Source organism: Helicobacter burdigaliensis (assembly GCF_003670295.1).
GTDB classification, from domain to species: domain Bacteria; phylum Campylobacterota; class Campylobacteria; order Campylobacterales; family Helicobacteraceae; genus Helicobacter_D; species Helicobacter_D burdigaliensis.
Window position 1 is genome coordinate 1 of record NZ_QXJG01000007.1, and the last position, 57,671, is coordinate 57,671.

At 32.9% G+C, this 57,671-nt stretch carries 57 protein-coding genes and 1 tRNA gene (1 of these 58 running past the window's edge); 40 read left to right on the forward strand and 18 right to left on the reverse strand.

What is annotated here, in order from left to right; genetic code table 11:
• Nucleotides 1-1,111: 1,111 nt before the first annotated feature.
• From EBF09_RS04005 to EBF09_RS04015, 3 genes are read left to right on the forward strand one after another with little or no spacing between them, the layout of a single operon-like run.
• A complete protein-coding gene (locus EBF09_RS04005; RefSeq protein WP_121763852.1) occupies nt 1,112-1,306 on the forward strand; it encodes a YqaE/Pmp3 family membrane protein in 195 nt (64 codons plus the stop codon).
• A gap of 39 nt (nt 1,307-1,345) precedes the next feature.
• Entirely contained in the window at nt 1,346-1,714 is a 369-nt protein-coding gene (locus tag EBF09_RS04010; protein WP_121763853.1) for a hypothetical protein, read from the forward strand.
• 17 nt (nt 1,715-1,731) lie between these two features.
• Nucleotides 1,732-2,478, forward strand: coding sequence for a class I SAM-dependent methyltransferase (locus tag EBF09_RS04015; RefSeq protein ID WP_121763854.1), 747 nt, complete (start codon nt 1,732-1,734; stop codon nt 2,476-2,478).
• Between the two features lie 256 nt (nt 2,479-2,734).
• Here EBF09_RS04015 and EBF09_RS09325 read toward each other — a convergent pair whose 3' ends face one another.
• The 3 genes from EBF09_RS09325 to rpe all read right to left on the reverse strand — a co-directional run bounded on the left by EBF09_RS09325 (nt 2,735) and on the right by rpe (nt 4,421).
• Complete coding sequence (locus tag EBF09_RS09325) at nt 2,735-2,974, reverse strand: hypothetical protein (protein WP_232817650.1); 240 nt, start codon at nt 2,972-2,974, stop codon at nt 2,735-2,737.
• A 151-nt stretch (nt 2,975-3,125) separates the two neighbouring features.
• Nucleotides 3,126-3,692, reverse strand: coding sequence for a hypothetical protein (locus tag EBF09_RS04025; protein WP_121763855.1), 567 nt, complete (start codon nt 3,690-3,692; stop codon nt 3,126-3,128).
• Between the two features lie 87 nt (nt 3,693-3,779).
• Entirely contained in the window at nt 3,780-4,421 is a 642-nt protein-coding gene (gene rpe / locus EBF09_RS04030) for a ribulose-phosphate 3-epimerase (RefSeq protein WP_121763856.1), read from the reverse strand.
• Between the two features lie 169 nt (nt 4,422-4,590).
• Between rpe and EBF09_RS04035 the strand changes: the two genes are divergently transcribed.
• The 7 genes from EBF09_RS04035 (at nt 4,591) to flgG (ending at nt 10,837) form a co-directional block, all read left to right on the forward strand.
• The gene (locus EBF09_RS04035) at nt 4,591-5,442 is read left to right on the forward strand and encodes a class 1 fructose-bisphosphatase (RefSeq protein ID WP_121763857.1); all 852 of its coding nucleotides are present in this window, start codon (nt 4,591-4,593) and stop codon (nt 5,440-5,442) included.
• Nucleotides 5,426-5,731, forward strand: coding sequence for a hypothetical protein (locus EBF09_RS09180; protein ID WP_198672533.1), 306 nt, complete (start codon nt 5,426-5,428; stop codon nt 5,729-5,731). Before EBF09_RS04035 ends, EBF09_RS09180 begins: the two co-directional genes overlap by 17 nt.
• On the forward strand, nt 5,709-7,673 hold the full coding sequence (gene metG, locus EBF09_RS04045; RefSeq protein WP_121763858.1) for a methionine--tRNA ligase: 1,965 nt from the start codon (nt 5,709-5,711) through the stop codon (nt 7,671-7,673). Before EBF09_RS09180 ends, metG begins: the two co-directional genes overlap by 23 nt.
• Nucleotides 7,674-7,687: 14 nt before the next feature.
• Entirely contained in the window at nt 7,688-8,755 is a 1,068-nt protein-coding gene (locus EBF09_RS04050) for a hypothetical protein (RefSeq protein WP_121763859.1), read from the forward strand.
• A complete protein-coding gene (locus EBF09_RS04055; protein ID WP_121763860.1) occupies nt 8,752-9,141 on the forward strand; it encodes a NifB/NifX family molybdenum-iron cluster-binding protein in 390 nt (129 codons plus the stop codon). Before EBF09_RS04050 ends, EBF09_RS04055 begins: the two co-directional genes overlap by 4 nt.
• Before the next feature lie 62 nt (nt 9,142-9,203).
• Nucleotides 9,204-10,037, forward strand: coding sequence for a flagellar hook-basal body protein (locus EBF09_RS04060; RefSeq protein ID WP_121763861.1), 834 nt, complete (start codon nt 9,204-9,206; stop codon nt 10,035-10,037).
• 14 nt (nt 10,038-10,051) lie between these two features.
• Nucleotides 10,052-10,837: a flagellar basal-body rod protein FlgG gene (gene flgG, locus EBF09_RS04065; protein ID WP_121763862.1), complete on the forward strand. Its 786-nt coding sequence runs from the start codon at nt 10,052-10,054 to the stop codon at nt 10,835-10,837.
• A gap of 15 nt (nt 10,838-10,852) precedes the next feature.
• Here flgG and EBF09_RS04070 read toward each other — a convergent pair whose 3' ends face one another.
• Entirely contained in the window at nt 10,853-11,260 is a 408-nt protein-coding gene (locus EBF09_RS04070) for a Fur family transcriptional regulator (RefSeq protein WP_121763863.1), read from the reverse strand.
• Nucleotides 11,261-11,491: 231 nt separating this feature from the next.
• On the opposite strand from EBF09_RS04070, the gene ffh reads away from it, so the two are divergent.
• The 10 genes from ffh to EBF09_RS04120 all read left to right on the forward strand — a co-directional run bounded on the left by ffh (nt 11,492) and on the right by EBF09_RS04120 (nt 18,604).
• Nucleotides 11,492-12,832 carry a signal recognition particle protein gene (gene ffh, locus EBF09_RS04075; RefSeq protein ID WP_121763864.1) on the forward strand — a complete coding sequence of 447 codons (1,341 nt, stop codon included), beginning with the start codon at nt 11,492-11,494 and terminating at the stop codon, nt 12,830-12,832.
• A gap of 99 nt (nt 12,833-12,931) precedes the next feature.
• The gene (gene rpsP / locus EBF09_RS04080) at nt 12,932-13,159 is read left to right on the forward strand and encodes a 30S ribosomal protein S16 (RefSeq protein WP_121763865.1); all 228 of its coding nucleotides are present in this window, start codon (nt 12,932-12,934) and stop codon (nt 13,157-13,159) included.
• On the forward strand, nt 13,159-13,404 hold the full coding sequence (locus EBF09_RS04085) for a KH domain-containing protein (protein ID WP_121763866.1): 246 nt from the start codon (nt 13,159-13,161) through the stop codon (nt 13,402-13,404). The genes rpsP and EBF09_RS04085 overlap by 1 nt, the downstream gene beginning before the upstream one ends.
• Nucleotides 13,394-13,942, forward strand: coding sequence for a ribosome maturation factor RimM (gene rimM, locus EBF09_RS04090; RefSeq protein ID WP_121763867.1), 549 nt, complete (start codon nt 13,394-13,396; stop codon nt 13,940-13,942). The genes EBF09_RS04085 and rimM overlap by 11 nt, the downstream gene beginning before the upstream one ends.
• Nucleotides 13,943-14,635, forward strand: a complete 693-nt coding sequence (trmD, locus tag EBF09_RS04095) for a tRNA (guanosine(37)-N1)-methyltransferase TrmD (RefSeq protein ID WP_121763868.1) — start codon at nt 13,943-13,945, stop codon at nt 14,633-14,635.
• Nucleotides 14,632-14,988, forward strand: coding sequence for a 50S ribosomal protein L19 (rplS, locus tag EBF09_RS04100; protein ID WP_121763869.1), 357 nt, complete (start codon nt 14,632-14,634; stop codon nt 14,986-14,988). The genes trmD and rplS overlap by 4 nt, the downstream gene beginning before the upstream one ends.
• A 295-nt stretch (nt 14,989-15,283) precedes the next feature.
• Nucleotides 15,284-16,048, forward strand: coding sequence for an NAD+ synthase (locus tag EBF09_RS04105; RefSeq protein WP_121763870.1), 765 nt, complete (start codon nt 15,284-15,286; stop codon nt 16,046-16,048).
• A gap of 9 nt (nt 16,049-16,057) precedes the next feature.
• A complete protein-coding gene (locus EBF09_RS04110; RefSeq protein ID WP_121763871.1) occupies nt 16,058-17,191 on the forward strand; it encodes a DegT/DnrJ/EryC1/StrS family aminotransferase in 1,134 nt (377 codons plus the stop codon).
• A gap of 2 nt (nt 17,192-17,193) precedes the next feature.
• Nucleotides 17,194-18,093 carry a tetraacyldisaccharide 4'-kinase gene (locus tag EBF09_RS04115; RefSeq protein ID WP_121763872.1) on the forward strand — a complete coding sequence of 300 codons (900 nt, stop codon included), beginning with the start codon at nt 17,194-17,196 and terminating at the stop codon, nt 18,091-18,093.
• 103 nt (nt 18,094-18,196) lie between these two features.
• On the forward strand, nt 18,197-18,604 hold the full coding sequence (locus EBF09_RS04120; protein ID WP_121763873.1) for a hypothetical protein: 408 nt from the start codon (nt 18,197-18,199) through the stop codon (nt 18,602-18,604).
• A gap of 64 nt (nt 18,605-18,668) precedes the next feature.
• On the opposite strand, the gene recG is transcribed toward EBF09_RS04120, so the two are convergent.
• Genes recG through bamA form a run of 4 tightly spaced genes read right to left on the reverse strand, consistent with a single transcriptional unit; the run spans nt 18,669 to nt 25,090 of the window.
• Nucleotides 18,669-20,486 carry an ATP-dependent DNA helicase RecG gene (recG, locus tag EBF09_RS04125; protein ID WP_121763874.1) on the reverse strand — a complete coding sequence of 606 codons (1,818 nt, stop codon included), beginning with the start codon at nt 20,484-20,486 and terminating at the stop codon, nt 18,669-18,671.
• A complete protein-coding gene (locus EBF09_RS04130; protein ID WP_232817651.1) occupies nt 20,483-21,769 on the reverse strand; it encodes a M16 family metallopeptidase in 1,287 nt (428 codons plus the stop codon). The genes recG and EBF09_RS04130 overlap by 4 nt, the downstream gene beginning before the upstream one ends.
• Nucleotides 21,766-22,878, reverse strand: a complete 1,113-nt coding sequence (locus EBF09_RS04135) for a dehypoxanthine futalosine cyclase (protein ID WP_408609806.1) — start codon at nt 22,876-22,878, stop codon at nt 21,766-21,768. Before EBF09_RS04135 ends, EBF09_RS04130 begins: the two co-directional genes overlap by 4 nt.
• Nucleotides 22,850-25,090, reverse strand: a complete 2,241-nt coding sequence (gene bamA, locus EBF09_RS04140; RefSeq protein WP_121763876.1) for an outer membrane protein assembly factor BamA — start codon at nt 25,088-25,090, stop codon at nt 22,850-22,852. The genes EBF09_RS04135 and bamA overlap by 29 nt, the downstream gene beginning before the upstream one ends.
• A 131-nt stretch (nt 25,091-25,221) precedes the next feature.
• Between bamA and EBF09_RS04145 the strand changes: the two genes are divergently transcribed.
• Nucleotides 25,222-26,049: a prephenate dehydrogenase gene (locus EBF09_RS04145; protein WP_121763877.1), complete on the forward strand. Its 828-nt coding sequence runs from the start codon at nt 25,222-25,224 to the stop codon at nt 26,047-26,049.
• 70 nt (nt 26,050-26,119) lie between these two features.
• The gene (locus tag EBF09_RS04150) at nt 26,120-29,635 is read left to right on the forward strand and encodes an acyl-[ACP]--phospholipid O-acyltransferase (RefSeq protein ID WP_121763878.1); all 3,516 of its coding nucleotides are present in this window, start codon (nt 26,120-26,122) and stop codon (nt 29,633-29,635) included.
• Here EBF09_RS04150 and EBF09_RS04155 read toward each other — a convergent pair.
• The 3 genes from EBF09_RS04155 to purB all read right to left on the reverse strand — a co-directional run bounded on the left by EBF09_RS04155 (nt 29,632) and on the right by purB (nt 32,101).
• Nucleotides 29,632-29,967 (reverse strand): hypothetical protein, encoded by a 336-nt coding sequence (locus EBF09_RS04155; protein WP_121763879.1) that lies wholly within the window; start codon nt 29,965-29,967, stop codon nt 29,632-29,634. The genes EBF09_RS04150 and EBF09_RS04155 overlap by 4 nt on opposite strands.
• Before the next feature lie 149 nt (nt 29,968-30,116).
• Nucleotides 30,117-30,773, reverse strand: a complete 657-nt coding sequence (locus tag EBF09_RS04160) for a DNA methyltransferase (RefSeq protein WP_232817652.1) — start codon at nt 30,771-30,773, stop codon at nt 30,117-30,119.
• Nucleotides 30,773-32,101, reverse strand: a complete 1,329-nt coding sequence (gene purB / locus EBF09_RS04165) for an adenylosuccinate lyase (RefSeq protein WP_121763880.1) — start codon at nt 32,099-32,101, stop codon at nt 30,773-30,775. Before purB ends, EBF09_RS04160 begins: the two co-directional genes overlap by 1 nt.
• A 65-nt stretch (nt 32,102-32,166) precedes the next feature.
• On the opposite strand from purB, the gene EBF09_RS04170 reads away from it, so the two are divergent.
• Both EBF09_RS04170 and EBF09_RS04175 read left to right on the forward strand, forming a co-directional pair.
• Nucleotides 32,167-33,093: an RluA family pseudouridine synthase gene (locus tag EBF09_RS04170; protein WP_121763881.1), complete on the forward strand. Its 927-nt coding sequence runs from the start codon at nt 32,167-32,169 to the stop codon at nt 33,091-33,093.
• 10 nt (nt 33,094-33,103) lie between these two features.
• Nucleotides 33,104-33,514, forward strand: coding sequence for an RrF2 family transcriptional regulator (locus EBF09_RS04175; protein WP_121763882.1), 411 nt, complete (start codon nt 33,104-33,106; stop codon nt 33,512-33,514).
• 15 nt (nt 33,515-33,529) lie between these two features.
• Here the strand turns inward: EBF09_RS04175 and EBF09_RS04180 are convergent.
• The 4 genes from EBF09_RS04180 to EBF09_RS04195 form a co-directional block, all read right to left on the reverse strand.
• A tRNA-Phe gene (locus EBF09_RS04180) sits at nt 33,530-33,605 on the reverse strand.
• 49 nt (nt 33,606-33,654) lie between these two features.
• Entirely contained in the window at nt 33,655-34,581 is a 927-nt protein-coding gene (locus tag EBF09_RS04185; RefSeq protein WP_121763883.1) for a hypothetical protein, read from the reverse strand.
• 83 nt (nt 34,582-34,664) lie between these two features.
• Nucleotides 34,665-35,426, reverse strand: a complete 762-nt coding sequence (locus EBF09_RS04190) for a tRNA 2-thiocytidine biosynthesis TtcA family protein (protein ID WP_121763884.1) — start codon at nt 35,424-35,426, stop codon at nt 34,665-34,667.
• Nucleotides 35,416-36,759 (reverse strand): MFS transporter, encoded by a 1,344-nt coding sequence (locus EBF09_RS04195; protein ID WP_121763925.1) that lies wholly within the window; start codon nt 36,757-36,759, stop codon nt 35,416-35,418. The genes EBF09_RS04190 and EBF09_RS04195 overlap by 11 nt, the downstream gene beginning before the upstream one ends.
• A 102-nt stretch (nt 36,760-36,861) precedes the next feature.
• Between EBF09_RS04195 and rdgB the strand changes: the two genes are divergently transcribed.
• The 15 genes from rdgB to EBF09_RS04265 all read left to right on the forward strand — a co-directional run bounded on the left by rdgB (nt 36,862) and on the right by EBF09_RS04265 (nt 52,853).
• A complete protein-coding gene (rdgB, locus tag EBF09_RS04200) occupies nt 36,862-37,470 on the forward strand; it encodes an RdgB/HAM1 family non-canonical purine NTP pyrophosphatase (RefSeq protein WP_121763885.1) in 609 nt (202 codons plus the stop codon).
• 290 nt (nt 37,471-37,760) lie between these two features.
• Entirely contained in the window at nt 37,761-38,096 is a 336-nt protein-coding gene (locus EBF09_RS09070) for a hypothetical protein (protein ID WP_157978163.1), read from the forward strand.
• Nucleotides 38,097-38,793: 697 nt separating this feature from the next.
• Nucleotides 38,794-39,354 carry a pyruvate flavodoxin oxidoreductase subunit gamma gene (locus EBF09_RS04205; protein WP_111229531.1) on the forward strand — a complete coding sequence of 187 codons (561 nt, stop codon included), beginning with the start codon at nt 38,794-38,796 and terminating at the stop codon, nt 39,352-39,354.
• Between the two features lie 10 nt (nt 39,355-39,364).
• Nucleotides 39,365-39,766, forward strand: coding sequence for a 4Fe-4S dicluster-binding protein (locus tag EBF09_RS04210; protein ID WP_121763886.1), 402 nt, complete (start codon nt 39,365-39,367; stop codon nt 39,764-39,766).
• On the forward strand, nt 39,766-40,983 hold the full coding sequence (locus EBF09_RS04215) for a 2-oxoacid:ferredoxin oxidoreductase subunit alpha (protein WP_121763887.1): 1,218 nt from the start codon (nt 39,766-39,768) through the stop codon (nt 40,981-40,983). The genes EBF09_RS04210 and EBF09_RS04215 overlap by 1 nt, the downstream gene beginning before the upstream one ends.
• A gap of 10 nt (nt 40,984-40,993) precedes the next feature.
• Complete coding sequence (locus EBF09_RS04220; RefSeq protein WP_121763888.1) at nt 40,994-41,938, forward strand: thiamine pyrophosphate-dependent enzyme; 945 nt, start codon at nt 40,994-40,996, stop codon at nt 41,936-41,938.
• 310 nt (nt 41,939-42,248) lie between these two features.
• Nucleotides 42,249-42,623, forward strand: coding sequence for a chemotaxis response regulator CheY (locus tag EBF09_RS04225; RefSeq protein ID WP_121763889.1), 375 nt, complete (start codon nt 42,249-42,251; stop codon nt 42,621-42,623).
• Nucleotides 42,624-42,626: 3 nt separating this feature from the next.
• Nucleotides 42,627-43,454 (forward strand): 50S ribosomal protein L11 methyltransferase, encoded by an 828-nt coding sequence (gene prmA / locus EBF09_RS04230; RefSeq protein WP_121763890.1) that lies wholly within the window; start codon nt 42,627-42,629, stop codon nt 43,452-43,454.
• Nucleotides 43,455-43,466: 12 nt separating this feature from the next.
• On the forward strand, nt 43,467-45,398 hold the full coding sequence (gene ftsH, locus EBF09_RS04235; protein ID WP_121763891.1) for an ATP-dependent zinc metalloprotease FtsH: 1,932 nt from the start codon (nt 43,467-43,469) through the stop codon (nt 45,396-45,398).
• Nucleotides 45,399-45,416: 18 nt separating this feature from the next.
• Complete coding sequence (locus EBF09_RS04240; RefSeq protein ID WP_121763892.1) at nt 45,417-46,031, forward strand: phosphatidylserine decarboxylase; 615 nt, start codon at nt 45,417-45,419, stop codon at nt 46,029-46,031.
• A complete protein-coding gene (gene pssA / locus EBF09_RS04245) occupies nt 46,028-46,750 on the forward strand; it encodes a CDP-diacylglycerol--serine O-phosphatidyltransferase (protein WP_121763893.1) in 723 nt (240 codons plus the stop codon). The genes EBF09_RS04240 and pssA overlap by 4 nt, the downstream gene beginning before the upstream one ends.
• Nucleotides 46,751-46,909: 159 nt before the next feature.
• Nucleotides 46,910-48,454 (forward strand): 2-isopropylmalate synthase, encoded by a 1,545-nt coding sequence (locus EBF09_RS04250; RefSeq protein WP_121763894.1) that lies wholly within the window; start codon nt 46,910-46,912, stop codon nt 48,452-48,454.
• A 4-nt stretch (nt 48,455-48,458) separates the two neighbouring features.
• Entirely contained in the window at nt 48,459-50,666 is a 2,208-nt protein-coding gene (locus EBF09_RS04255; protein WP_121763895.1) for an McrB family protein, read from the forward strand.
• On the forward strand, nt 50,629-51,975 hold the full coding sequence (locus EBF09_RS04260) for an McrC family protein (RefSeq protein ID WP_232817655.1): 1,347 nt from the start codon (nt 50,629-50,631) through the stop codon (nt 51,973-51,975). Before EBF09_RS04255 ends, EBF09_RS04260 begins: the two co-directional genes overlap by 38 nt.
• Before the next feature lie 143 nt (nt 51,976-52,118).
• Entirely contained in the window at nt 52,119-52,853 is a 735-nt protein-coding gene (locus EBF09_RS04265; RefSeq protein ID WP_121763896.1) for a hypothetical protein, read from the forward strand.
• Here the strand turns inward: EBF09_RS04265 and EBF09_RS04270 are convergent.
• Entirely contained in the window at nt 52,850-54,934 is a 2,085-nt protein-coding gene (locus tag EBF09_RS04270; RefSeq protein WP_121763897.1) for an ATP-dependent helicase, read from the reverse strand. The genes EBF09_RS04265 and EBF09_RS04270 overlap by 4 nt on opposite strands.
• Nucleotides 54,935-55,085: 151 nt before the next feature.
• Here EBF09_RS04270 and EBF09_RS04275 point away from each other — a divergent pair, with 151 nt between their 5' ends.
• Nucleotides 55,086-55,997: a LysR family transcriptional regulator gene (locus tag EBF09_RS04275; protein ID WP_121763898.1), complete on the forward strand. Its 912-nt coding sequence runs from the start codon at nt 55,086-55,088 to the stop codon at nt 55,995-55,997.
• Here EBF09_RS04275 and EBF09_RS04280 read toward each other — a convergent pair.
• Together EBF09_RS04280 and EBF09_RS04285 are read right to left on the reverse strand one after the other, a co-directional pair.
• The gene (locus EBF09_RS04280) at nt 55,994-56,674 is read right to left on the reverse strand and encodes a YgjP-like metallopeptidase domain-containing protein (RefSeq protein WP_121763899.1); all 681 of its coding nucleotides are present in this window, start codon (nt 56,672-56,674) and stop codon (nt 55,994-55,996) included. The two genes, EBF09_RS04275 and EBF09_RS04280, sit on opposite strands and share 4 nt — an antisense overlap.
• On the reverse strand, nt 56,671-57,671 hold the 3' portion of the coding sequence (locus EBF09_RS04285) for a hypothetical protein (protein WP_121763900.1). Its footprint extends 202 nt past the window's final position; 1,001 of the gene's 1,203 nt are visible here — the last part of the coding sequence; the start codon falls outside the window, past its right edge — the gene reads right to left on this strand; it ends in the stop codon at nt 56,671-56,673. Before EBF09_RS04285 ends, EBF09_RS04280 begins: the two co-directional genes overlap by 4 nt.

The window sequence follows — 57,671 nt, forward strand, 5'->3', positions numbered from 1 at the left end:
TCTTATTATTGTATTTTTATATTTAGTGTTTGTGGGTTTAGTGTTATTGTTTATTTGTTGTGCTCGTTATAATTGGGATAATGCTTAAAAAGTAATGATTAATTTAAAAGATAAATATTTTGTAGTCAAAAATATTAAGTAAATTAGTCTATAATAAAACAATTTATCTGTATTATAGGGTATTTGTCTTTTTTATGGGAATGGATGGGTGTGTAGAGTGTTTGTGGGTTAATCGGGGGATTTATAGAATGTGTGTTTGCTTTATTTAAAATGATTGTGTTGTTAAATGGATTTTATAAAAATACTATTATCAATATTAACAATCATTGCTTATTTTTATAATTCATATTTTGCTTGTAATTTAGTGGTTATTATTCGATTGTATGGTTTGTTTTTTTTGTAAGCTTGGTATTATAAATAATGTAAAAAATTAAAGTGATAGAAAATGATTTAAAAGTGTAGTGTTAAGAGGTTTGTTTGAGTTAATTCTTTGTGAATGTGTTTTTGTATTTTATTTGGGTTTATTTTTTATAAGGTTTATAGGTTTTATTAGGGGGGTATTTGTATTAAGAGGTTTAAAAGGTTTGTTAATGGAGTGATTAATAAGATTTTATTGTTCTTGTTTTTAGAGTATTTAATTGTATTCTTGTTGAGCGTTTTTAAGTGCTTGTATATTAGAATTGATTGTTTAGTTTTTTGCTTGATTTGTTTTTTGTCTTATCCTTTATTGATGATTATTTGGTTTGGATACTTCTTTGTGTCTCTTGAATGATAAAGTAGCTTTAGAGAGTTTGTGTGAAAAGTGAAAAGATAGAGACTACTAATGTATAAGAGATGAGTCAAATAAGATTGAATAAAAGCCTAAATTATAGCAAAAGTTTGAAAAAACTTTGACAATGTCTCTAAAGGCTGAATATTTCAATGATGGGTAGAGGGGTGTCGCTGTGAGTAAATGCGAAGCATTTGTGTGGAGTAGTCTAAAGAGTATACTTGATTTGTTATTTTTGGATAAATAAGTAGATATGTAATTTTATACGAAGTTTTTATTAATGCTACGAATTGTTGGTATAATATATCTCTAATTATATTTAGAACATATACGAGGAAGAAAATGAGACTTTTACTTGCGATTTTACTGCCTTTTGCTGTATTTTTTACTATAGGGCGTCCCATAGCTGGGATTATTTGCTTGATACTTCAAGTTACTTTAATAGGATGGTTGCCCGCAGTAATTTGGGCTGTTTATGCACTAGGTCAATACAAAACTGATAAAAAAATACAAGAAGCCCTAAAAAATAAAGAATAAATAAAATTTTTATAAAATTGAAGTCTTTAAGGAGTTTAAATGGCATTTAGCGAAAAATGTGAAGTGTGTGGGCAAGAGATAGATAAAAGTGAAACTCTCTCAGTATTTCAATCCTTTGTAGAGGGTGGGATTATTGAGTGTAAAAATTGCAAAACACGCTATAAATCTAAGTATAAAACTTCATTTTTTGATGGATTGTTACCCATGAATGCGGCGATGGTTATTGGGATTATTGTGGTGAAGATTTTGCTTGAATTTGTGTTTGGGGCAAACTTTGCTACTTCTAGTTTTATAGGGTTTTTATGTGTAGTGATGGTAGCTTATAGGGTGTTTGCAAGTTATTTTATGCCATTAAGGAAAATTAGCAAAAAAGATGAAGGATTTTTTGATATTAAAGATGAATTTTAAAGCTTAAAGGGGTTTGTATGGAAGAGATAAAACAAGCATGGAATCTAAAAGCAAAGAATTTTCCTCGCTATAAAGAGGGGCAAAAAGATAATTTAGAGATTTTGCAATTTTTTAGGGATTGTGGGGTGGATTTTAAGGATAAAACAATCCTTGATATTGGTTGTGGGAATGGAAGATTTTCTTTAGAGCTTGCTAAAGAAGCCAAAGAGATTTTGGGGCTTGATATTTCTTCTGCCATGATAGAAGCTTTACAAGAAGATGCTAAAAAAATGGACTTTTTTAATATAAAAACTAAAATTAGCACTTGGGAAGATTTTGTGATAGAAAAACCTTTTGATATTGCCTTTGCTTCCATGACACCCGCACTTAATAACAAGAAAAATTTTCTAAAAGCATTAGAAAGTTATAGTTTTGGTTTATGCTATGTGGGTTGGGGGAGAGTTAGAAAATCAAGCTTTTTAGAAGGAATCTTAAAAGAGCATGGGTTAAATTTAGAATTGCCCGTGGGGCTTCCTAATGTGCTTTCTTGGCTAGAAGAATTAGGAGTAAAAACTCCTCCCTTTGTCTATAAGCAGTCTAATTTTAGGCATACAAAAGATATACAAAAGGCAATTTTAGATGCGGAATTTGCCATTAGGGTGCATGGGGGCGAGGCAAATAAGAATCTTATAGAAGATTATGTGAAGGCTTTAGCAAAAGAAGGGAAGGTTGTTTATGAAGAAGAGAGAGAAATCGGCTTAGCATTTATTGCTAAGCATCAATGATAAATGCTAATATATCCACAAAGCATTATGATAATAAAACCTGCTAAAATAGTGGCATATTGAATCCCTCTTTTTTTTTCTTACTAGCAAAAAGTGTAATCATAAGCCCACTTGCATAAAGCAAGATTAAAGTGATTCCAAAACCGATTGCAAGAGTATTAAAATGCCATTTTCCTTGTGCTTCATGTAAGAGTATAATGCTTCCTATAATGGAGCGATTTATGATTGTGATTGTATAAAGATTGTTAGATATTTTTTACAAAGTAGCTAGTTTTGCGATTGTGCCTATGGAATAGAAATCTTTCTCGTCTGCATCAGATTTTAGCTTGAATTCTTTTGTGTGGTTGAAATTTATTATGTTAGTAGATAAAAAATCTTTTAAAAAATCAATCTCTTTACCTTTTTGAATATTTTGGTGGATACTAAAAGTTTGGAGAGTTGCTCCACTATTTCTATCAAAACCGCTAATGTAAAGAATTCCAGTAATTGCATACATAAATGCTAAAGGCAAGAAAAATAAGCTAAGCTAAGGTAAATGTGGATATTACGAAATGTTTTTGTCATTTTGATTTCCTTTATAAAATTTGGTAAATTATAAAGGAAATTAATGGAGAAATGATGGATAAAATACGAAGATTTTATTAAGATTATAGCACGCTCATACAGCCTAAAACTATCGTTGCAATCAAGCCTGCTAAAATAGTGGCATATTGAATCCCTCTTTTTTTCTTGTTGGCAAAAAGTGTAATCATAAGCCCACTTGCATAAAGCAAGATTAAAGTGATTCCAAAACCGATTGCAAGAATGTTAAAATACCATGCACCTTTTGATTTATGAAGCATAATTAAATCCCCTAAAATTGAGCGTTCTTTTGTGGTAATGCTATAAGTGATGGTATTGTTAGTTTCTTCTACTTTTTTGATGCTTGCCGCATAATGCACACTTCCTATGGTTAATGCACCACTTTTTTTATCCATTTTGGGTTCGGTAGCTTTTGGGAGCGCTATATTATTTTCTTTTAGATAGTTTGTTAAAATATCTGCTTCATTAATATTTGCAGTGGCTTGGACTTTGTGGGTGTAGGTGTTTAGCTTTGCTCCACTATCTTGATCAAATCCGCTAATATAGAAAATTCCTGTAATTGCATAAATAAGTGCAACAGGCAGGAAAAACAAGCTAAGGTAAATGTGGATGTTACGAAATGTTTTTGTCATTTTAGACTCCTTATGTGTGAAAATTGAAGCTAGAATTTTAATACAAAATTGTGAATTTTTTATGAAGTTTATAAAATTTTATAATTTTTAGCAATTTTTTAAAGAATCTATTCTTTCTTTATAATCTCCGCTAAAAATATAGCTCCCTGCTACTGCAATATCCACGCCACATTCTTTAAGGGTGGAGATATTGTCTTTACAAACTCCACCATCTACTTCTATTAAGCAATTTGGATTTAGTTTTTGACACATTTGTTTTAAAGATTTGATTTTTTCTAGAGTGTTTGGGATAAACTTCTGCCCCCCAAAGCCCGGATTTACACTCATAATAAGCACCATATCAATGTATTCTAAAAGGTAATTGAGTGCATTTAAATCACTATGAGGATTAATAGCAATAGCAGGGGAGATGCCATAAGAGCGGATTTTTTGCACAAGGCGATTGGCGTGCTTTTCTTCTTCTATGTGAAAAGAAATGTATTTAGGCTTAAAAGGTGCAAATAAATCCACAAAAAAAGAGTTATTTTCCACCATTAAATGTATATCAAAGGGTTTAGTAGCGTATTTTTCTATGGATTTTAATATAGGAGTTCCAAAGGTGAGATTTGGGACAAAATGTCCATCCATAACATCAATATGGATTAAATCACATCCTGCTTGGCAAATTTGTGTGATCTCTTCTTGTAATTTTCCAAAGTTTGCAGAAAGAATACTGGGTGCTACTAACATATAAATCCTTTTTAAAAATTAAAAATATGATTTATTTTATCAAAAAAGCGATAAAAAATAGCGTTAATAAGCCATAAAAAAATTTTTTTAAGCTATAATGCAAAAGTATTTAAGTATTAAGAAGAATTAATTAAATAATAAAATTTAATCAATGGAGTTTTCTAAGATAATGATAGAACAAGAACTAGAAGAAATATTATCCGCTTTTAAGCGAGCTACCCTGCCTATTTATGAGGTTTTAAAAGCAAGTATGGGAGAGTATGCGACAAGCAAGAATCAAACAGGGGATTTGCAATTAGAAGCAGATATTAGCGCAGATTTAATTTTGCAAGAGATTTTTAAAGAAGTAAAATGTGTGAAGCAAATTTGTTCAGAAGAGCAAGAAAATGCAATAGAACTTCATAAAGAAGGGATTTATAGCATTGCTTATGATCCGCTAGATGGTTCTTCATTAATGGGAGCAAATTTAAGTGTGGGAAGTATTTTTGGAATCTATAAAGGGGATTTTTTACCACAAAATCTAGTGGGTGCTGCTTATGTGGTGTATGGTATGGTGATTGGACTAGGTTTTGCAAGTGTTTTAAAAGGGGGTGTGGATTATTATGTGTTTAATGGCAAAGAGTTTGCTTTGCAAAAAACTTTAATGCTAAAAGAAAAAGGCAAATTAAACGCCACAGGTGGCACACAAGCAAATTGGAGCGAATCTCATAGAAAGCTTATTCAAAGCCTTTTTGATAAAGGCTATCGTTTGCGTTATAGCGGAGGAATGGTGCCTGATTTACATCATATTTTAGTAAAAGGTGGGGGACTTTTCTCTTATCCTAGCACGCAAGATGCTAAAAAAGGTAAGCTAAGAAAGTTGTTTGAGGTTTTTCCTTTTGCATTTATTTATGAGAGAGCAGGTGGAGAGGCAATTGATGGCAAAAAAAGGCTTTTGGAATTAGAAGTGGAGCATTTGCATGATACAACGCCTTGTTTTTTTGGTAGTAAAGAAGAGATAGAATATGTCAGAAACCATTGATTTAACACAGATTTTAAAAGAGCTTAAAGAGTGTCAAAGAAAGTATGATGTGAGCAGTTGTGGCTTTTGCAAAAAGTATGGAAAGTGTGATTTGCAAAGTGAATGTGTGGAAGCTATCAATACTCATTTAGCTTTAAAGACGCAAGAATTGCAAGAATGTCAAATAAAACATCAATATTCTAGTTGTATGCAGTGCAAAGAAATGCTAGAATGCCCTTTGCGACTTAGCTATGTAGAAGATGTGTATTTGAGTATGAATAAAGGAAATGGAGGGAGTTTTGAATTCTAAGTTTTATATTACAACACCTATTTATTATGTGAATGATGTGCCACATATTGGGCATGCTTATACGACAATTATCGTAGATTCTCTTGCAAGATACCATCGCTTAAAAGGAGAAGAGGTTTATTTTTTAACCGGAAGTGATGAGCATGGGCAAAAGATAGAACAATCAGCACACAAGCACCAAAAAGAGCCTAAAACCTATGTAGATGAGATTTCAAAACGCTTTAAAGATTTGTGGGATAGTCTTGGGATAAGTTATGATATTTTTATCCGCACAACAGATGATTTTCATATAAAATCTGTTCAAGAAGCTTTTTTGAAAATGTATGAAAAAGGGGATATTTATAAAAGTGAATATGAGGGGAATTATTGTATTTCTTGTGAGGCATTTTTCACACAAACGCAACTTGTAAATGATAAATGTTGCCCAGATTGTAAAAAAGAAACTACACTTTTAAAAGAGGAGAGCTATTTTTTTAAGCTTAGTGCCTATGAAGAGAAGCTTTTAAAATGGTATGAAGAGAATCCAGACTGCATTTTGCCAAAAAATAAAAGAAATGAAGTGATTAATTTTGTAAAAGCGGGATTAAACGATCTTTCTATCACTAGAACAAGCTTTGATTGGGGAGTGAAACTACCACAAAAATTAATAGAGAAAGATAGCACAAATGCAAAGCATGTGATGTATGTGTGGCTAGATGCTTTGATGAACTATCTAAGTGCCACAGGTTATGGAAATAATGAAAAAAGTGCTTATAAAGATTTTTGGCCTGCAAGCTATCATATTGTAGGTAAGGATATTTTAAGATTCCATGCGGTGTATTGGCCTGCGTTTTTAATGAGTCTTGGAGAACCTTTACCAAAGCATATTGGAGTGCATGGATGGTGGACAAAAGAGGGGCAAAAGATGAGCAAAAGCATCGGAAATGTAATCGATCCAAAAGAAGTTGTAGAAACTTATGGGGAAGATGCTTTTAGATATTTTATTTTGCGTGAAGTTCCTTTTGGGCAAGATGGCGATTTTTCACAAAAAGCTTTAATAGAGCGGATTAATGCAGATTTATCTAATGATCTTGGGAATCTTTTAAATAGGCTTTTAGGAATGGGAGAAAAATATTTTAATTTTCATTTAGAGCTTAGCGAGGAGATTTTAAAAAGAGAATTTAAAGAAGAGCTAAAAAAAGTTCAAATGATTCTTAAAAGCTTAGAAGGGCTTTTAGATACTTTACAAATTCATAAATTTTTAGAAGAGTTGTGGAAAATCTTTGCTCTAGCAAATACGATGATTGCCAAAAAAGAGCCTTGGAAGCTTATTAAGGAAAACAAAGAAGATGAGGTAAAGGCACTTTTATTATTTGTATCTAATGTGCTATGCAAGAGTGCTATTATGCTAAGTCCTTTTATGCCAAAAGCTGCAAAAGAGATTTTAGATGTATTTGAAAAAGAAGCAGATTCTAAGAATTATTTAGAATTAATCTATAAAGACACTCTTTTGACAAATGTGCATTTGAAGCCAAAAGATGTGCTTTTTCCAAAATTTGAAATGCCAGAAGAAGAGATAAAAAAAGAAGAAAAACCAAAAAAACAAGAGGCGAAATTACCTCCATTAGAGATTGAAAATCCTATTGGTGTTGAGGATTTTTTCAAAGCACAGATTAAAGTTGGAGAAATCAAAGAAGTAGAAGAAATTGCAAAAAGTGATAAACTTTTAAAGCTAAAAGTTAATTTAGGAGAAGAGCGTCCTAGACAGATTTTAGCAGGGATTAAAGCCTATTATAAAAAAGAAGAGTTGATAGGCAAGCAAGTATGTGTTTTGGCTAATCTAAAACCCGCTAAGCTTATGGGTGAGCTAAGCGAGGGAATGATTTTGGCTTCTAAAGATGAGGAGGGATTGTCTTTGATAGTTCCGCAAAAATTTAAAAAAGTGGGTTCTAAAATTAGCTAAATAAGGGAGATTTGGTGAAGAAGAAAACAATAGAAATGGGTGTAAATGAGATTGTTGAAATTGCGTATGGGACGCTATTAAATCAGCCAAGCATTTCTTATTTTACAAATATTTGCGATAATCTTTTGGAGGTAAGAGAAGGAATGCTTTTTATAGCATATGATGAAAAAGAGATTCAAGAGGCAATCCAAAAAGGTGCATTTGGAATCTTGTTTAGCGGAAATTTTGCTATGAAAGATGAAGAGGTAGCTTGGATTAGCGTAGAGGATATAGAATTTTCTCTTTTGCGAATTTTGCGCCATTATATAATGATTAATAATATTTTGTTTTTTGCATTAAAACTTGATGAATACGAAATATTAGATTCTATTTTGGTGAATAAAAAGAATTATGCTTGTGTGAATGGATCTTTAGTGCAACTTATCCAAAAGGTGATTAAGGGCGAATCGAGCCATATTTTTTATAAAAACACAAATGAACGCCTTTATGAGGTGGTTAAAGAAGTGCATATTTTAGATAAAATTAAATTAAGTGAGGAGGAATATTCTTTTAAGCTTATTTCTTACTCTCTTTTTAGCATGAAGATTCTTTATGGGCATACACAAAGTTTAGAATACACAATCCCCATTCCAAAGCTTTTTATTCAAAGTTTTGCTAAAGTTTTGAGTTTAGCAGAAAGCTATTCTTTGGAGGTGAAGCTAGAAAATATTGCAATGCTTTCTAATTTTAAACCTCTATATGTGGATAATAAAGGCTTTTTGGCTGCATTTGGAAGCACAAATCAAGTTTTAATCGCCACAGAAGACTTGAAGCTTTATGAGCAATTTTTGGCTTATTTTAATCTTTATGCAAAATGGGCTAGACTACTTTTTTTCGTCCCTAATCCATACAAAGAAATCTTTAAACCTTATGTGGATATGCGTTTTTTCTATAATAAAGAAGAATTATTTAATAAATTAGCCTCTGAAAAATATAATTTTGCTATTATTTTAGGTGTGGATTCTAAAATTTTAGAAGAACACTACATACATAATGAAAAGCAAACCGATTTATTTGAATTTTTTAATGAGGAAAAAGAATGAAAATAGCAGTTCCAGTTTATGATGAGAATCTAAAAATCTTTGAAAATACAGGACACACACCTTATTTTGCGGTTTTTACACAAAAGGGTGAGGGTATGTTTAAAAAGATTGATTTTTTAGAGCTTAGAGAGAATCCAAGAGCAAATATTCATGCAAATAAGGGTTGCTCTCATAAAGATGAAGATATGAGTGAAGAAGAGCAGATTGCTCATAAAAAAGAGCATGATGTTTTAGGAGAGATTATTAAAGATTGTGAGGTTGTGCTTGTAAAAATGGCTTGTAAAAATACTGCAAAAGTCTTTAATGAATGTGGGATTAAAGTTTGCAAAATCGCTCCAAATGCAATTTTTGCAAAAGATTCTTTTGCTTCTATGCGTCTTTCTTAGAATATAAATAGTTGGAACACCTTTTGCTTTTTTGTCTTTAGAAATTAACTAAAAGGCAAAAAATGCAAGGTGGATATTTTAGTGCAGTAGGCGGTATGGCAACACAGATTAACCGCTTAGATGTGATTTCAAACAATATTGCAAACGCAAACACAACAGGCTTTAAACGTGATGAAGTTGTGATTGGCGATTTTTTGCGTCTTTATGAGCAAAAAAAAGATTTTCTTCCAATTGATGATCAGACTAAAGAAGCAGCAAAGTTTTATAACCGTTCCTTAAACCGCGTTCCACAGATTGTAGAGGAGTATACTGATAGAAGCGTAGGCGGAATGATGCAAACAGACAATACTTTTGATTTTGCACTTTCAAGAGAAAATGCGTTTTTTATGGTGGAAACTCCAGATGGCATAGCTTATACGCGTGATGGCTCATTTATTTTAAATGAAGAAGGAAGACTTGTTACAAAAGAGGGATTTCCAGTTTTGCCACGAGAATATGCAGATGCGCCTCAATATATTGAATTTGTAGATGGATTCCAAGTAGAAGTGGATACAAATGGAAATATCTACAACCGCTCTTTAAACAATGAAGAAATGAATGAAACGATTTTGACTTCTAACTTAGCAGTAGTTTCTTTTGAAAATCCAAAATATTTAAAAAAGATAGGAAATAATTTATACACTTATCCAAAAGAGCGCTTAAATGAGCGAGAAATGCTAGAGCAAAGTGGCTCTGTAAGGCAAGGATTTTTAGAAAAAAGCAATATTAATGTTGTTTACGAAATGAGTGGATTGATTGAAACAAATAGGCTAGTGGAGGCTTATTCTAAGGTTCTTAAAACCCATATGGATGAGCTAAATACAGATGCAATTACAAAATTAGCAGCAAAAGCATAACAAAGGATTGAACTATGATGAGAGCACTTTATACAGCAACAACAGGAATGTTAGGACAGCAATTACAAATTGATGTTACTTCAAACAATATTTCAAATGTAAATACTTTTGGATATAGAAAAGAGAGGGCAGAATTTGCAGATTTATTCCATCAGGTTTTGCAGTATGCAGGTTCTAGCACAAGTGAGACTACTTTATCGCCAACAGGAATCGAAGTGGGGCTTGGTGTGCGTCCAACTTCGGTGCAAAAGCTTTTTGGACAAGGAAACTTTAAAGAAACAGAAAATAACTTTGATATTGCAATTACTGGAAATGGATTTTTTCAAATAGAAATGCCAGATGGGACAATCGCTTATACGCGTGATGGTTCTTTTAAACGCGATGATGAGGGGAATGTGGTAAATTCACAAGGCTATCTTTTGGTGCCAAACATTACCGTTCCAGACGATTTTACAGAATTTAATGTGGGAACAGATGGTACAGTTACTGTGGTGCAAGGAAATGATACGACAGAGCTAGGGCAAATTGAAATTGTAAATTTTATAAATCCGGGTGGTTTGCATGCACTTGGAGATAACCTTTATCTAAACACAAATGCTTCAGGAGATCCAATTATAGGAACTCCAGGATTGAATGGCTTTGGACAATTAAGACAAGGTTTTATTGAAACAAGCAATGTGAAGCTTGTAGAAGAGATGACAGACTTAATCGTGGGACAAAGAGCCTATGAAGCTAATTCAAAGTCTATTCAAACAGCAGATTCAATGCTGCAAACCGTAAATCAATTAAAGCGTAACTAAGAAGCTAAAGCCTAGTTAGGCTTTGCAGTTAGGGCAGATACCAAGAAGTGCAATGGAGCTGTCTTCTATCTTATAATTTGTTTCTTTTTCGCAACTTTCTTTTAAATCCTTGATAGCTCTATCTAAATGTATATCTTTAATATCTCCACAACGCTCACATACTAAATGGATATGGGGTTGTTTTATGAGTTCATAGCGTTGTTTTTGGTTGGGTAGCTTTACCTCGTCTATGATTTTGGCTTCTTGCATGGAGGTTAGATTCTTATAAATAGTTGCCAAAGACATAGAGGGGTGGTTTTCTTTAATGTTTTCATAGATTTCTTCAATGCTAATATGCCCATTTCTTTCAATTTCTTTTAAAATTGCCATTCTTTGGGGTGTAACTTTTAAATTATTTTCTTTTAAGATTTCTTTAAAATGCATAAATTTCTCCTTTCTGCCTTAAAAATTTAAGCCAAAATTATTGATTATAAACTTGAATGCTACTATAATTATTTTTCTTTGTCAATAAAAATTATCCGATAATAATCTAAAATTTATGTTAAAATACAAAGAAAATAATTGTTTTTATAACGATTAAAGCTCTAATATTTTAAAATTGCAAATTTCATTAGTAAAAGTATAATTTTTAAGAAAAAATGTAAGGAATAAATTTTGTTTGGTAGTATTACAGAAAGTTTTCAAAGTGTGATTAGTAAAATACGCTTTCAAGATGATGAAAAAGCGTTAAAAAGGGCATTAGATGAACTTAAAAAATCCCTTTTAAAATCCGATGTGCATTATAAGGTTTTAAAAGAGCTTTTATCTTCTGTGGAACAAAAAACAAAATTAGCAGGTATTGGAAAAGAAAGTTTTTTACAAGCCTTAAAAGAATCTTTACATTCTATTTTAGAAATTTCAGGAAATTATGGTTTTATTTTTGCTCCAAAGCCTCCAACAATCATCTTAATGGCAGGTTTGCAAGGAAGTGGTAAAACTACAACAACAGCAAAACTTGCATATTATCTAAAAGGTAAGCAAAAAAAGGTTTTACTTGCCGCTTGTGATTTACAAAGATTAGCAGCAGTAGAGCAGTTAAGACAGCTTAGTTTGCAAGTGGGGGTGGATTTTTATCATCAAGAAAATAAAACCCCTATGCAGATTGCAAAAGAAGCAAAAGAGCTTGCAATAAGTGGGTTGTATGATGTGCTTTTAATAGATAGTGCAGGAAGGCTTGCTATTGATGAAGCACTTATGAATGAATTAAAAGAGATTAAAGCAAGTGTGAATCCTCATGAAGTTTTTTATGTAGTGGATAGCTTAAGTGGTCAAGATGGTGTAAGAAGTGCGCAAACTTTTCATGAGCAAATTCACTTAAATGGTGTGATTTTAAGCAAGTTTGATGGGGATAGTAAGGGGGGAATTGCCTTGTCTATCGCACATCAAATTGGTATTCCTTTGCGTTTTATTGGTGTGGGAGAAAAAATCCCTGATTTAGAGGTGTTTATCCCAGATAGAATCGTAAGCAGACTTATGGGCGCAGGAGATATTCACTCATTAGCTGAGAAAACTGCTGCGGTAATTTCTGATAAAGAGGCAAAGGATCTTTCCAAAAAGATTAAAAAGGGTAAATTCACTCTTAATGATTTTGTCGCACAATTAGATAATTTAAAAAAGATTGGCTCTATGCAGTCTATTATGTCTATGATACCGGGTTTATCTAATATGGCGGGTGCGTTAAAAGATGTAGATTTAGATAATTCTAAAGAGATTAAGCAAATAAGGGCGATGGTTTCTTCTATGACACAAAAAGAGAGGGAAGAGCCTAGTCTTTTGAATGGAAGTCGCAAAAAGAGGATTGCAATGGGAGCTGGGCTTGATGTGAGTGATGTGAATCGCTTTTTAAAACAATTTGAAAATGCTGCTAAAATGGCAAAAAGATTTTCTAATAAAGGCGGTATGGGTGATTTGATGGGGCTTATGAAAGAAGCTAGAATGGGGAAACTTAAAATGTAGTATCCCTCTTTAGAGATAGATTTGTCTAAAGAAGATATATGCTATCTTTTTTAGACAGATTTATTTCTGTGAATTAATTTTTAATTTTTAGGAGTTTTTATGGCAACTGTTATTCGCCTAACAAAAATGGGACGCAAGAAGAAGCCTTTTTATAGAATTGTAGTTACAGATAGTAGAAAAAAAAGAGATGGTGGTTGGATTGAAGCAATTGGTTTTTACAATCCTTTAGCAGAACCTTCTGTGGTGAAGTTTGATGCAGAACGCTTGAAGTATTGGACAAGTGTAGGTGCTAAAATGAGTGAAAGGGTTAAAGCAATTACAAAATAATGGTAGAGGTTTTTATAGAAAAGTATGTCAAAAAAATTGCACTAGAGCCTGAAAAAATACAAGTAAGCAAGGTGCAACTTGATGTGAATTTTTATGAAATACAAATTTATTCATCTACGCAAGATATTGGGCGTCTTATTGGTAAAGATGGCAAGATGATTGGCTCTTTGAAAACTTTGATTTCAGGAGCTAAGGCAAAAGATGGTAGCACTTATCGTGTAGTTGTGAAACCTTATGAAATATGAAGTCCCAAAAAATTGGGTGAGTGTAGCTAAAATCGGTCGGAGTGTTGGACTAAAGGGAGAGTTGTTGCTTCATCTAATGAGCGACTTTCCAGAAAGCATTCAAAAAGATGGGGTTTATTATACACAAAAGGGCGAGGAATTATTTGTAGAAAGCTATAATATTAAGCGATCTTTAGTAAAATTTGTGGGTATAGATTCACAAAATGATGCAAAAAAGCTTACAAATTGTATTCTTTATAGCACACAAGCACAGACAAAAAAGACTTGTAAATTAGAAGAGGGAGAGTTTTTTTGGTTTGATTTAATAGGTGCTAGGGTGATTGAGCAAGGTGAAGTTTTAGGGAGTGTAGAAGATATTGAGCGTATGGGGACAAGTGATTTTTTAAGAGTTTGCACTTCTAAAGAATTGCAAGAACTAAAAATGCCAAATTTTTTTATCATTCCTTTTATGGAGCGTTTTATTATAGAAGTTTTAGAAAAAGAAGGGCTAAAAGAAATCTATACGCGTTTTTGCAAAGATATTTTAGAGAATAGTTAGATGAAATTTACTTTTGTAACATTGTTTCCTGATTTAATGCGTTCTTATTTTAGTGATTCTATTATTTCTCGTGCGATTGCAAAAGGGTTTATTGAGATTTCTTTTGTAAATCCTCGCTCATTTAGTAAAAATAAATACTCTAAAGTGGATGATTATCAAGTAGGCGGTGGAGCTGGTTTGTTGTTAGAGCCACAAAGTATTGGTGATTGTTTGGAGTTTTTGTTACAAAAAGAACCCAAAAGCCATATTGTTTTTTTAACCCCTTGTGCTAAACAATTTAATCACAAGGATTCTAGACGCCTTGCTCTTAAAGAAAATATTATTTTTGTATGCGGGCGTTATGAGGGTTTTGATGAACGCCTTATTGAGTTGTATGCTAGTGAGGTTTTTAGCATAGGAGATTTTGTGATGACAGGTGGAGAACTAGCTGCACTTTGTTTGTGCGATAGTATCTCTAGGAATTTAAAGGGAGTTTTAGGGAATATGGATTCGCTAAGGGGCGAGAGTTTTGAAGATTCTTTGCTAGAAGCACCTAATTTTGTAAAACCTTATGAATTTAAAGGACTTTTTGTGCCTTCAGTATATTCAAAGGGTAATCACGCTATAATCTGCGACTTTAAAAAACAGGTAGCAGAGGCAAAGACTAAGTTTCATAGACCCGACCTCTATCTAACTAAAAGGTTAAACAAATGAGAAATAAGTATATTCAGCATTTTGAAGATGCACAAATTTCTGGCAAAGAGATACCAAGTTTTAAAGCAGGGGATACTCTAAAAATAGGTATTAGAATTTCTGAGGGCGATAAAACAAGAATTCAAAATTTTGAAGGTGTTTGTATCTCTGTAAGAGGCGTTGGCACAGGTAAAACTTTCACAATTAGAAAAATCGGTGCAAATGGTATTGGAGTGGAGAGAATTTTCCCAATCTATTCTGAAAGCATTGAGAGTATCAAGGTTTTAAAAGTAGGTCGTGTGCGTAGAGCAAAACTTTATTATTTGCGTGGAAGAAGCGGAAAATCTGCTAGAATTAAGGAAGTTAGAAAATAACTTCATAGGCACTTTAAGTGCCATTTATTTAATCTTCTTCTTAAGTTTATCTAGTATATTTATCTATTTTATAAGCATTAAATATCTTATGAAAATAGGATAAGATAGAGTAAAACTTTAAGTAAATTCATAAAATATTTAATCTGGATTGACTTTTTGGTGATAAAATAGATATTGCAGTCAAATACCTCTGATGGCATTCTTTAAGGATTGATTTTAAATCTTTAAGAACAATAAAATCAAAATGAATTTTTTGGTATAATCTTATTTTTTAAGATTTTTTATAAGGTAGAAAATGTTTTGCAAAGACTATTTGGCACTTATTCCTAAACTTGTTGAATTTTTACGCGATGAGGTAACAAAAAGGGGATTTTCATCGGTTGTTTTGGGACTTAGTGGTGGAATAGATTCTGCAGTAGTAGCACTTTTGTGTAAAAAAGCTTTTCCTAACTCCACACATACTCTTTTAATGCCTTCTTTTAGCTCTTCTAAAAGTAGCGTAAAGGACGCAGAAGAGCTTTGCAAAGAATTTAGGATTCCTTATGATATTGTTTTTTTAGAGGATATGCAAAAATCTTTTATGAATGCTTTACAAATTCCCCATTCCTCTTTGATGCGTATAGGAAATTTGAGTGCAAGGCTTAGAATGGTGTGCCTTTATGATTATTCTTTTGCAAACTCTGCATTGGTGATTGGAACGAGCAATAAAAGTGAATTGAAACTGGGATATGGCACTATTTATGGGGATTTAGCGAGTGCTATTAATCCTATTGGAGATTTTTATAAAAGTGAGATTTACTCTCTTGCAAAATATTTAGAAGTGCCACAAAGTATTATGCAAAAAGCTCCTAGTGCAGATTTATACGAGGGACAAAGCGATGAAAAAGAGCTTGGATATTCTTATGAAGAGCTTGATAAAGTTATGTTTCTTTTAGAAAAGGATTTGCAAGAAGAAGCTATTTTAAAAGAGGATTGTTCTAAGGAGGTCTTAGAGTTTGTTAAGACGCGCATGCAAAAGATGCACTTTAAACAAGAAATGCCGCTTATAGCGAGATTTTAAAGGAGCTTTATGCGAAATATTCCCTATTTTATACCCGATATTACTAATGCTGAACAAGAGGCGATTAAAGAGGTTTTAGAATATCCTAGTCAAAATTTGGTGCCAAGCTTTGAAGAAAGTTTTAAAAGATATATTGGCACAGAATATGCGATTTCTACAAATAGTGGTACGGCGGCTTTTCATCTTTGTTTATTTGCAATGGATTTAAAAAGAGGGGATAAAATCATTTGTTCTGTGAATTGCCATCCGATGTTTCCAGAAATGATTCGCCATTTTGATGCAGAACCTATTTTTGTGGATATTGATGAGGATACTTTTTTGCTTTCTTTGAAGAAATGTCAAGAAGCCATTGAAGCAAATAAAAGTAAAAAATTGCGTGCGATTATCCTAAGCCATACAGCAGGACAAGCTTGTGAGTTGGAATCTTTTTTAGAAATCGCCAAAACATACCAGCTTAAAATTATTGAAGATGCTACAATGGCTTTGGGGCTTAGTTATAAAGGTGCTAAAATAGGGAGTAATAAGGAGATTTATGCTTCTATTTTTAGTGTGGTTTTGGATTCTCCTATGCCGGTTGCTCAAGCAGGATTTTTGGCAACTTGCAATGAAGAGTTAGCTAAAAGAGCTATTTTATTACGCTATCATGGGATTGTGAGTGAGAAAGTTACAAGTGTGCGTCCGCAATATCTTTATGATGTTGTGGGTTTGGGAAACAAATATAATCTTAGTATGCTTGATGTTGCACTTTGTGCTAGTCAGCTCAATAGAATAGATGATATTGTGCAAAAGCGTAAAGTTTTAGCAGAGTTTTATCACAAAGAGTTAAAATCTATCCCCCATATTAGTCCTCCTATTGTTGCAAATGAGCATATTTATTGTCATTTTATTATTAAAGTGGAAAAAAATCGTGATGATTTTGCTAGGGAAATGAAAAGCGAGGGGATTGAAACGGGATTACATTTTGTGCCTTTGCATCTATTGAGCTATTATAAAAATAAATATAAGTTAAAAATCAATGATTTTCCTATTGCCCTTAAAAATTATCAAAAAATTTTGAGTTTGCCTATTTATAGTGCAATGAAGGAAGATGATTTAGAATATGTAATTCATACAATTAAGAATATTATGAGAAAGAGAGGATAATTTTGCGAGCCATTGAAAGATATTTTTATGCACCCAGTGTATTGCAAAAATTGTTGGCAATTTGTTTGTTGCCTGTTAGTCTTATTTATGCAGTCATTGCAACTATAAAGCGTAAAGTTGCTGTTTATGAAGACTTTGGAGTGCCTATTGTGAGCGTAGGGAATCTTGTTTTGGGCGGTAGCGGTAAAAGTCCTTTTATTATGGAGATTGCTAAAGATTATGAGAATGCTTTTGTGATTTTAAGAGGTTATGGGCGTAAGAGCAAAGGATTAAAAGTTGTAAGCGTAAAAGGGGAGATTAAAGAAGATGTAATAAAAGCAGGTGATGAAGCATTAATGATTGCAAAAGCATTGCCTAAGGCCTCTGTGATTGTGTGTAAAAAAAGAAAAGAAGCAATCTTAAAAGCAAAAGAAATGGGTGCTAGGGTGATTTTTTTAGACGATGGATTTAGATTTAATTTTAAAAAATTAAATATTATTTTAAAGCCAAAATTAGAGCCTTATTTTAGTTTTTGTGTGCCAAGTGGAGGTTATAGAGAGCTTAAGAGTGCATATAAAGAGGCAGATATTTTAGCAAGTGAAGGGATAGATTACAAAAGGGAAGTAAAAGTTTTAGATAAAACAGAGCGCATGTTTCTTTTGACAGCTATTGCAAATCCCTCACGCTTAGAGGAGTATTTGCCAAGTGTTGTAGGAAAAATGACTTTAAAAGATCATAGTTATTTTCCTAAGGATAAAATTTTAGAAGAATATAAAAAAGTAAATGCCACTTCTTTACTTGTAACCCCAAAGGATGCCGTGAAGTTAGGAGATTTTGGACTGCCTTTGTCTATTTTATCTTTGGAGCTTGTGATTAAAGATGAAATTAAAGAGAAGATTAAAAAATATATAGAGGCTTCTTGATAGATATTTGGCAAAATCTTCATAGAATCTTCATAAAATCATTTTATAATTACATCACAAGATAAGCCAAAGCTTATCAAATCTTAAACACAAAGGATAAACAATGAGAAGTTTAAAAGTTTTAGCAAGTGTATTTGTAGCGGGTGCAATAATGAGTAGTCTGGCTTTAGCAGATTATGATTTTGATGTGCATGGGCAAATCTCAAAAGTAGATAATAAAAATAAAACGATTACTCTTGCTTCTCCTAATGGGCAAGAGCTTATTATTAAAATCTTGCCTTATACAGAGATTAAAGGTGATGATTGTGGAGCGTTTGGGCAAGATACTTATGGTAGTTTCAAAGATCTAAGTGTAGGTAAATATATCCAAGTAGAAGCAGTTCCTTATGGAGGATATAATGCTTATAATCAAAGCAATGCTCAAGCAATTAATCCACAAACAGGATTGCCTAATAATGGTGAGCTTGTGGCAAAAGAAGTAGAATGGAAATGTATGCCTAGAGCATATTAAGATAAAGCCTTTTAGCAAACTTGCGTATAAATGCAAGTTTGTTTTTTTGGTTTAAGATTAATATTTATAGATTATTTTCCAAAGCCATTTTGGCTTCTTTTATGATTTCTTCATCATTTGCTAAATTAATCCAGCTAAATTGCTTTCCACTTTGTTGTTCCCCGCTTAATAAATCCCCACTATTTCTAAACTCTAAATCCATTTTAGCAATTTCAAAGCCATTTTGTATTTGCACGAATCGTTTTAAGCGTTCATTATTTTCTTGATTGGTGTATAAAAAGCAATATCCCTCTAATCCATTGCGACTTACTCTGCCTCTTAATTGATGGAGAGTGGCAAGCCCTAAGCGTTCAGCCCCTACAATGATGATAGTGGAGAGCTTGGGTAAAGAAATCCCTACCTCAATAATCGTAGTGGCTAGTAAAATATTTCCCTTATCTCTAAAGTTTTCTAAAATGCTTTCTTTTTGCTTATCTTTACCATGTGTAACATAAACACCACTAAAATGCTTCCTCCAAAATTCTTCCCCTTCTTTTAGAGAAATATAATCTAGTTTTTCACTCTCTTCTACTAAAGGATATACAATGATGATTTGATGTTGCAAGGAGATTTCTTTTTGAATATGGGCTAGAAGTTCTTTAAAATCGCTTTTATGAATTACTCTTGATTTTATATTTTTTTTAAAGGGTAAATCTAAAATAAAACTAAAATCTAAAAAATTAGATTCAATCATTGCAAAAGTTCTAGGTATAGGAGTGGCTGAAAATTGCAAAATATGTGGTCTTTTACCATTTTTTTCAAACATACGCTCTAGAGTGTTTCTTTGTGCAGTGCCAAAACGATGTTGCTCATCAATCATCACCAATTGACAATCTTTTAGCTCTTCCTCATATAAAAGTGCATGCGTTCCTATGATAAACTCGCATTCTTTTAAATCTCCCACTTTGTCATTTTGCATAAAAAGTGCAACTTTAATGTTGGGGGGTAAAAATTTCTTACTTTCTTCAAAAATTTGTTTAGCTAGAATGGATGTTGGTGCCATAAGAACGCTTTTTTTAGGATATGCCATCATCACTGAAGCAAAAATCACCATAGTCTTACCACAACCTACATCACCTACAATCACGCGTCTAGCAGCTTTAGTGCTATTTAGAGATTTTTGAATCTCGCAAATTGCTTCTTGTTGTCCTTTAGTAAGGCTAAAGGGAAGAGAATGAAACCAAGAATCTATTTTGCCATTTAAGGCGCTAATGCTTTGAAATTCTCTTTTTTTAGAGCGGAGCTTTCGCATATATTCATAAATTTCTACAAACTTTAAAGCTTCTAAATTTTTTTTAGGAAAACCTCCATTTTGCAAATAGCGTTTATAAAACTCTAAAGTGGGGCAAAAAATCTCTAAAATCCCCTCTAAATAAACCCTCTTAACTGCAGGATAAGCCTCTATAAATTGCTCTAAAGTAAAAGTAGACACCATATTCTTTAGCATTAGGGTTTTGGCGCCTTTGGTGTTAAAATTAGGTGCAACCTTTCCATTTTCTTTTAAAACTTTGGGTTGTAAAATGCTTAAAAATCCTGCATTTTTTTGTAATTTTCCGCTAACAATTAGTTTCTCCCCCTCTTTAAAAATAGCTTTATGATAGGGCTTTGCGTTGAAAATTATAAGCTCTGCTTCTTTATTAAAAAAGGGTAAATCCACCAAAACTTTTGCAACTTTAAAAGAGCTAAATCTTAGCACCTCTACTTCCACAACTACTTGAGTATTAGGCACTAATGCATCGCTTAAAATACTATTAGTGTAATCTTTAGGAGTATAAGCAAGCACAAATTCAAAAAGATTCTTACAATCTACTTTTTGTATTTGCTCTTGTAATTCCAAAATCAATCTGCACTTATGATAGAAAAAGTTAAATTTTTAATTTCTTGATGCTCTTTAATATAATCATTTACTTCTTTTAGGCTCAAAGCTTTAATTTCTTGTAAAACTAGAGAATCAAACTCTAAGGGTAGATTTTTATAATAATTACTAAAACTTGCATTTAGCCTTTGGGAGAGGGTTTCATTTCTTAAAGGTTCGCTTCCTAAAAGATAAGCTTTTGCTTCATCGAGTTCTTTTTGTGTGATTCCTTTTTCTAAAAATGTATCCACAACTTCTTGAACGATTTTTTGTGCTTCTTTTTCGTTTTTAAGGCTTGTTTGTAGGTATCCTGTTGCATAAGATAGGGTTTTACCTGTTACTAATCTCATATAAGCTGAATATGCTAAGCCTCTTTTTACGCGAATCTCTTCCATAATGCGACTACCAAAACCGCTTCCGCCTAGCACAAAAGAGGCTACTTTAGCTTTTGCAATCTCTTCTTTAAGATCTTTTATGTAAAAGGGTGCTCCAAAATAGATATAGGCTTGTTTTGTATCTTTTAGTTGTCTTTTTTGCTCTTTAGTTTTATTAGCTTGGATAGGAGAAATCTTTACCTCTTTGCCATTAGGAATTTTGCTAAGCACTTCTTTAAGGGATTTTTCTAGCTCTAAAAATTCTAAATCACCCCCCACTACAATAATAGTAGATTTTAGTTGTATATGATTTTTATAAAAATCTTCCACTTCTTTTAAAGAGATTTTTGCAATGCTTTCTTTAGTTCCACTAGATGGAAATTCTAAAGGAGAACCTTTAAAAAGCATAGAGCTTAAAGCACGACTTGCTTGATAGTCAAAATCATTTTCTTTTTCTAAAAGGGATACAAGGGAGTTTTCCTTAACCTTAGTCAGTGCATTTTGCGTAAAGTTTGGATCTTGCATTAAGTCTTTTAGATATTCTATACCTTTTTTGTGTTCACTACTCATTCCACTTAGAATAAAACTCATCGTTTCAAACCCGCTTTCTACACTTAGATTAAGTGCTTTTTGCTCGAGCTTTTCAGCAAATTTAGTAACACCTAATTTTTTTGTTCCTTCATTTAAAAGAGAACTAGTAATATCAGATAATCCATAGCTTTTTTGATCACTGACGCTCCCAGCACCTTTAAAGATAATTTGTAGATAGAATAGGGGCAAATTACTCTGTTTTTCATAAATTACAGGGATATTTACTCCATTTACTTGTATATGTCTTAACTCTGTTGCCATTAACATTCCTCCAAAACATAAAAACATTAAAAGAAATTTTTTCATTCAAAACGCTCCAAAATATCATAAGCTGTATTGCGTTTAGCAGGTATCTCGCCAATATCTTTGATGAGGCTTATCATCTCTTTTTCATTCATAGAGTTTCTAGCTCCAGCTGCTGCTACGACATTTTCTTCCATCATAGTACTACCAAGATCATTTGCGCCAAAAAGCAAGGCAAGTTGTCCTATGTATGAACCTTGTGTTACCCAACTGCTTTGAATATTTTGAAAATTATCCAAAAAGATTCTACTGCAAGCAAGTAGTCTTAAATAACGATTTGAAGAAGCTTTATGCAAGTTTGGCATTTCCTTTTGCAAAGGTGTAAAAGCAGGTTGAAAACTCCACAAAATAAATGCTCTAAAGCCATTTGTTTCATCTTGAAGAGTTCTGATTCTCTCCCAATGCTCTACAATATCCTTATCATTTTCTACGCTTCCAAACATCATAGTAGCCGTGCTTCTAATGCCTAGCTTATGAGCCTCCCTATGCACTTCTATCCATTCATCACTATCTAGTTTTTTAGGAGCTATCACATCACGCACACTATCACTTAGTATTTCAGCTCCAGCTCCAGGGATTGAAGAAAGTCCGCATTTTTGAAGCCTGCTTAAAACCTCGCTAATAGAAATTTTAGAAATTTTAGCAATATAATTAATCTCAATAGCTGAAAATCCATGGATTGTAATTTGTGGATATTTTTTAGCTATGTGGCTTACTAAATCTTCATACCATTCAATTTTTAGGCTTGGATGCACACCGCCTTGAAAAAGGATTTGCGTCCCACCTATACTTAAAAGCTCTTCAATTTTTTTATCAATTTCTTCAAAACTTAAAATATAAGTTCCCTCTTCATTTACCCTTCTTTTAAAAGCACAAAATTTACAATCCACCCAACAAATATTTGTATAATTGATATTTCTATCCACTACAAAAGTCGTAAGATTGTCAGGGTGAAGTGTTTGCTTAATTTTAAAAGCTCTTTCTCCCAACTCCTTTAAAGAAGCATTTTGCATTAAATCTAAAATCTCCTCACTGCTAATGCGAGGAAGCTTAACATCTACAATCGCTCTATCTTTTTTCATTTTAAAATCTTTGTCCCATTGTAAATTCAAAAGATGAAGTATCATCACCCGGTTTGCTATTCAAAGCTTTAGGAATGATAAAAGTAATCGCACCAATAGGGGAAATCCATTCTAGTGCTACACCCACAGAGCTTCTTTGGATTTGTGTAATATCATTTTCTCCTAAAAGTCCATAATCATAAAATGCACTTACACGCATAGGAACAGTATCAAAAATCCCATAGCTAAGTTCTAGCGTGGTATAAGAAGTTTGCTTACCACCAATTCTAGCCCCTCTTTTGTCACGCGGAGTAATAGAATCGCTTTGGTAACCTCTAATAGAGCTAACCCCACCTAAATAAAATTTCTCATTTATAGGCAAATATCCATTATCTTGTAAAAGTCCTAGTTTAGAGCGGAACCTAAAAACTAAATCCATATCAATGTAATCTTCTAAAGATTTAAAATAATAAAGCGAACCAAAATATTTTAGGAATTTTGCATCTCCGCCCACACCAGCATATTCTACACTAGCACTCGCTTTCCAGCCATTTTTAGGAAAATAATATGAATCTGTATTATCAAAATAAAGTCCAGGAATGATTGAAGACTTAGAATACTGCCCTAAATAATATTGTGAATAAATCGGATTTGTAAATTCAGAAAGTTCGGATTGTTGCCAAGTATAGCCGATGTTTGCTTCTAGTGTGTCTGTGATTCTCCTACCGCCTACGATACTAAAACCTGTTGTAATTTCTCTATAATCATAATCTACATAATCGGTTTGATAAATATCCGTAGAAAGGCTATAATCACTATCAAGCACCGCAGGATTGTAAAGATTTAAACGATAAGAAGTAGAAACTTCACTTTTATCAAAATAAAGTCCAGAAGTTAATCCTGTCCCAAAAATATTTCTATCTTTAATAGAAGCACTTCCCATAATCCCATCATAGCTTCCATAACCCACACCAAAGGTAAATTCACCCGTTTTTGCCTCTTTTACATTTACAAGCAAATCCACTCTTTCTTCATCTACTCTTCTTTCTTGTATATCCACACTATCAAATCCGCCCGAACGCATAATTGCATTTTTAGAACGCGGGATTTTACTCATTTCATATTGATCTCCCGGTGCTAAAAGCACATTTCTTCTAATAACTCTATCTAAAGTTTTAGAGTTTCCAGAGATAATTACATCGTTGATTTTTACTTTTTTGCCCGGTTGGACATAATAGATGATTCTAACTGTGGAATCTTCGGCATTTTTATCTAAATCAGGAGTAACTCTAGCAAAAGCATATCCTAAATCCCCGATTTTAAATTTGATACTCTCCGCATCTTTTCGCATTGTGTTGATGTTAAAAGTTTTGTTGTCTTTGGATTTTACTAAGTCATATAGTTCTTTTTCATCAATTACAGGTTCTTCTAAGACAATATCAATCCCCATAACTTTATAAGGCTTGCCCTCTTCAATATAATAATCAAGTTCAGCATTATAAGTAGTAAAATCCGTTCTTAAAAAGGGTTTGCTAACCTTTGCATCTAAATAACCCTTTTGCATATATAAATCTTGGATTCTTAAAGAATCTGTTTCAATTTCAGAAATTTGGAGTTTTCCGCTATTAAATCCCCACATCCAGCCTAAAAACTCTCGCTCTTTATTAGCAGTAAAAGCTTCAATCCTAGAAACTTTTAAATTTTCTCTTCCATAATAGTTTGCTTTTCTTATGATAATCTCTTCACCTTGATTAACTTCTAAAGTGAGCTTTAGGGCATTAGGACCGATTTCTTCTGTTTTGGTTTCAATGATAGTGTCATAATAGCCTTTGGTTTCTAGTAAGCTCATAATACGCTTTTTGGCTTCATTTACTTTCATTTCATCATAAACATCGCCTTTTTTAAGCCCCACTTCTTTATCAAGAACTTCTTGTTCTTTTCCGGCACCATATCCGCTAATCACTAAACTTGCAATTACGGGTTTTTCTACAAAATGAAAGGTTAAAACCCCTGCATCTTCTAGCACCCAAATATCTTTAAAATAGCCTTGTTGATAAAAATCTAAAATTGCTTGATTGACTTGCCTTATATCAATGGCTTCTCCGGTTTTAATCTTTGCTATTTCATTTGCAATTAAGGGGGAAATGTAATTTAACCCCTCATAACGCACTTCTTTGATAATGGGTAAAGGAGCAGCCATTAACCCATTTAAATACATACCAAAAACTGCCGATGATAACAATACTTTTGACAAAAATCTCATTCTTTTTAAGCCTTCTTTAGGGATTATGGAAATAAAAATTTTTTGATTATACAATTTTAGAGATTAAAGCTAACAAAACTAAAGCTAAATATCAATATAATTTTTAAAAATTTTACAAAAAAAGGGTAAAAATGCAAGCAGGTATTATTGGACTTGGATTAATTGGTGGTAGTTTGGGATTGGCACTCAAAGAAATAGGAATGTTTAAAAAAATACTAGGTTTAGATTTAAGTGAGATTCATCTCCAGCAAGCTCTTTCTTTGGGTTTAGTGGATGAGGGGGCGAGCTTAGAAGAGATTAAAGAATGTGATGTGATTTTCCTCGCTACTCCTGTGGAAGCGATTTTAGAGATTTTACCACAACTAAAAGGTGTTCCAAACCACACAACAATCATTGATCTTGGAAGCACAAAATATCTTATTTCACAAAATATTCCCCAAGAAATTAGAAAAAATTTCATTTGTGCCCACCCTATGAGCGGAACGGAAAATTTTGGCCCAAAGGCTGCTTTTAAGGAGCTTTTGCCACATCATATTGTGGTTTTAACCGATTTAGAACAAAGTGGGGAATTTCAAGTAGCAATGGCAAAAGAAATTTTTGTAGCCTTAAAGATGAATATTATTAAAATGGATTCAAAATCCCATGATATTCATGCAGCTTTTATTAGTCATCTTCCACATATTATTAGCTATGCACTTGCAAATACTGTGCTTTCGCAAAAAAATCCAAAGGATATTTTAGCGCTTGCTGGAGGAGGTTTTAAAAGTATGGTAAGAATCGCTAAGAGTTCTCCTAGAATGTGGAGCGATATTTCTAAGCAAAATAGAGAAGAGCTTTTAAAATCTTTAGAGTTTTTTAAAAGAGAATTAGAAGATGCAAAAGAGCTTATACAAAAGGAACAATGGGAAGAATTAGAAAAATGGATGGCACAAGCAAATTCACTTTATGAGATTTTCTAAAATTATTTTTAAAAATAGAGATTTGTGAAAATTTGCTATAATTTGACTTTTGCAACAATAAGGAGTTTTAATGCAAAAAGTTTCTAAGATAGCAGGTTTTCTACCTTTTTTGGTTGTAACTTTTATCAATGCTTTTATTGATCTTGGGCATAAAGTATTGATACTGAATGTAATTTATAAATCTTTTTCTCAAAGTGAGCATTTGATTTATAACTCTCTAGCCAATGTGCTTTTGATTTTGCCTTTTGTGTTACTTTTTTCTCCTTCTGGATTTTTAAGTGATAAATTTCCTAAAAACCAAATTTTAAAATTAGGTGCTTTTGTTAATGTAATTTTACTAGGCGTGATTGCATTTTTTTATTATATTGGCTTTTTTTGGGGGGCTTTTTTTATGACTTTTTTAATGGGAGCACAAGCTGCCATTTACTCTCCTGCAAAATATGGCTATATTAAGGAATTAGTAGGTAAGGAAAATTTAACTTTAGGCAATGGTATTATTCAAGCAACTGCTATTATTTCTATGCTTTGTGGAATGATTTTTTTCTCTATTTTATTTGAGCATAGCTATCAAAATGTAACCAATCCTAACCAAATCGTGCAAGATATGTTTTGGCTTGGAGGTTTGTTATGTGTTTTTTCTCTAATAGAATTCCTTTTAAGCTTTAAGCTTCCAACTCTGCAAGCTACGACAAATGCTACTTTTGATAAAACAAAGTATCTTAGTGGGGGTTTATTAACACAAAATTTAAAAACTATCGCAAAACATCAAATGGTATTTATGTCTGTGCTATTTATTGCTGTGTTTTGGGCAATCGCACAGCTTGTAACAAATATCTTCCCAGTGTATGCTAAAAATGTCTTATTTTTAAGCGATACAAGCTATGTAAATGCCATTATCGCAAGTTCTGGGATAGGTATCATAGTGGGTTCTATGGTAGCTGGAAATTATTCTAAAAACTATATTGAAACAGGGCTTATTCCGCTAGGTGCTTGTATTATGTTTTTAGTGCTTTTTAGCTTTAGTTTTTTTAGCTCTCCTTTTGCTGTGGGATTTTTATTTTTTCTCTTTGGATTAGGGGGTGCGCTTTATATCGTGCCACTCAATGCCCTTATGCAGTTTCATGCAGATGATAAGGAGCTAGGAGTTACACTTGCTGGAAACAACTTTATCCAAAATATAGGAATGTTACTTTCTTTGGCACTTGCTACTCTTTTTGGAGTTTATAAGTTAGAAGTTACTTATCTTGTATATTTAAGTGCATTTTTTAGTTTTATTGCTATGATTTACATGGTTAAAACTATGCCTTTTTCGCTTGTGAGAGTGCTTGTCTCTATGGCGTTATTACAGCGTTACAAACTGATTGTAGAGGGTTTTAACAATATTCCACAAAAGGGTGGAATATTACTACTTGGAAACCATATATCTTTTATTGATTGGGCGATTGTGCAAATGGCACTTCCTAAAAAAGTGCATTTTGTGATGGAGAGAAGTATTTATTCAAAATGGTATATTAAAATCTTTTTAGATTTTTTTGGTGTGATTCCTGTATCTTCTTTAGCAAGTCGTGGAGCAATAGAGCAAATCCAAAATCATTTAAGAAATGGCGATGTTGTATGCCTATTTCCTGAGGGTGTGTTAAGTAGGCATGGACATCTTAATGAGTTTAAGGGTGGATTTGAAAAAATTGCAGAGGGTGTAGAAGAGGACAAGGCTATTATTTTACCCTTTTATATACGCGGTATGTGGGGAAGTATCTTCTCGCGCAGTAATGAACAATTTAGAGAGCGTAAAAAAAGCTTTACAAAACGCCAAATAAGCATAGCATTTGGTGCTCCTATGCCATTGCATTCCCATAAAGATAAAGTAAAAGCAAAAGTTTTTGAAATGGGCTTTAAAGCTTGGGAGCATCAATGTGCAATTTCGCAAACTTTGGCAAATGCGTTTATTGATAGTGCAAAACGCTGTGGAGGGGATATTGCCCTTGTGGATACGCAAAGTGGGAGTATTTCATATAGAAAGCTTTTAGTGGTTGCTTTAATGCTTTCTTCTAAAATCAAAAAATTGCAATTTAAACCCTTAGCCAAAGTTCAAGATTCTTGCACCCTAAAAAAAGATTGTGTGGGGATAATGCTTCCTGCAACTTTGGCAAGTGTGCTTTGTAATTTTGCTAGTTTGCTTGCTTCTAAAGTTGTGGTAAATCTGAACTTCACAGCCGATAGCTCTGCGATAAGTTCTGCAATAGAATCTGCAAATATTACGCATATCTATACTTCAAAACGCTTTATGCAAAAGCTAGAAAATAAAGGGGTTAAATTTGATTTTAGTGGAGTAGAATTGCATTTTATAGAGGATTTTATCAATGATTTAAAGAGCAAAAAATTAAATTTAGCTCTTTATTTTTTAGTCTCCTTTTTTCCTGCATTTTTACTTAAAATATTTTTTGTTAAAAATGAGCCAAATACTTCTGTGAGTGCGATTTTATTTAGCAGTGGGAGCGAGGGCAAACCAAAAGGCGTTATGCTAAGTCATCTTAATATTATGAGTAATATTTATCAAATTGCAGATGTTTTACATGCAAAAAATGATGATTGCATTCTAGCTTCTTTACCGCCTTTTCACGCATTTGGGCTTACCGTTACTACTTTTATGCCACTTTTAGAAAATATGCAGTGCATTACCCATGCAGATCCTACTGACTGCATAGGAGTAGCAAAAGCTATCGCGCAAAATAGAGTTACAATTATGTGTGCTACTTCTACTTTGCTTGGGATTTATGCAAGGAATCCAAAAGTGGATAGAGTGATGTTTGAAAGCATAAGAATCGTAGTTGCAGGTGCTGAAAAATTAAAAAATGAAGTTAAAGAAAGCTTTATGCTTAAATTTAATAAGCCTATTTATGAGGGTTATGGAGCCACTGAAACCACACCAGTTGCTAGTGTGAATCTTCCTGATGCGTTTGATCCTGTGTATTGGCAAGTGCATAAGGCAAGCAAAGAGGGGAGTGTGGGTATGCCACTGCCTGGAACTGCAGTTAGGATTGTGGATTATGATACATTAAAAGAGCTAGAAACGAATGAGCAAGGCTTAATTTTAATAGGTGGACATCAAGTAATGGTGGGTTATTTAAACGATGAAGCTAAAACCAAAGATGTGATTGTAATGCTAGATGGGATTAGATGGTATAAAAGTGGGGATAAGGGCTATTTAGATGCGGATGGATTTTTGCATATTACCGATCGTTATTCACGCTTTGCAAAAATCGGAGGGGAGATGATAAGTCTCTCAAGCGTAGAAGAAGAGATTGCAACCACGCTAAAATCTTATGATTTTAGCAATGAAATAAAATTTTGTGCCACATCTTTAGAGGATTCTAAAAAAGGAGAAAAAATAGTTTTATTGTTTGAATGTAAAAGTGATGAGGTTTGTCAAAAGGCAATAGAGGCTATTAAAAAAAGTGATATTGCAGCCCTAAAAAAACCTAGTAACTATTATAAAGTAGAAGCAATACCAGTTTTAGGAAGTGGAAAAGTGGATTTAAAATCTTCTAAAGAATTAGCCAAAAATCTAGCAAGCCAAAATGCTTAAAGGCTGATGGCATTGCTAGAGTTTAAAAGAGCTTCTAGAGTATCTTTGGCATTTCCTACTTTGCCTACTTGTAATTTATCCATTACTTCAAGGCTTTCTAGGCAAGTTTGACAAGAATAGATTTTAATTCCTAAATTTTCTAAATCTTTTAGAATTTTGATGGAATCTTCATTTGTTGTAGCAAGTAAAACACCGCGATTAAGTAAAAAAATAGAGCTTGGAAGTGTAGCGCAAGATTTCAAAGTGGATAAAAATCCTAAGATTAACTTGCTTCCAAGTTCGCTTCTTTCTCCTATTACATCATCTTTAATCAATAAAGTTTTGTCATTCATTTTTGACCTTTTTTGTAAAAATTTAAAAAGTAATTTTAAAAAAGCAAAATAAAAATATTTCTTAAAGTTTATAAATTAAGTTTTGCAAATAAGGGATAGGATAAAGCTAGTTTAGGAAAATAAAGAAAATTTACAAAGTTTAGAAAGTTTTAACCCTTAAGATTGCTACCTATAAAATCTCTTTTTAAATTTTTACAGCATTCAAACACGCTAAAGCTCCCTGCTGCTGGATCTAACACTATATCTCCCTCTTTAGTGCAAGATTCTATTAAGGCACTTTGCAATCCTTTTGGCTTAGAATGGGGGTGGAGCTTTAGCTCATTTTGGGGGATCTTTTCGCTCCATACATCGCGGATATTATGGAGTTTCCAAGTCTCTTTTGCTTTTAGGGGCTTTTTTTGTAGGATAAGTAAATATTCGCTTTGTCGCCTTGTGCGATAGCCCATACCCATTTTTCCTTTATCCCAAGTGATTAAATCCACAATTTGTAATTGTGTGCCACAAAGCCAAGAATTTACCCCCTCGCATAGATGAAACTTATCCACCCATAGCATTAAATACGCACTTTTTTTAAGGGTGCGATCAATCTCTTTGATAAAATTTATTATGGTTTCTTCGCTCATTTGCACGAGCTTCGCTCTTCCTTTTTGGCGTTCCCCCTCATTGCCATAATTAAGTTTTTCTAGCACACCTCGATATTGTGGATCAAAAAAGCATAGTGCAATCGTGTTATTTTCTATTTTTTTTAAAAGCTCTAACCCGCAAATATTGAGGTTTTTGTTAAGCAAATTTGCTTTGTAAATCACTACCCAAACACCCTCTTAAAGATAGAATCTACATTTTTAGTATAGTAGCTAAATTCAAAACATTCTTTTATAGCCTCTTCTCCGATAATGCTAACAAGATCGCTATCACTTAATAAATGTTGCAAATACAAGCTCTCACCCTTTTCATTCACCACAGCTTTGCCTTCTTGCAAATCAGCCCATACTTTCATCGCATTTCTTTGCACAATTTTATAAGCTTCTTCTCTTTTTACACCTTTTTTGGGAAGTTCTAGCAAGATTCTTTGAGAGAAGACTAGCCCACCGGTTAGATTTAGGTTTTTCATCATATTTTTAGGATATACGACAAGGTTTTTGATGAGGTTTGTAAGACGCACAAGCATAAAATCACTTGTAATAAAGCTATCTGGCAAGATAAATCTCTCCACGCTAGAGTGGCTAATATCCCTTTCATGCCAAAGAGCAACATTTTCCATAGCAGGAAGTGCAAAAGATCTTATCATCCTGCAAAGCCCTGTGATATTTTCACTTAGCACGGGATTTCTTTTGTGTGGCATAGCAGAGCTTCCCTTTTGCCCCTCGCTAAAATACTCTTCTGCTTCATACACTTCTGTTCTTTGCATATGGCGGATTTGCACGGCAAACTTCTCACAACTGCTTGCTAAAAGTGCTAAATCACTCATAAGCCTAGCATAGCGATCTCTTTGTATTACTTGATTGCTAGCTGGAGCTGCTTTTAGCCCTAGATTTTCACACACTAGCTCTTCAAGCTCTATTGGAGTATGGGCTAGATTTCCCATAGCACCGCTTAGTTGTCCCACAGATATTACTTCCATTGTAGATTCTAAAGCCTTTTCGTGGCGTGAGATCTCATCATACCATATGGCTAAAACTAATCCAAAAGTGATAGGCTCTCCATGAATCCCATGACTTCGCCCAACCATAAGCGTATCTTTATGCTCCATTGCACGACTTTTAATCGCTTCTTTTAGCTCTTTAATATCTTGTAAAATAATTTTTAGAGAATCTCTCATCTGCAATGCTACTGCTGTATCAATACAATCGCTTGAAGTAATCCCATAATGAAACCATCTTGATTCTTCCCCTAAAGATTCAGCTACACTTGTGGTAAATGCGATTAAATCATGCTTGGTAACTGCCTCAATTTCATCAATTCTAGCAATATCAAATTTTGCATTTTTGCAAATCTTTTCACAATCGCTATCTGGCACAAGCCCTAGCTTATTCCACCCCCTAACTAATGCCTTTTCAACTTCTAGCCATGCAGAGTATTTAGCATTCATATCCCATAGTTTTTTCATTTCTTCTCTTGCGTATCTTTCAACCATTTTAAACCTTTAAAATAAATTATGCTAGAATAATCTTAGCATAACCCCACTTAAAGCTTGTAAAGATGTCCTATAAAGAAAAAGAATTTCTCATCACAAAGCCGACAAAAGCCTATCAATTTTTAAAAGAAGCTTTAGGGCTTTCTATGGCAGAGGCACAAAAATATATTAATAAAGGCAGAGTGATCTATCAAAATAAAGTCCTGCAAAACAATGAGAAAAATAAAATTTTAGAAAAAAGTGTAAGCGTTTTGCAATTTAGCACAGAATGCAAAGGGCTAAAACCCCTTTTTGTAAATGAGGATTTTGCTATTTTTAATAAGCCCCCTAAAATGCTTATCCACCCTAAAGGGAGATTCACGCATCATAGCTTAATAGATGAGATTAAAGCGACTTTAGGCGAGAGGGCAACTTTAGTGCATAGGATTGATAAAGAAACAAGTGGGCTTGTTTTGGTAGCAAGGGACTATAAAAGAGCAAGCGAGCTTGGAGAACTTTTTATGCAAGGCTTAGTTTTTAAAAAATATCTAGCTTTGGTTAAGGGGGTTATGGAATTTGGAGAGTTTTGCTTCTCCCTTCCGCTTGCTACGCAAAAAAAAGGGTGTGATTTAAGTGTGCGTTCTTTATATCTAGGGCAAAAAGAGGGAATAGAGCTAAATTTTAAAGAAGCAAAAACACATTTTAAAGTATTGCAAACGCATAAAAATACGACACTTTTGGAAGTTTTCCCCATTAGTGGAAGAACACATCAAATAAGAGTGCATCTTTTTGCACTTGGATTTCCCATTTTAGGAGATCCTTTGTATGGTTGTGAAGATGATAAAAGTAGGCTTTATTTGGATAGAGAATTTATACAAGAGGGCTATGAGCCTTTAAGTGATGAAGAGAGAGAAAGATATTTTGGTGCTTTTAGATTAATGCTTCAAGCACAAGAGCTAGGCTTTTGCTATAAGGGTAAAGATTATATTTTTAAGCTAGAGCAAGAATTTTAAAGGAGCAAATATGGCAACTATTTCTACAAAAGGCATTTATGGGCTAGAAGCTTTGTATTATCTAGCACTGCATAAGCAAAAACTCCCCATTGGTTCAAGGACAATGGCAAAGGATTTAAAAATCTCTTGTGCTTATTTGGAGCAAATTTTAATGCTTTTAAAGCAAGGAGGGATATTAGAGGGGATTAAAGGACCCAAAGGGGGCTATAAATTTGCCAAAAATCTTAATGCAATCAAAGTGATTGAAGCTTTAGAGATTTTAGAGCAAAAAAAGCTTAGTTTGGGAAATTCTAAAAATAAAGCCCTAGCAATTTTTTGGGAAGAAATAGATACAAAGATTAAAAGTATTTTAGATTTAAGCTTAGAAGAGCTTATAAAATATGAAGAAAAGTTACAAATAGAAGGAATGTATTTTATATAGGATTATAAGAAAAAGTGGTGGCTTGAGGCGGAATCGAACCACCGACACGGAGATTTTCAGTCTCCTGCTCTACCGACTGAGCTATCAAGCCATTTAAAAAGGGAGATTATATTCATAAATTCTTTAATTTATTCTTAAATTCAAGGCTTTCTTAGTAAAATTATTTGTGTTTTTTCTTGTGTAGTGTAATTTCCCTCTAGAGTATAATTATAAAATAAAGCAAGTTTTAAAAATTCTTCTAGCTCTTGCATTTGTGAGCTCTCTATATAAAGCAAACCTCTATTTTCCAAATTTTTATTAATAATTGCAAAATCTTTTTTGCTTTGGGCTATCCATAACTCTTTGCTAGGGGGTGCAATTTGTGCAAGATTTTCTTTACTCACTCCAAAAAACCAAATTTTTAAGAGATTGTAAGAATAAAATTTCTGTGTCTGCCAAAAAAGTGGATTATAATACACAAGAGTTGTTTTAGCGCCCCCTAAGCTTTCTTCAATCTGTGCTGTATCCTCAATAAAATGAGGAATAAAAGAGTGCAAAATCAAAAGTCTAATGGGATTAATATTTTGATAAATATTTTGATAATACTCTAAAATCTGTTCTTTAACATCAATGCAGTAGGGTTCTTTGTTGTGCATCATTTTTGGGATATTTTCTAAAATTTCTCCTAAAATACTTTTAATCCAAAGATTAATAATATCTTTTGGGGCATCTTCTAAATATAGTCTGAAAGATAAAAATTCACTATAAGTTTTTGGGTTAAGATATTCTAATATGGTTGCATTGGGTGTAAAATTTACAAGTTCAATATTTTTTAATCGGTGTTTTAAGCCTGTAATACTAGGAAAAGAAAAACGCGATTGATAATGGATTTTTACCAAAGGATTGTTAGAATAAATCACGCAAGTTCGTTCATTAGAAGCTAGTTCATAGGCAAAGTCTTCGCAGTTTAATTGATAAATTAAGGCTTTTGCATTTTCATGTATGTTTTTGATAATGCACTCTTCTGCAAGACGCATTTTTTGCACTTCTGTGATTTTTGTTGTTTCTTTTAGCTCCAATATAGCCAAAAATCTCTCCTAATTTTTAAAGTTGATAAGAGAGATTTTAACATATTTGCTTGATTTTTTAAAAGTAAAATGCAATAAAATAATTATTCTTGTTTATCTAAAAAACGCTTATCAAAAAGGCTATTTAAATGCACATTGCTTAAAGCAACTTTTAAAGAAGTAAAAAAGTCTGGATTATTTTCTTCCATTTCTTTTAGCATTTGTTTTGTTTTTTCTCTAGCGTGGGGGCGTTTATCATCGCTTTGCCACATGATAGGACAATTACAATCAGGAGCAATATAAATATTGTTTTTAGCAATAAAGTCAATAATTTGCCTCTCACGCACAAAGATTAGTGGGCGTATTACATACAGCCCATTTTCTGCTTTATAGATAGGGGGCATAGAACGCAAAGCACCATTATAGGTTAGATTCATCATAAAGCTTTCTGCTGCATCATCTAAGTGGTGTGCTAGAGCGATTTTATTATATCCTCCCTCTTGTGCTTTAGTATAGAGTGCCCCTCTACGCATACGCGAACAAAAGCTACAATAAACGCTCCCCTCGCGTTTATTTTCTTCTAAAATTTTATAAATATCTGTCCTATAAAGCTCATAAGGGATACCATTTTTCTCGCAATATTCAAAGATATATTCATATTCCCCACCGCGTCCATAATCTACTGTGAGTGCTTTAAATTCAAAATTAAAAGGAGCATATTTTTTAAGTCTTGCTAGAAGTGTGGCTAAAAGTATAGAATCTTTTCCGCCACTTAGCCCAAGTAGAACTCTATCGCCTTCTTTGATTAAATCAAATTCAGCATTTGTTTTGCCAGTGATTTTTAAAATTTTTTTACTAATTTCCATTGTCTAACTCTTTAAATTTATCGCTTAAATGCAAGTTTATAAAATCTCTAATTTCTTGCTCTTCTAATAAGTGTTTATCGTATTTTATTACGGCTTTTTTCTCGCTTTCATTGATATACCATTCTAAGATTCCCACAAGCTCCACAAGCACTTCTAAATCCTCTCTGCATACACCCTCTTGCAAAGGTAGATAAAGATTTTTTTGAAAAGTGGGATTTGCTAAAAACACAAAAAGCACAATCCATAAAAAAGAAGCAATCACAACAAACATACTAATAGACAACATTCCAAAAAATTCATAAAAATGCCCTCCAATGAGTGCGCCTATAAAAGTTCCAAGATAGCCAAAAGAAGTAAAAATCCCTAAAGCACTTCCTTTTTGATGTGCTTTGCAATAGCGACTAGCAAGACTTTGCATAATGGGTTCATGGATAGAAAATCCTATAAAAAACACCAAAATCCCTACAATAAAAGCCCACTTGTTATGGCTAAGCATCAAAAGATAAGCAACCACAAAAAATAGCACCCCAACAATCATAACACTTTTAAATTTACCCTTTTTTTCTGCAATAATCGCAGCAGGAGCCATAGATAAAAGCCCTAAAATGCTCGCTGGAATATAGATTTTATAAAGCTCCTCTTTTGGCATATCAAATCCTTTAGTGAGCGCAATAGGAATGATTAAAAACGCCAAAGTCATAAAGCCTTTTTGCAAGAAATTTGTAAGATTCATAATTTGCAAATTTCTATTTTTTAAAATAAGTCCATATTCATTAGTATTTGCATTAAAGCTATAAGTAATTTTAGGTGCGTTAGGCACAGCGATAAACAACACTATAATGCTAAAAATCGCCAAAATACAGGTAATCCAAAAAAGACTAGCAACTCCATAAATCCCACCAATAATAGGACCAATAATCATCGCAAATACAAAAGAAAAAGAAATCGTAGCGCCCATAAATGCCATTGCTTTTGTGCGTTTCTCTTCATTGACTAAATCTGCAATCATTGCACTTACCACGCCGCCAACAGCCCCGGCTCCTTGCAAGAATCTTCCTAAAATTAGCATATAAATATCCTCGCTCATCGCACAAATAACAGAGCCTAACGCAAAGATAACAAGTCCTAAAGCTATCATACTCTTACGCCCAAATTTATCGCTTAAAAACCCAAAAGGAATCTGAAAGATAACCTGTGTGAGTGCATAGCCACCCATAGCAATCCCCATTAAAATAGGAGATGTCCCACTAAGCGAGAGTGCATATAAAGATAAAAGTGGCATTACCACAAATAATCCAAAAAATCTACCCCCAAGTATCAAGCTAAGTGGCATTGTTTGTTTGATTAAATCATTTTTCACTTTTAAAATTCTCCATAATTTTGCTAAAATTACAAAAACGCAATTTTATCCCAATAAAATAAACAAGGCAATAATATGCGATTAATTTTAGCAAGTTCTAATACTCATAAGTTAAGAGAGATTAAAGAAATTTATCATAATTTTAAGGAGGTGGAAATACTTCCTTATGATTGTCTTATCACGCCTTTTGTGATAGAAGAAAACGGAAAGAGTTTTAAACAAAACGCACTTATAAAGTCTAAAGCCGTGTTTTTAGCACTAAAAGAAGCAAATTTATTGCAAAAAGATGATGTTGTGCTAAGCGATGATAGCGGAATTTGTGTGGATTTGCTAGGAGGAGCGCCGGGGATTTATAGTGCAAGATATAGCGGTGGGAGCGATGAGGATAATCTAAACAAGCTTATAGATGAGGTAGCAAAGTTAGAGGGTAAGACTTCTTTAGCGCATTATTGTGCGAGTATAGGGATTAGTAGCTTTTATGGAGATTTTAATACTTATGGATTTATGTATGGAAGTGTTATAAGCACTAAAAGAGGCTCTAATGGCTTTGGCTATGATCCTATGTTTATCCCCAAAGGATACACAAAAACCCTAGCCGAGCTTAGTAGCGAAGAAAAAAATCAAATCTCTCATAGAAAAATAGCACTAGAAAATGCAAGTTATCTCCTTAGGGCATTGATGTAAAAATAAAGATTCCATGAATAAAAAATAATAAATTAAAATTTAAAAAATTCCATAATATAATTCCAAAATAAAAATAAGTATGATTTATTTAAAATTACAATAATCATACAAACAATTAAAATAAATTGAATTATACTAAGGAGGTTTTATGTATTTTTTAAATCTTAATACCTCTTCTCCTAAAATAGTGCGGGGGGGGGGGGCATTCTAGCTCTTTATTAACCCCTTCTTTTATTGCTATCCCCTTGTCATTGCGAAGAAGCTTTGCTTCTGAAGCAATCTATTCTCTTTTGTCATTAGCAGAAATAAAACAAAGTGTAAATTCAAAAAGAGCAATCAAAAAATTTAAACTATCTCCAAAGAATCAAACTTCACTTTATATAAAAAGCAATTTTGTTCGTGGCGGTGTGATCCCTGAAATTGCAAAGCAATTTCTTCCCAAGCCACTCTCAAAATGCTTTTTATATAAAGTTTCATCGCATTTTCTATTTTCTATTCCTTTGAATCTTTTTACATTTTTTAATCATCTAAACTCTTTATTCAAAAGTAATTCTCTTAGGCGGGAAGTGGGAGCCCTAAAACTGCAAGCAGTTTTGTCTCAACCAACCACGAGAATTCTTTTGTAATAAAGAGTATTCCTCCACCTTGTCATTGCGAGGAGTGAAGCGACGAAGCAATCCATTAGACTGCTACGAGGGCTTCGCCCTCTCGGCAATGACAAAGATACTTTATTAGAATTGTATTTGTTTGTAATAATATTTAGATTGCCACGGCTCACAAGTGAGCCTCGCAATGACAGGTGGGTGGGGTAAAATCTTGCAATGACAAAGGGGGGGGGGTATAAATTTTGTAAGGACGAGTGAAGCAATAAAGCTTTATATATTTAAAGTATAAATTTATTCTTTAGGAATAGTTTGGATTTGCTGGTCACTTTTTTAGATGATTGTAATTTCTTGTGGAAAACTCATGGTGAAAATTTGAGCTAATTTTTTACAAAAATTTTGTAAAAGCTACCGCTATCTATGCCTTATTGTTACAAATTGTTGTGTTTTGTGAAAGTTGTAGTTATAAGCTAACATTATCTATAAGAATGCAATAGAGCGCAAGTTTCCTCCATTATGCTAAGCATTAGATTTAATAGTGGAGTTTTTGTGAGTTTTGGTAGCTTTTGATTTGTGTAGTTTTTACTCATTTTTTATTTTTGCAATTTTGGGTTATTTTTACACAAAGGAAAATAAATTTTTACTAAAAGCCTTTGCAAAGTAGTTTTTAAGCACCTCTTTTTTAGAATCAAAACATAAAATTAATCATTTAGGAGGCGTCATGCTTGAAATTAGATGGCATAGCCGTGCAGGACAAGGTGCAGTAACAGGTGCTAAAGGTTTAGCAGATGTAATTGCAGGAACTGGTAAAGAGGTGCAAGCTTTTGCTTTTTATGGTTCTGCAAAAAGAGGTGCTGCGATGACGGCTTATAATAGGATTGATGAAAATCCAATATTAAATCACGAAAAATTTATGAATCCTGATTATATTTTAGTGATTGACCCGGGTTTGACTTATATTGCTGATATTTGTGCAAATGAGAAACCCACTACAAAATACATTATCACAACGCATTTAAGTAAAGAAGAATTTTTAGAAAGTAAGCCAGAACTAAAAAATAAAGAAGTTTATATATTAGATTGTATCAAGCTTTCTATGGAAGCATTTGGTAAATCAATCCCTAATGCACCTATGCTTGGGGCATTTTTAAAAGTTTCACAAAGTTTGGATTTAGAGTTTTTCTTAGAATCTTTTAAAAAGGTTTTAGGTAAAAAACTCCCCCAAAAAATCATTGATGCAAATATGGAAGTTATTAGAAAAGCTTATAATGAAGTAAAATAGGAGCGTAAATATGGAATATAAAGGCTGGAATGAATTTGAAGCAGGTTCAGTATTGTTTCCTTTTGAAAAAGAAGGTGGGGAAATGGTGCAAAAACATGCAGATGCAAGAGAATATAGAGAGGATAGCTCTTATAAGGCAAGTGTAGCACACTGGAGAGTGGAAAAACCTGTTTTTAACCACGATCATTGTATTAATTGTTATTTTTGCTGGGTTTATTGTCCAGATTCTTCAATCTTGGTAAGAGATGAGAAGATGAGTGGTGTGGATTATGTGCATTGTAAAGGCTGTGGAGTGTGTGTGGATGTATGTCCTACAAATCCAAAATCGCTTTTAATGTTTAATGATTATGAAAGCAACGAAGAGGCTTTAAGTAAATGGCCTGCAAAAGAAGCTAAGAAAAAGGATAACTAATGGCAGAAGTATATGAATTGCAAGAAATTGAAGTTTGGGATGGAAATATGGCGGCAAGCCATGCGTTGCGTCAAGCTCAAATTGATGTAGTTTCTGCTTATCCTATTACTCCATCAACTCCTATTGTGCAAAATTATGCAACATTTTTGGCAAATGGCTATATTGATGGCGAGTTTGTAATGGTAGAATCAGAACATGCAGCAATGAGTGGCTGTGTGGGTGCAGCCGCAGCAGGTGGGCGTGTGGCGACAGCTACAAGCTCTCAAGGGTTTGCATTAATGGTAGAGGTGCTTTATCAAGCATCAGGTATGCGATTGCCTATTGTTTTAAATGTAGTTAATCGTGCTTTAGCAAGCCCTCTAAATGTAAATGGAGATCATTCAGATATGTATCTTGGGCGTGATGCAGGGTGGGTGAATCTATGCACCTATAATCCGCAAGAAGCCTATGATTTTAACCTTATGGCATTTAAAATCGCAGAAGATTATGATGTAAGATTGCCTGTGATGGTTCATCAAGATGGATTTATCTGTTCGCATACTGCACAGAGTGTGCGTCCACTAAAAGATGATGTGGCTTATAAGTTTATCGGCGATTATAAACCTAAAAATGCTATGCTAGATTTTAGCAAACCTGCTACTTATGGTTCTCAAACAGAAGAAGATTGGCATTTTGAGCATAAAGCACAGCTTCATAATGCGATTATGAATTCTATGCCAGTGATTGAACGCACATTTAAGGAATTTGAAGCATTAAGTGGAAGAAAATATAATGTAGTAGAAGAGTATGATACACAGGATGCAGAAGTGATTATCGTAGCACTTGGGACAACCGTAGAATCAGCACGTATTGCTGCTAAAAAAGCTAGAGAAAATGGAATTAAAGCGGGTGTGGTGAGTATTAGAGTATTGCGTCCTTTCCCTTATGAGAGATTGGGTGAAGCACTAAAGAATGCTAAAGCTGTGGCATTTTTAGATAGAAGCTTACCAGCAGGAGCTATGGGAATGCTTTATAATGAAGGAGTTGCAGCTCTTTATGCACAAGGCTCTAAAGCAGTAGTAAGTAATTATATTTATGGGCTTGGTGGAAGAGATTTAACACAAAATCACTTATCTGAGATTTATAAAGAATTAGACGCAAATGCAAAAGCAGGAAAATTAACCCATAAAACACAACAATTTATTGGACTTAGAGGTCCAAAACTTGGCTTTAATTAAGGAGTATCAAGTGAGTGAAATTAAAAATTTAAAACAATATTCTAAGGCAAGTGAGAGATTTGAAGGTGCAAATTTATTATGTCCAGGCTGTGCACATGGGATTATCGTAAGAGAGGTTTTAAATGCAACCGACCATCCATTGTTAGTAGCGGCTTCTACGGGCTGTTTGGAGGTTTCTACTGCTGTGTATCCTTATACTTCTTGGGATGTGCCTTGGATTCATATTGGATTTGAAAATAGTTCTACTGCGATTGCAGGGGCTGAAGCAATGTATAAGGCTCTTAAAAGAAAAGGAAAGTTATATAGCGATAAAGAGCCAAAATTTGTAGCATTTGGTGGAGATGGTTCTACCTATGATATTGGTTTTCAATTTATAAGTGGTTGTTTTGAACGAGGGCATGACTTTACTTATGTGTGTTTAGATAATGAAGTGTATGCAAACACAGGTGGACAAAGAAGTGGTTCTACACCTGTTGGTGCTTCTACAACAACAACTCCAGCAGGGCGTGTAAGCTATGGAAAAAAAGATAAGAAAAAAGATTTACTTTTTATTATGGCAGCACATGGAGCACCTTATGTAGCACAAGTAGCTCCTAATAAGTGGAAAGATATGAGTAAAAAAATTAAAACTGCCATTGAAACAGAGGGGCCAACTTTTATTAATGCAATGAGTGCTTGCACGACTGAATGGAGATTTCCAGCTAATCAAACTATTGAAATGAGTGATTTAGCAACCGATTCTCTTGTTTTTCCACTCTTTGAAATTATTAATGGTAGGGAGTTAAGAATCACTTATCGTCCTAAAAATGTAATTCCTGTAAGAGATTATCTAGGAGCTCAAGCAAGATTTAAGCATTTATTTAAGCCAGAAAATGAATATCTAATCAAAGAATGGCAAAAAAATGTTGATGAGTATTGGGAATATCTCCAAAGAAGAGAAGAAGCTAAAGTATAATCTTTAGCCTCTTTGGAAGAATTTTTTGAGTTTTGTAAGAAATAAGATGAAGTATTAGATATTTGTAAAAGTAGTTTTATTCTTAAAAATATTTAATATTTTATTGTATAATGGTGCTTGTATATTTTTTGGGCATTTTGTAAAAATAAAATTATATAGATTTATGTCTCAAATGAATGTATAAGAATAATTTTGTCGCAAGTTTTGCTCTAAATCTTAAGAAATAGTTGTTTTAATTTATGCTATAATTAGTCATATTTTTTATTTTAGACTTAGAAAAGTTTTTATATTTTAATTTAAGGAGTCTGTATTGAAAATGGTTGTTGTAGATGATAGTTCGACGATGAGGAGAATTATAAAAAATACATTAGCAAGACTAGGATACAATGATATTTTAGAAGGTGAAAATGGCATAGAAGGGTGGGATAGAATGAATGCTAATCCCGATGTGAAGGTATTAATTACAGATTGGAATATGCCTGAAATGAATGGTTTGGATTTGGTTAAAAAAGTAAGAGCCGATGAGAGATTTAAGGATATTCCTATTATTATGGTTACCACAGAGGGCGGTAAGGCAGAGGTTATCACAGCACTAAAGGCTGGAGTGAATAACTATATTGTAAAGCCTTTTACACCTCAAGTATTAAAAGAGAAGTTAGAAGTAGTTTTAGGAGTAAATGACTAAAAAATGGATACTTATTATAATTGTCTTATTGTCCATTCTAGCCAACATCTTGAAATATTAGAAGCTAAGGTAATGGAAATGTCTGATGAAGCCATTGAGCAAATTGAAGGGGGCTTTATTTTGAGGACACAAAAAGACATTCCTAGTATTAAAAAAGATTTGATTTTTTATATTAATAATTTAAAAGAGCTTATGCAGAGTGATTTTGAGTATAGTCTTGAAGAAAGAAAAGAAAAAAATCAAGATTGGATTAATGAATACTGCAAATCTATCGCTCCTATTGAATGTGGAAAGCTCTATATCCACCCTTCATGGCATGAGGAAAAAAGGGATAAAATTAATATTTTAATAGATCCTGCACTTGCCTTTGGTAGCGGACATCATGAAAGCACTTATGGTTGCTTAGAAGTTTTGCAAGAGATTCCATTGCAAGACAAAAAATTGCTAGATGTTGGTTGTGGGAGTGGGATATTATCCATTATGGCAGCTAAGTGCGGTGCAAAAGTGTGGAGTTGTGATACAGACGAAATGGCAGTGCTATCTACTAAAGATAATGCTAGTAAAAATCATATAGAGCTTCAAGAGGTTTGGGAAGGCTCTTTAGATAAAATTACAGCCTTGCAGGGGAGTTTTGATGTGGTTGTGGCAAATCTCTTAGCAGATATTATTGTGGCATTGCCTTTGCAACTTTATCCAAAGAAAGAGGGCGTTTTGATTTTATCAGGAATCTTAAATATTTATGCTAATAAAGTTCTTGAGAAATTTAAAGACTTTACCATTTTGAAGCAGGTTGAAAAGGGTGAATGGATAACATTTGCTCTAAAAAGATGATAAGGAAAATGAATGCAAAAAAGACAGAATAACGAACCAAATCAACAAGATAAAAAACCTAATAATTTTTTCAATCAGAATCCTATTTTAGTTTTTATTATATTCGCAATTCTTGCCATTGTTGCTTTTAGATTTATTTCTCCTAGTGGAGATACTAATAGTAAATTAGGTGGTGCCAGCACAAATAAGAATGTAAATTATTATGAATTAAAAAAGATGATTGAAAATAAAGAAGTAGATTTTGTTGCTATTGGACAAACAATGATTAAAGCTACTTCTAATATGGGGGGGAATAAGATTGTTTATACCGCTCAAAGAGTAAGTCCTGATAACTCTTTAATACCACTTTTAGAAGAAAAACAAGTAGAATATTCAGGCTATAATGAAAGTAATTGGCTTAGCGATATGCTTTTTGGGTGGGTGTTGCCTGTGTTTATATTCTTTGCTATTTGGATGTTCTTAGCTTCAAGAATGCAAAAGAATATGGGAAATGGAATCTTAGGGATTGGAAGTTCTAAAAAACTTGTAAATGCTGAAAAGCCTAATGTGAAATTTGATGATATGGCAGGAAATGTAGAAGCAAAAGATGAAGTTGTAGAGATTGTGGATTTTTTGAAAAATCCAGATAGATATGCAGCACTTGGAGCTAAAATACCTAAAGGAGTGTTGCTTGTAGGACCTCCAGGGACAGGTAAAACACTTTTGGCAAAAGCGGTTGCAGGAGAGGCAAATGTGCCTTTTTTCTCTGTGAGCGGAAGTAGTTTTATTGAAATGTTTGTGGGTGTAGGTGCAAGTAGAGTAAGAGATTTGTTTGAAAATGCTAAAAAAGAAGCTCCTAGTATTATTTTTATTGACGAGATTGATGCGATTGGTAAAAGTAGGGCAGCAGGTGGTATGATTAGCGGTAATGATGAGAGAGAGCAGACGCTAAACCAGCTTTTAGCAGAAATGGATGGCTTTAGCTCTGATTCTTCTCCTGTAATTGTTCTAGCAGCTACTAACCGCCCTGAAGTGCTTGATCCAGCTTTGCTTAGACCAGGAAGATTTGATAGGCAAGTTTTAGTGGATAAGCCTGATTTTGAGGGAAGAGTTGAGATTTTAAAAGTGCATATTAAAAATATTAAGCTTTCTAAAAATGTAGATTTATTTGAAGTGGCAAAGCTTACTGCAGGGCTTGCAGGAGCAGATTTAGCAAATATTGTAAATGAAGCTGCATTACTAGCAGGAAGAAACAATAAAAGAGAAGTGGAGCAAAGTGATTTCTTAGAAGCTGTGGAGAGAGGGATAGCAGGATTGGAGAAAAAATCACGCAGAATCTCGCCCAAAGAAAAGAAAATTGTCGCTTATCATGAGAGTGGGCATGCACTCATTGCAGAGATTACAAAAGGCGCTAAGAAGGTTACTAAAGTTTCAATTATTCCTAGAGGATTGGCAGCACTTGGTTATACGCTAAATACTCCAGAGGAAAATAAATATTTAATGCAAAAGCATGAGCTTTTGGCTGAAGTAGATGTGCTTTTAGGTGGTAGAGCAGCTGAAGCTGTATTTTTAGGAGAAATCTCAACGGGTGCAAGTAACGATTTAGAGAGGGCGACAGATATTATAAAAGCTATGGTAAGCTATTATGGTATGACAGATGTAGCAGGACTTATGGTGCTAGAGAAGCAACGCAATGTCTTTTTAAATGGTGGCTTAGGTAGCTCTAGAGAATATAGTGAAGAGATGGCGCAAAAAATGGATGCCTATATCAAAGAGATTTTAAATGAGAGATTTGAAGCAGTTAAAGATTCTCTAACTACCTATAAAGAAGCCATTGAAAATATTGTAAAAGAACTTTTTGAAAAAGAAAATATTGATGGAGAGAAAGTAAGAGAGATTATTTCTGCTTTTGAAGAAGAAAATAATATGCCTACGCGTCTTGTAAAAGAAGAAGAGGAAGCATAAATAAATAAAGGAAGCAAAGTGAGAACGACAACGCAAATTATCGCAAAAGAGGGTTGGAAAATATTAAGCATAGTGGGCGTTATTTTTCTACTTTGCTGGTTATTGTCTTGGAATGTGCCTGGTTGGATTAGTTTAATTACATTTGTTTGTTTGTTGTATTTTTACTATAATCCAGAAAGAATTCCACAAGAGGATTCAAAAGATGCTATCATAGCGCCACTTGATGCAAAAGTTAAAAAAATAGAAACTAAAGAAGATGGGATTTATATAGAGCTTATGAAACCTATTTGTTTTAGAGGGCTTTTAAGAATGCCTTTTAGTGGATATGCCACTAAAGAGCAAGAAGTTTTTGGGCTTTTAAATGCTAAAGAAAATAATGGAGAATATGTTAAAATCAAATTTTGTAAGAACGAGGAAATAGACGCTCATAATTTAGAATTAAAGCTTTATCCTACAATTTATTCTTATAGGATTAGCCTTTGTCCTAAACAATTAGAAAAATTAGGACAAAGAATAGGATTTTTTCTAAGTGGTAAGGCTGTTATTAAAATCCCTTTAAATACGGAATTGAAAGTTTTTGAAAATGATAGAATTTATGCGGGACAAACACTTATGGGATACATAAGATTATGAAAATAGATCCTTTATATATTTTGCCTAATTTTTTTACAGGCGCTAGTATTTATCTTGGTATTTTATCCATGGCCTATGCTTATTCTGGGCGTTTTGAGCTTGCTTGTTGGCTTGTATTGCTTAGCCTTATTTTTGATGGATTAGATGGAAGAATTGCAAGGCTTACAGGCACAACAAGTAAATTTGGTGTGGAATTTGACTCATTAGCAGATGTTGTTGCTTTTGGAGTGGCACCTGCTATGATTTTGTTTTTTTATGTAGGGCATCATTATGGTAAATTTGGTGCTGTGGTGTCTGGGCTTTATGTGGTTTTTGGAGCGATTAGACTTGCTAGATTTAATGTAACCACTACCCAGAATGAACCTAATGTTTTTATAGGGCTTCCTATCCCTTCTGCCGCAGTTTTTATTGTGAGTTGGTTGCTTTTTGAAATGGGTATAAAGCAAGATTATCCCCATTATGATTCTATACTTTTAGTCTTATTGCTTGCAAGTAGCTTGTTAGTTGGGCTTTTAATGGTGAGTAATATCCGCTATCCTAGTTTTAAGAAAATGAGTTTTGAACGCGTGAGCTTTGGCAAGATTATAGTTTTGTTAATGCTTATTTTGGCTGTTTTGTTTATGTATCCTACTTATACAATTGTTGTATTAATAAGTGCTTATGTTCTTTTTGGGCCTATGCGTGCTTGTTATTATCTTATCTTTAGAAAGAGGGTTTAAGATGAGGGTGCATTTATTAAAATCGAGTGATATATTTTTGCAAAATTTCCTTACACATTCACTACTACTTCCACTGCTCCCTTAGGGGATGCATATATTTTTACAACTTCATAATAATTTTACTTAACAAATAAAAACAATTCATTAAAGGAATATACTATGGAAATGATAAAGATTTTTGATACAACTTTAAGAGATGGTGAGCAAAGCCCAGGTGCTTCTATGAATACTGAAGAGAAGATAAGATTGGCTTTGCAGTTAGAAAGATTGGGTGTAGATGTGATTGAAGCAGGGTTTGCAGCAGCAAGTCCGGGTGATTTTGAAGCAATTAGCAGAATAGGAGAAGTAGTGAAAAATAGCACTATTTGTTCTTTATCACGTGCGCTTACTAAGGATATTGAGATCGCAGCAAATGCTTTGCAAAAGGCAAAACATAAAAGGATTCATACTTTTATTGCTACAAGTGAGATTCATATGCAATATAAGCTTAAAATGAGCAAAGATGAGGTTTTAAAAAGAGCATTTGAAGCGGTTAAGTTAGCAAGAAGCTTGTGTGAAGATGTGGAGTTTAGCTGTGAAGATGCGTGTAGAAGTGATGTAGGGTTTTTAAAAGAGGTGGCACTAGCTGTGATTGAAGCGGGTGCTAGCACGCTAAATTTACCTGATACTGTGGGGTATAGAATCCCAAGTGAGCTTGGAAGCTTGATTAAAGAAATGAAAGAGTGTGTGGGAGATAGGGCGATTTTGTCAGTGCATTGTCATAATGATTTAGGCTTAGCGGTGGCAAACTCACTAGAGGGGATTAAAAATGGAGCAAGACAGCTTGAATGCACAATTAATGGACTAGGAGAGAGAGCGGGAAATACTGCTTTAGAAGAAATAGTAATGATTTTAAAAACAAGGCAGGATATTTTTAAAGGGCTTGATACAAGGATTAACACAAAAGAAATTTATGCAAGCTCTAAGCTAGTTTCAGACATTACAGGGATACGCCCACAGCCTAATAAAGCGATTGTTGGGAAAAATGCTTTTTCGCATGAGAGTGGAATCCATCAAGATGGTATGCTAAAAAATCGCGAAACTTATGAGATTATGAGGGCTAGTGATATAGGGATTATAGAAAGTGATGGACTGGTTTTAGGTAAGCATAGTGGTAGGGCTGCTTTTAGGGATAAGCTTGCAAGTTTAGGCTTTGTGGATATTTCACAAGAAGCACTAGATAGGGCATTTGCAGAGTTTAAGATTTTGTGTGATAAGAAAAAAGAAGTGTATGATGAGGATTTGCGTTCTATTATGACACAAGAAAGTGTGAGTATTCCGCAAGTGTTTGAGCTTGTCTCTTTGCAGATTAGTAATTGTTCTAAAGGTGTGCCACATGCTGCAATTTGTATCCAAAAAGATGGGGATAAAAGCATTGATGCGGCTATTGGAAATGGAAGTGTAGATGCGATTTTAAAAACTATTGATAGGATTAGTGGCTACAATGGGGTGCTAAAAGATTATAAAGTGGAGGCAGTAAGTGAGGGTAAAGATGCACTTGCTAAAGTGGTGGTAAAAGTGGAGTTTGATCCAAACAAACCTGCGCTTATTGGACATGGATTGCATCTTGATACGATGTTTGCCACTGCTAAGGCATATCTTGGTGCGTTAAATAGCTATTTAGCAATGAAGGAGCTTATTAAGCATAAGAGTATGGGGGTGTAGATAGATGAATAGTTTTAAAGAAGAGATTGAATTATTTAAAAAATTTCAAGACAGATGGAGTTTGGAAAAAGTCCAAAATATGAAGTTAGAGGAATATACAAGCACTCAAAAAGATAATCCAAATAGAGATGATTTTACATTTTGGATAGAAAGTAAATTGGATACTTTAGGGAGTATTTGGGGAGGTTCGGCTTTTAAATTTGGTGTGTATAGGCGTAATGAAAATAAGGATAAAAAGAGTGCAAGTGGGCGAAAATATAAAGATAATTATGGTTGGTATGATAAATTTGGTAGCACTTCAGAAGAGGCTTTTGTAGAAGTTAAAAAAGAGATTATAAAAATAATAGCGACCATAGAAGCAACTAAGGAAAATAAGGAAAATAAGGAAAATAAGGAAAATAAATTAGAGGAAATTGAAAAATCTAAGCTTGGCTTTGCTATAAGGTGGAAAATAGCCTTTCATTATCAAAATATTGAGGATATTAAAATTGTTAATATTTTTTCTAAAAGTGTTTTGGACGCAATTTCTATGGATAAATATGGGAGAAAATTAAAAACTTATGAGCTTTATGAGAAGCTTTTGAGTGATAAGGAAAAATATAGTTTAGAAGAGGTTTTAAAGCTATCAAAGGACTTATGGGAAAAATATAGTAAAAATCAAAATAAAGAGCAAGATAATCAAGAAGAACAAGGAGAAAGAATGAAAATACCACTTAATCAGATTCTTTATGGACCTCCGGGGACTGGGAAAACTTATCATACCATTGATAAGGCTTTGGAGATTTTAGGGTATAAAAATCTTTTGGAAGATAAAGAGAATAAGAAATTTCTAGACTATGAAAAAATCCAAAAAGATTTAGAAAAATTTCAAATTGATTACAAAAAAGATGATGAAAGAAAACAGGCTAAAGCACTTTTTGATTATTATGTAAAAAAAGGACAAATTGTTTTTACCACTTTTCATCAAAGCTATGGCTATGAAGAGTTTGTAGAAGGGATAAAGCCTATAATAAATGATGAGTCTAATTCTAAAGAAGTGCAATATGAGATAAGCGATGGAGTTTTTAAAGAGCTTTGTAAAAAAGCTTTGGTGAATTATCAACTATCAGATAACAGCGAAAAAGATAAACAAAATATCGATTTAGATAAGTTAATTTTTGAATTTGCCAATTATATTAATCAAAATTTTATAGATAAGGGAAATGAATTTCCTTTAGAGAATAAAGTTAGTATTAGAGAAATTCTTTTAAATTCCAAAGACGAGTATCGCTCTTTCTTATTGGGTGGCTCTATTAAAAGTCCTCAAAGATTGACCATTGATATTATAAAAAGAGATTATTTAAATTTTAAAAGTGGAGCTATTAAGGATTATAAAGATGTTAAGCCAAAATATGATAGCCAAAGTGATTATCATGGAAATGCGATTTATTATTTCATGTTTTATAAAAAATTAAAGGAGTTTGAAAAAACGCACAATGTAAATTTTGAAAATATAAATGGGGAATTAAAACCTTACATAATCATCATTGATGAAATCAATCGTGGCAATGCAAGTAAGATTTTTGGGGAGCTTATAACTTTAATAGAATCTAGCAAAAGGATAGGAGAAGATGAGGAGCTAAGAGTATCTTTGCCTTATAGTAGAAATGAATTTGATAATGGCAAAGGTTTTGGAGTGCCTAAAAATGTGTATATCCTAGGCACTATGAATACAGCTGATAGAAGCATAACCTCTCTTGATACGGCTTTAAGGAGAAGATTTGAATTTATAGAGATGATGCCTATGCCTAGTTTGCTTCAAAAATGTGAGGAAGTTGATTTGCAAAAGTTATTAGAAGCTATCAATACTCGCATAGAATATTTGCTGGATAGAGAAAAAACCATAGGGCACGCATTTTTTATAGATGTTAAAAATTTAGAGGATTTAAAAAATGTATTTCAAAATAAAATCATTCCGCTTTTGCAAGAGTATTTTTATAACGATTATGCTTTAATGAGTGCGGTTTTAAATGATAATGGTATGATTTGCAAAGACAAGGAAGATAAAAAAGATGATAAATATTTACAAAAAATAAAAAATTTAGACAATGTAGATAGTGAAAAAAATATTTATAATATTACTCCATTTAATAATGAAATTTGGGATAAACTAGAAAAATATCAAGCTATTTATGATGATGAGAAAAATCAATCAAATAATGAAGAACAATAACACATTTTCTATCATTGAGCATCAAGCCTTTTGCAAAGAAGATTTACAAGGGGTTTTTGGGAAAAAGGCTGAAAATTTTTACAAAGAACTAGAAGATTTTGCAAAAAATAATGAGAATCTTTTGGGCTTTAATAATAAAAACACCCTAAAAGCTAAAAATTATGTGGGCATTATTCAGACAAAAAGTGGAGTTTTGGAGATCTTGCCAAAATGCACTGATTTAGAAAAATATATAGAGGAAAAAGATATAACAAATTTGCCTTTAAAGCCTTTGATAGATGCTTATAAAATAGATGATAAAAAAGAATTATTTTGCGATTTTAAATATGAGGAAAATTTTAAATTCAATCCTAAAACCCTTTTAATTAATCTATTAAAAACTCTAAAAAATTCTCCCTTTAAACAATCGCAAATTTCATCTTTAAAACTTTCTAAAATGCCTTTATTTGAAGTGTTTATTGCGATGTTTTTAGATGAGTTTTTTAGTGTGTATAAAAAAGGTTTGAAAAAAGATTATGTAAGCATAGAAGAAAATAGAAAATTTCTTAAAGGTAAATTACATTTTAGTAAGCATTTAAAGCAAAATTTAATCCATAAAGAAAGATTTTTTACAAGTAGTGATGAGTTTGTTTTGGATATAGCACCAAATCGCCTCATCAAATCCACTCTAAATCTTTTAAAATCTAAAACAATCGCTAATAAATTTAGAATCCTTAAAGCCTTACAAATGCTTGAAAATGTGGAGTTTTCTACAAATTACACAAAAGACTTTAGCTGTAAAATCTCAAGACATTTTAACTATTATGAAAATTTGCTTTTGTGGTGTAAGATTTTCTTACGCAATCAAACTTTTACGCCTTTTTGTGGTAAAAATGAGGCTTTTGCACTGCTTTTTCCTATGGAGAGGCTTTTTGAAAACTATGTAGCATATATGCTAAAAAAAGCAAATCTAAATTTAAATATTAAAGCTCAAAGTAGCGAGAAATATTTATTGCAACAAGATAATGAAAGTCATTTTAGGTTAAAACCAGATTTAAAACTAGAGCTTAGCAATCAAACGATTATCGCAGATACAAAGTGGAAGATTCTAACAAAGATAGAAGAAATCTCACAAAGCGATTTATATCAGATGTTTGCTTATGCAACTAAATACAAAGCAAAAGAAGTATGGCTTATTTATCCATTTATTAAATCTAATTTAGAACAAAAGAAACAAGAATTTATCTTTAAAGCAAGTGAAGTTGTGAATTTTTGCAACAATGATGAAAAAATAAAGCTAAAAATTCTTTTTGCACCTTTGCCTTTTTAATATAGTTTTATAAATTTTAGTGGGTTATCTATAAAAGCTTTATTTTGTAATCTTTAAATATTCTAAAACTTAACACTTAAGCCATATTTATCTTTTATTTGCTAAAAGATATTATTATGTAAAATAAAAAGTTTTGGTGGTTTATGAAAAGGATATTTGTTTGTCTCTTTTTATGTGTTGCTTTGCTAAATGCAGAAGAAAATATTACTAAATTTTTAAAAAAAGATATTAAAAGAATTAATCCTTTTGATCAATACAGAGAGTATGAGGGTTTTTTAGGAGTTCCTTTGCCAAGTGCCAAAACTCCTAAAATCCCTTACAAAAGTCCTTTCAATTCTCCTTTTGAAAGACATCAAAATAGAGCTAAAACCACAACTCCTACTTTTGATTTTAATACCTATGGAATAAGCACAAGTGTTTTAAATATGGGCTTAAATAAGCTTTCCCCTCTTATTGGTTCCAAAAGTGGCGATATTGTAGGGAAATATATTTCTGGGATTAAATTTGATGTAAATTTAAGCTCTAGTATTGATGAGAAGCAAAAAAATCTAGGAGGGGATATTAAAATCAATGCGCCCATTTACAAGAAGAAGTTAAGTGAGTTGTATTTGCTTGGCACTATAAAGAAGAGCCTAAGTAAAGATGAGTGGAGTGGGAGTTATGGTTTTAGTCATAAGCTAAAAGCTCCTAAAATCCAAAATCTCTATTTTATGCAGAGTTTTACTCAAGATCAAGATAAAATAGGAGAAAAAACTTTTAATTATGGAGTGGAATATTCTCCTATTAAAAACTTTTCCACCTTTATTCAAAAAGAGATTAAAACCATAGGCGATACAGACACTACAAAAGCAGGCGTGCAGTATAGGTTTAATTTTTAAATAGGTTTTACATAGTCGCTTAAAATCTCTTTGACTAATCCACCAAAATTGATTTTAAGGCGAATCTCTTTGCCATTTTGTGTAATTTCTACAATCCTTCCCATTCCTAAGATTTTATGGCTCACACAATCTCCTTTGCGGAAGCTAGAATGAGTTGCTAAAGGGGTTTTGGCAATGGAAGTGGGTTTGCCATAAACTCCGCATTCTTTTAAAAAACGAGAGGGAGGTAAATTTGCTTCCTTGCCTCTAAAGAATCTTGAATCGCTAAAGCTTAAATAAAGCTCTTTTTTAGCGCGCGTAAAAGCAACATAGCCTAATCTTCGCTCTTCTTCTAAACTACTATCTTCTTTTATCATAGGGAAGAATCCTTCTTCTAAACCGATAATAAAAACATAATCAAATTCTAACCCTTTGCTAGAATGCACACTCATACAGGAAACCCCATTAATCCCTTTGCTTTTATTGCGTTCTTCTAAATCTTCTTGATCGCTTTTTAAGGCTAATTCATTCAAAAAGTCTTCTAGCTCCATAAAGGGATTTTGCTTTAAATATTCATTATAAAGTCCATAAAATTCCTCAATATTACCTATTCTATCCACTTCATCATTGTTGTTAGAGAAAGATTGACAAAGCCCGATCTGCTTTTCAAATTCATCTAAAAAATTCTTTTCTTTAAAAGAATATTCTTGCAAGGCTTGTAGCTTTTTAAAAAGCTCTTGTATTGTATTATAGGCTTTTTTGCCGATGATTTCTTGAAGTTCTATATCGTTTTGAAAAAGGCTAAAAATACTGCATTTTTGCATAGTTGCTCTATTTTGTAGCTTTTCTAAAGTAGTCTTGCCAATCCCCCTTTTGGGTTTATTGATGATTCTAAGAAGTGAAAAATCGTCCTCTAAATTAATTAAAACTCTAAAATAACTAAGCACATCTTTGATTTCACTGCGTTCATAAAAGCGGATTGTGCCAATGAGTGTATAAGGGATATTTTCACGATTAAAGCCTTCTTCTAAAGAGCGTGAAAGTGCATTTAAGCGGAATAAAATTGCAATATCTTTAGGATCTACCCCTTTTTCAAAAAGGGATTTAATGATTTTAGAGAGAGCCGCAACTTCTTCTTTTGCGTTAAAGGATTGCAATACTTTTATGGGTGTTCCGTCCTCTTTTGTGCTTTTTAGATTTTTACCCAAGCGTTCTTTATTGTGGCTTATGAGCTTATTTGCAGCATCTAAAATAGATTTTGTAGAGCGATAGTTTTCTTCTAGTTTGATACTTTTTGCATTTTTAAAATATTTGGTGAAGTTTAAGATATTTTCTATTGTAGCTCCTCTCCAGCTATAAATGCTTTGATCATCATCGCCTACGACGCAAATATTATCATGGGTAGTGCAAAGGTGTTTTAAGAGCAAATATTGCACATAATTGGTATCTTGGTATTCATCTACCATAATGTATTGATATTTTTGACTAACTTCTGTGGCAATTTTTGGAAAATTTTCTAAAATTTCTAAAGGGAGAAGCAATAAATCATCAAAATCCACTCTATTATTTTGTAATAAAAATTCTTGATACTTATTATAAACTTTGGCAATGTGTTGATAAGTATCATTATTGGCAAAATTTATTGCATCTTTTGGAGAAATTTTGGAATTTTTCATTCTTGAGATTTCACTTGTTAAAAGTGGCAGTGGAGCGATGTTTTGATTGAATTCCTTTAAAATTTTTTTAGTATCATCACTATCTAAGAGGACAAAATTTGCCTTTCTTTCTAAAAGATGTATATAAAATTTTAAAAAAAGTAAGCCAAACTTGTGAAAAGTGCATAATAATGGGGGGTGTGAGCTTTTGTTTTCAATTAAATTTAATGCTCTTTGTTGCATTTCTTGAGCGGCTTTGTTGGTAAAGGTAAGCGTTAAAGTGCTTGCAGGCGGGATTCCAACCTCATCGATTAAGTATGCAAGGCGTGAAGTGATGGTTTTAGTTTTTCCACTTCCAGCACCTGCTAGGATTAAAAGCGGTCCATCAATAGTTTTTATGGCTTCTTGTTGGCTTTTGTTAAGTTTATTTATGTAATTTATGTCCATAAAAGGCCTTATAATGATTATTTTTATAAATTATATCTAAAAGCAGTAAAATTTCCTTGATAAGTTTTTAAAATTGTGTTAGTATTAAGTGTATCTTATAAAAATCTTATAAAGATGGAGCAAAATTATGGAAGCATACTAAGGAGATAAAATGCTAAGTGATTTTACAAAACTACAAACTTTTATGATAGTTGTTAAAGAGAAAAGTTTTTCTAAAGCCTCTTCAAAGCTTGGAATTTCACAACCTGCTGTAACCCAACAAATAAAATTTATCGAGCAATATTTTAATACTAAAGTAATTAATCGTAAAAGAAATGGTATTCAGCTAACGCGGGATGGGGAAAATTTGTTGATAGTGGCTCAAAAAATTGAGAAATTTATCGCCTTGCAACAAAAAGAAATGATGAAGACAATTAAAAGAGATGATAGAATTAAAATTATGAGTTCTTATACAATTGGAAATTTTTTATTGCCAAAATGTATTGATGAAATCAAAGAAGAGGTATATTCAAATATTGATTATAGTGTTAATACATCAAAAGAAGCCATTGAAGGATTGTTAAATAAAACTTGCGATTTGGCTTTGGTAGAATCTATGATAAATAATGATAATATTGTATATCGTGAGTGGGTAGAAGATGAATTAGTTTTAGCATCAACTAGTCAGCTTCCACGACTTATTAGAAGAGAAGATTTGTATTCGCATAAGTGGTTAATTTTAGCCCCTAGCACACAAACTTCTCTTGTTATTCAAGATTATTTAGAAAAATTAGAATTAGATAAAGATAAGCTTAATATTATAGGAGAATTTGATAGCTTTTTAGAGATTAAAAAGAATATACTCAAGATGAAGGAGAAGCATGGAGGGGATTTGATGACTTTCTTGCCTTATTTGCATATTAAAGATGAATTGCAAGCAAGAGAGCTTTTTACTACTAAAATTAGAGGCTTAAAGTGTAAAAGAAAGCTTTATGTGGCTAGTTTAAAAGAAAGACGCAATGATGCACTTATAGAAAATATTAGTGATTATATTGTGTTTAATACAAAAGTGGCTTTGCATTAAGCCTTAAAAACTTCTAAAAACAACGATAAAGAAAAGGGATTGCAACTAAGATAGCTGTGAATCTCTTTTGGATTGTTGTCAAATTTTCTTACAAAATTCCAAAATTCTTCTTTATGGTGTGGAAACTTTAAATGTGCTAATTCATGGATTATGATTTTATCAATAATATGTTTTTTTAAAAATACTAAGCGGTAGCTAAAACGCAAAGATTGAGTGGCTTTAGTGCAACTTCCTAGTGTTTTAGTGGCACTTGTATAAGAGATTTTAGCAGGAAAAAGCTCTAATCTTGCACTAAGAGTTTCTAGGCTTTTTGCAATATAGAGTTTTAGCTGTGTAGAGTAAAATTTTTTAAGTATTTTGGTTTCTTGATGAAAGATGAAGTCTTGCCAAATTTCTTGTAGATTTTTTTCTTGCAAATTGTCAAAATCTATCCATTCACCAAAAAGGTAAATTTTATTCTTTAAAAGTTCTTTTTTAAAACCCTCTTTTTTGGATAAAAGGAGAGAGGATTGTTCTTTAATCCACTCTTCATTTTGTAAGATAAAATTTAAACATTCTTTTTTGCTAGTATATTTTGGGGCACTAAGGTGGAGAAAAGTGGGGGATTTTAGATGAAGACGCAGGGATTTATAGTTTTTACTTTTTATAATTTTTAAAGTAAAGTTTTCTAAAATCATAAGGGTTCAAAGCGGTTTTGTTTTGCTTTTAAAAGCATAATTTCATATTGCACTTGATGGTTTTTTATTCTTTCTTTAAAGTATCTTTTAGCATTTGGAATCTCTTTTGTGTAAAAATGCTCCAATCCAAGTGCAGTGCTATAACTAATCCAGTCATAAGAAAGATTGCTATGCAATAGTTGCATTTCTTCAATAAATTGCGAAGGAAGTGGCATAATAGAGTTTGCAAGAATCATATTTTTTCTATCGCGGTTTTGTGTAAGTGATAGGAAGGAAGGGTGGTAATTAATCTGTGTAGAATAGGTGCTAAAGGGTTCAATATCATTATAAGTGATTTGAGAAAGAATAATGCTAGAGTTTGTAACAGGGGTATTTAAAAAGATTCTAGAGCCATTTAGCGTGGATTTTAGGCTTTTAATTTGTTTGTTTAGGTTTTGAGTGTCCTTAGAGCTAAAAGGGGTAGAAAAAAGTAAATTAGGATTATGAAGTTTTGTGTATTCTTGAATCTTTAATCCCACATAACTTGTATCATAGAAGCTTATAGCATTTACTTCAGGATTTAAAGAAGAAAGGGTTTTTATTTGTTCTTCATAGCTAATTCCGCCAAAATTTAAATGAGGGGAGGGAGAATCTATTTGGCTAATATGAATGCTTGGAATGTAGATTTCAAGATCAGTAGGGATTTGATTTAGAGTTTGTGTGCCATTTTGAGTAAAAATTGCAATGACTTTCATAAAGCCTTTGGCTTTAATTTCTTCTAAAGATTGAGTTATGTTTTCAAACTCTTCTCCTTTGCTATCAAAAACCTCAAAATTAAAAGGATTTTTTTGGCTTAAAAGATAGGCTAAAATTGTGTTTGAAGCAGAAAGAGAGTAGCGTCCTATGGTTTGACGGGGTATTAAAAGGGCAATTTTGAAAGTGGGTTTAGATGTAAAATAAGGAAGATTTGTGATATTTAATTCTACTAAAAGCCCTTGAAGCAACTCTAAAAGTGAAT

Excerpts from the sequence above, each read along its gene's own strand:
- EBF09_RS04015 (WP_121763854.1), top strand. The coding sequence starts at position 1,732 with ATGGAAGAGATAAAACAAGCATGGAATCTAAAAGCAAAGAATTTTCCT.
- EBF09_RS09180 (WP_198672533.1), top strand. The coding sequence starts at position 5,426 with ATGTCAGAAACCATTGATTTAACACAGATTTTAAAAGAGCTTAAAGAG.
- EBF09_RS04250 (WP_121763894.1), top strand. The coding sequence starts at position 46,910 with ATGGAAATGATAAAGATTTTTGATACAACTTTAAGAGATGGTGAGCAA.
- rimM (WP_121763867.1), top strand. The coding sequence starts at position 13,394 with ATGAAATATGAAGTCCCAAAAAATTGGGTGAGTGTAGCTAAAATCGGT.
- bamA (WP_121763876.1), bottom strand. The coding sequence starts at position 25,090 with ATGAGATTTTTGTCAAAAGTATTGTTATCATCGGCAGTTTTTGGTATG.
- rpe (WP_121763856.1), bottom strand. The coding sequence starts at position 4,421 with ATGTTAGTAGCACCCAGTATTCTTTCTGCAAACTTTGGAAAATTACAA.
- EBF09_RS09325 (WP_232817650.1), bottom strand. The coding sequence starts at position 2,974 with ATGTATGCAATTACTGGAATTCTTTACATTAGCGGTTTTGATAGAAAT.
- rpsP (WP_121763865.1), top strand. The coding sequence starts at position 12,932 with ATGGCAACTGTTATTCGCCTAACAAAAATGGGACGCAAGAAGAAGCCT.
- EBF09_RS04265 (WP_121763896.1), top strand. The coding sequence starts at position 52,119 with ATGAAAAGGATATTTGTTTGTCTCTTTTTATGTGTTGCTTTGCTAAAT.
- rplS (WP_121763869.1), top strand. The coding sequence starts at position 14,632 with ATGAGAAATAAGTATATTCAGCATTTTGAAGATGCACAAATTTCTGGC.
- flgG (WP_121763862.1), top strand. The coding sequence starts at position 10,052 with ATGATGAGAGCACTTTATACAGCAACAACAGGAATGTTAGGACAGCAA.
- EBF09_RS04255 (WP_121763895.1), top strand. The coding sequence starts at position 48,459 with ATGAATAGTTTTAAAGAAGAGATTGAATTATTTAAAAAATTTCAAGAC.
- trmD (WP_121763868.1), top strand. The coding sequence starts at position 13,943 with ATGAAATTTACTTTTGTAACATTGTTTCCTGATTTAATGCGTTCTTAT.
- EBF09_RS04055 (WP_121763860.1), top strand. The coding sequence starts at position 8,752 with ATGAAAATAGCAGTTCCAGTTTATGATGAGAATCTAAAAATCTTTGAA.
- EBF09_RS04120 (WP_121763873.1), top strand. The coding sequence starts at position 18,197 with ATGAGAAGTTTAAAAGTTTTAGCAAGTGTATTTGTAGCGGGTGCAATA.
- EBF09_RS04280 (WP_121763899.1), bottom strand. The coding sequence starts at position 56,674 with ATGATTTTAGAAAACTTTACTTTAAAAATTATAAAAAGTAAAAACTAT.
- EBF09_RS04035 (WP_121763857.1), top strand. The coding sequence starts at position 4,591 with ATGATAGAACAAGAACTAGAAGAAATATTATCCGCTTTTAAGCGAGCT.
- EBF09_RS04105 (WP_121763870.1), top strand. The coding sequence starts at position 15,284 with ATGTTTTGCAAAGACTATTTGGCACTTATTCCTAAACTTGTTGAATTT.
- EBF09_RS04010 (WP_121763853.1), top strand. The coding sequence starts at position 1,346 with ATGGCATTTAGCGAAAAATGTGAAGTGTGTGGGCAAGAGATAGATAAA.
- EBF09_RS04195 (WP_121763925.1), bottom strand. The coding sequence starts at position 36,759 with ATGCCACTTAGCTTGATACTTGGGGGTAGATTTTTTGGATTATTTGTG.
- EBF09_RS04025 (WP_121763855.1), bottom strand. The coding sequence starts at position 3,692 with ATGACAAAAACATTTCGTAACATCCACATTTACCTTAGCTTGTTTTTC.
- EBF09_RS04155 (WP_121763879.1), bottom strand. The coding sequence starts at position 29,967 with ATGAATGACAAAACTTTATTGATTAAAGATGATGTAATAGGAGAAAGA.
- EBF09_RS04260 (WP_232817655.1), top strand. The coding sequence starts at position 50,629 with ATGATGAGAAAAATCAATCAAATAATGAAGAACAATAACACATTTTCT.
- EBF09_RS04085 (WP_121763866.1), top strand. The coding sequence starts at position 13,159 with ATGGTAGAGGTTTTTATAGAAAAGTATGTCAAAAAAATTGCACTAGAG.
- EBF09_RS04130 (WP_232817651.1), bottom strand. The coding sequence starts at position 21,769 with ATGAAAAAATTTCTTTTAATGTTTTTATGTTTTGGAGGAATGTTAATG.
- EBF09_RS04210 (WP_121763886.1), top strand. The coding sequence starts at position 39,365 with ATGGAATATAAAGGCTGGAATGAATTTGAAGCAGGTTCAGTATTGTTT.
- prmA (WP_121763890.1), top strand. The coding sequence starts at position 42,627 with ATGGATACTTATTATAATTGTCTTATTGTCCATTCTAGCCAACATCTT.
- metG (WP_121763858.1), top strand. The coding sequence starts at position 5,709 with ATGGAGGGAGTTTTGAATTCTAAGTTTTATATTACAACACCTATTTAT.
- EBF09_RS04005 (WP_121763852.1), top strand. The coding sequence starts at position 1,112 with ATGAGACTTTTACTTGCGATTTTACTGCCTTTTGCTGTATTTTTTACT.
- EBF09_RS04110 (WP_121763871.1), top strand. The coding sequence starts at position 16,058 with ATGCGAAATATTCCCTATTTTATACCCGATATTACTAATGCTGAACAA.
- EBF09_RS04145 (WP_121763877.1), top strand. The coding sequence starts at position 25,222 with ATGCAAGCAGGTATTATTGGACTTGGATTAATTGGTGGTAGTTTGGGA.
- EBF09_RS04170 (WP_121763881.1), top strand. The coding sequence starts at position 32,167 with ATGTCCTATAAAGAAAAAGAATTTCTCATCACAAAGCCGACAAAAGCC.
- EBF09_RS04275 (WP_121763898.1), top strand. The coding sequence starts at position 55,086 with ATGCTAAGTGATTTTACAAAACTACAAACTTTTATGATAGTTGTTAAA.
- EBF09_RS04175 (WP_121763882.1), top strand. The coding sequence starts at position 33,104 with ATGGCAACTATTTCTACAAAAGGCATTTATGGGCTAGAAGCTTTGTAT.
- EBF09_RS04270 (WP_121763897.1), bottom strand. The coding sequence starts at position 54,934 with ATGGACATAAATTACATAAATAAACTTAACAAAAGCCAACAAGAAGCC.
- EBF09_RS04215 (WP_121763887.1), top strand. The coding sequence starts at position 39,766 with ATGGCAGAAGTATATGAATTGCAAGAAATTGAAGTTTGGGATGGAAAT.
- ftsH (WP_121763891.1), top strand. The coding sequence starts at position 43,467 with ATGCAAAAAAGACAGAATAACGAACCAAATCAACAAGATAAAAAACCT.
- purB (WP_121763880.1), bottom strand. The coding sequence starts at position 32,101 with ATGGTTGAAAGATACGCAAGAGAAGAAATGAAAAAACTATGGGATATG.
- EBF09_RS04070 (WP_121763863.1), bottom strand. The coding sequence starts at position 11,260 with ATGCATTTTAAAGAAATCTTAAAAGAAAATAATTTAAAAGTTACACCC.
- EBF09_RS04060 (WP_121763861.1), top strand. The coding sequence starts at position 9,204 with ATGCAAGGTGGATATTTTAGTGCAGTAGGCGGTATGGCAACACAGATT.
- EBF09_RS04190 (WP_121763884.1), bottom strand. The coding sequence starts at position 35,426 with ATGGAAATTAGTAAAAAAATTTTAAAAATCACTGGCAAAACAAATGCT.
- pssA (WP_121763893.1), top strand. The coding sequence starts at position 46,028 with ATGAAAATAGATCCTTTATATATTTTGCCTAATTTTTTTACAGGCGCT.
- EBF09_RS04205 (WP_111229531.1), top strand. The coding sequence starts at position 38,794 with ATGCTTGAAATTAGATGGCATAGCCGTGCAGGACAAGGTGCAGTAACA.
- EBF09_RS04150 (WP_121763878.1), top strand. The coding sequence starts at position 26,120 with ATGCAAAAAGTTTCTAAGATAGCAGGTTTTCTACCTTTTTTGGTTGTA.
- rdgB (WP_121763885.1), top strand. The coding sequence starts at position 36,862 with ATGCGATTAATTTTAGCAAGTTCTAATACTCATAAGTTAAGAGAGATT.